Raw genomic sequence first — 43268 nt, 5'->3', positions numbered from 1 at the left:
CAACCCGCCGCGCCGAACCCTGCGCAGGAGCTGGCCGCGATCCGGGCCGAGGGGCTGACCGGGCGCCAGCTGCGCATGGCGCGGCGCCTCGCGCAAAAGCACGGGCTGAGCCCGAGTTCCGATTTCGACGCCGTGCGCCTGCTGCGCGCCCGCGGGATCGACCCGTTCTCGCAATCCAACATGCTCGACATGATCGTCGCCGAGACGCTCCAGGGCCAGCCCGAGCCGGGCGCGGCGAACCTGCCCGCCACGACCCGCCCGGTTCAGCCGCCCGCGCCGCCCGCTCCGCCGCGACCGCTCAGTGCCGACGAACGCGCCGCCGAGATCATGAAGGTCCAGCGCGACATCGTGCGCCGCCGCCGCAAGCGCCTGATCCTCCTTGCCAGTCGGCTGGCCTTCTTCGTGCTGCTGCCCACCTTGCTGGTCGGTTACTACTTCTACCGCGTGGCCACGCCGCTTTATGCCACCAACACCGAGTTCGTGATCCAGAAGGCCGAGGGCGGTGCCGGTTCGGCCGGCGGGCTTGGAAGCCTGCTGGGCGGCAGCAGTTTCGCCACGGTGCAGGAAAGCATCGTGGTGCAAAGCTACCTCGAAAGCCGCGAGGCGATGCTGCGCCTCGACGAAGAGCTGGGATTCCGTCAGCATTTTTCCGAAGCACGCATCGACCCGCTTGTCAGGATCGCGCCCGATGCCGCGGTCGAGACCGTCTACGACACCTACCGCGACCAGCTGACCATCGGCTACGATCCGACCGAGGGCGTCGTGAAGCTGGAAATGCTCGCCGCCGACCCGCAGGTGAGCCAGGCCTTTTCCGAGGCGATGATCCGCTACGCCGAGGAACGCGTCGACCAGATGAGCCAGCGCCTGCGCGAGGACCAGATGGCCGGTGCGCGCGAAAGCTACGAGGATGCCGAGCGCCGCGTCGCCGAGGCACAGGCCCGCGTCCTCGCGCTGCAGGAACGGCGCGGCGTGCTCTCGGCCGAGGCCGAGGTTTCGGCGGTGTTCAGCCAGATCGGCACTTTCGAACTGGAGCTGCAACAGGAGCGGCTGCGCCTTGCCGAGATCCAGGCCGCGCGCAGCCCCAACGCGACGCGCGTCGAGGTGGCCCAGAACAACATCGCGCGGCTCGAGGCGCTGATCGCCGAATTGCGCGGCGGCCTGACCGAGGCGGATGCCGGCAACGCGTCGCTCGCCCGCGTCCAATCCGAGCTTCTGATCGCGCAGGCGGATCTTGAAACCCGGCAGATGATGCTGGCCCAGGCCCTTCAGGCGATGGAAACCGCCCGGATCGAGGCGAACCGCCAGTCTCTCTACCTGTCCATCGGGGTGTTTCCCGTCGCTCCCGACAAGGCCGCCTATCCGCGCGCCTTCGAGAACACCCTGCTTGCATTCTTCGTGTTCTCGGGCATCTACCTGATGGTGTCGATGACAGCGTCGATCCTGCGCGAGCAGGTCAGCACCTGAGCCCCCGACGGGGGCCGAGACGACCGGAAGGACACCCATGCAGATCGTGGAAACGGGCCCCGTGGCCTTTGGCAACGACATCCCCCTGACGGTCATCGCGGGCCCCTGCCAGCTGGAGGGGCGCGACCACGCGCTGATGATCGCCCGCGCCATGGCCGAGGCCTGCGCGGCGGTGGGGGCGGGCTTCGTCTTCAAGGCGAGCTACGACAAGGCCAACCGGACCAGCCTGTCGGGCAAGCGGGGCCTCGGCATGGACGAGGGGCTGGCGATCCTCGCGGACATCAAGGCCGAGCTGGGCTGCCCGGTGCTGACCGATGTCCACGGCCCCGAGCACTGCGCGCCCGCGGCCGAGGTCTGCGACATCATCCAGATCCCGGCCTTTCTCTGCCGCCAGACCGATCTCTTGCTGGCGGCGGGCGAGACCGGCGCGGCGGTCAACATCAAGAAGGGCCAGTTCCTCGCGCCCTGGGACATGAAGAACGTCGTGGCCAAGGTCGAGAGCACGGGCAACCGCCGTCTGCTTCTGACCGAGCGGGGGGCAAGCTTCGGCTACAACGCGCTGGTGGCCGACATGCGCTCGCTGCCCGAGATGATGAAGACGGGCTACCCCGTCATCATGGACGCGACCCATTCGGTGCAGCAGCCCGGCGGCCAGGGCGGCAGCTCGGGCGGGCAGCGCGAATTCGCGCCTGTGATGGCGCGCGCCGCCGTCTCGCTGGGCATCGCGGGCGTTTTCATCGAGACCCATGAAGACCCCGACCGCGCGCCCTCGGACGGGCCGAACATGATCCCGCTTGCGCAGATGCCTGCGCTGATCGACAGCCTGATGGCATTTGACCGGCTGGCGAAATCCGACCCGATCCGGCTGTGACCGCCCGCCCCGGTCCACCCGCCGGGGCGGGGGACGGGGCGGCGCTTGGGCCGCTGCGCTGGTCCGACTAGCCGCGCGCCGCGACGCTTGCCTGGTAGGCGTCAAGCTCGCCGATCAGCGCAAGGCCGGTCGGCGTCTCCAGGCGGGCGCAGAACTCGGCCCAGATCGCCCCGAAGGGCAGATCCCGGACTTCCTCGGTCACGGTCAGGCGGGTCGTGAAATCCAGCCTGTCCTCGGCCGCTCTCAGGCGCTCCCACGGCATCAGCAGCGCGCGCAGCAGCGCCTTTTGCATGTTGCGCACACCGATGACCCAGGCCGCCGTCCGGCTGATCGTCGCATCGAAGAAATCGAGCCCGATGAAGGTGCGGTCCAGCAGGTCCGCCCCTACCAGTTCCTGCGCCATGGCGAGGATATCGTCGTTTTGCAGGATGACGTGGTCGCTGTCCCATCGCATCGGGCGCGACACGTGCAACAGCAGCCGCGGGAGCGACAGGGCTACGGCGCTCAGCTTGTCCGCGATGCTTTCGGTCGGGTGGAAATGCCCCATGTCGAGGCACAGAAGGGTGCCCTTGCGGATCGCGTAGCCCATGTAGAATTCATGCGACCCGACCGTGCAGGCCTCGACCCCGATCCCGAACAGCTTGGACTCCACCGCATCGAGCATGTGCTCCGGGTCATGCGGCTGCGCCAGCATCGCATCGAGCGACGCCTCCAGCCGCTTGCGCGCGGCCATCCGGTCGATGGGGTTATCCTTGTATCCGTCGGGTACCCAGATGTTGTTGACGCAGGGGCTGCCCAGTTCGGCACCGATGCGCGCGGCGATGTCCCGGCTGCGCTTGCCGTGCTCGATCCAGAAGTCGCGGATGCCGGCATCGGGATGGGAGAGCGTCAGGTTGTCGTCGGCCCGCGCATGGGCAAAGAAGGTCGGGTTGAAGTCGAGACCGATGCCCTGGCTCCGGGCCCAGTCCACCCAAGGCGCGAAATGACGGTATTCGATCTCGTCGCGGTCCGGCGTCTCGTTCGTGTCCATGTACATGGCGTGGAGGTTCAGCCGGTGCCGTCCGGGGATCATCGCATAGGCGAATTCCAGGTCGGCCCGCAACTCGTCGGGCGTGCGGGCGCGCCCCGGATGGTTGCCGGTCGCCTGGATGCCGCCGCCCGAGGACCCGCTCTTCGCCTCGAAGCCGACAACGTCGTCGCCTTGCCAGCAATGCATCGAGATCGCCACGGTCTTCAGCCGCTCGATGGCGGCCTCGGTGTCCACGCCCCAGTCGGCAAAGGCTGCTTTCGCGCTGTCGTAGCTCATGTCGCTCCTCCCCTTCGGCGCGCGGTCAGCGCGTGAATGCCTGCACGTTGCCGGCATCGACATTCAGGATATTGCCGGTGGACTTGGCCGAGGTATCGGCCGCGAAGAAATAGCAGGCCTCGGCGATGTCTTCGGGCAGGACCGATCGCTTGAGCATCGAGCGCTGCCGATACATCTCCTCGAGGCCTTCCTTGTCCGTCCCGTAGGTCGTGGCGCGCTGGTCCAGCCACTCGCCCTCCCAGATCTTCGACCCCCGCAACACGGCGTCCGGGTTCACGACATTGACGCGAATGCCGGCCTCGGCCCCCTCGAGCGCGAGGCAGCGGGCAAGGTGGATCTCGGCCGCCTTGGCCGTGCAATAGGCCGAGGCATTGGGCGATGCGGCAAGCCCGTTCTTCGAGGCGACGAAGACGATGGCCCCCCCCATGTCCTGCACCCGCATCAGCTTGAACGCCTCGCGGCTGACGAGGAAATAGCCCGTGCCGAGGATGTCCATGTTCCGGTTCCACATCGCCAGCGTCGTCTCTTCGACCGGCGCCGAGGATGCGATGCCCGCGTTCGAGACGAGGATGTCGACGCCGCCGAATTCGACGGCCGTTTCGGCGAAGGCCCGCGCCACGGCCTCTTCGTCGGTCACGTCCATGACGACGGAGCGCACCACGTCCGTGCCGTGGCGCTGGACAAGGCTGGCCTGCGCCCGCTCGAGGTTGTCGGCGTTGATGTCGGCAAGCATGACACAGGCCCCTTCGGCCAGGTATCGCTCGGCCGTCGCCGCACCGATGCCCCCCGCGCCGCCGGTCACGAGGGCGACCCGGCCGGCCAGCGACCTGGGCTTGGGCATACGCTGCAGCTTGGCTTCCTCCAGAAGCCAGTATTCGATGTCGAAGGCCTCCTGCTCGGGCAGGCCCTGGTATTCGCCGACCGCCGAGGCCCCGCGCATCACGTTGATGGCATTGACATAGAACTCGCCCGAGATGCGCGCCGTGGCCTTGTCCCTGGCAAAGGTGATCATGCCCACGCCGGGCACGAGGTAGACGACGGCGTTGGGGTCGCGCAGCGCGGGGCTGTCTTCATGCCGGCAGCGCTCGTAATAGGCCGAGTAGTCCTTGCGATAGGCCTCGATCTGCGCGGGCAATCCTTCCAGAACGGTGTCGAGATCGCCGGACGCAGGATCGAAATTCACCACGAGGGGCCGGATCTTGGTGCGCAGGAAGTGATCCGGGCAGGAGGTACCGAGGGCCGCCAGCGGCTCCATGTCCTGCGCGTTCACGAAGTCCAGCACGGCAGGGCTATCGTTGAAATGGCCGACCATGTGCTGATTGCCGCTGACGAAGCCGCGGATGGCGGGCATCAGACGTGCAGCCACCGCGCGGCGCTCCGCCGCGGGCAGGGCCTCATGCCGGGGGCCGCCGAATGCCGGAACACGCGCCGTGCGCGCGTGCAGCCATTCAGTCGCGCGGTTGATCACATCGATCGTGGTGTCGTAGCAGTCCTTGGCGGTATCGGCCCAGGTAAAGAGCCCGTGGCTCTCCAGCACGACGCCGTCGGCCTCGGGGTTCTCGAGGCAGAATTCCTCGAGCCACAGGCCCAACTCGTAGCCGGGACGTTTCCACGGCAGCCAACCGATCCGGTCGCCGAAGATCTCCTGCGTCAGGGCCCGGGAGGTCTTCGAAGCCGCGATCGCAATGATCGCATCCGCATGGACATGGTCGACATGCTTGCGGGGCACGTAGGCATGCAGCGGCGTGTCGATGGAGGCGGCCCGCGGGTTCAGCCGAAAGGTGCAATGGGGCAGATAGCCAACCATCTCGTCCTCGAACGCGACCCCGCGGTAGAGCGATTTCAGGGCGCGCAGCTTGTCCATGTAGAGCGTCGCAAACCCGTCCATCTTGATCGAACCGATATCGCCGCCAGAGCCCTTCACCCAAAGAACCTCGACCTGGTCGCCCGTGAGCGGGTCCGTCTCCATGACCTTGGCCGACGTGTTCCCCCCGCCGTAATTGGTCACGCGCTTGTCGGACCCGAGGATGTTCGAGCGGTAAAGCAGCAGCTCCGACTCGCTCATGCCGAGCACGGCCTGAGCGTCCCAACGGTTCTCAAGCAGTGGGTTATCAACTGATTTCAACATGATGCGCTCCTGTAACGGTGGGCAAAGCCGCATTTCCCCTCGGCGGCAGGGTGATGTTGGCGCGGCAGTTTGTCAATCTTTAACGATCACTTCCAATCATGCTGCATCGCAGAATGATGGTTCGTGATTGTTTTTGATTGACGCATTTGGTGATTCTGGGCAGGGTCTCCAGTCAGGGAGGCACCGATGCACGAAAAAGAACGTCACAGGATCATTCTGTCCGCAGTCCAGGATCGGGCCGTCGTGACCGTGGTCGACCTGTGCAACCTGACCGGCGCGTCGGAAGCCACGATACGACGCGACATCTCGGCCCTGCACATGCAGCAAAAGGTCAGGCGCGTCCGCGGCGGCGTCGAGTCGATTCACCCTCCGCATTTCGTCGGGCTGGCCGGCCGCACCTTCGCGGTGAACGAAACGCTGAGGATCAAGGAGAAACGCGCCATCGCACGGGCCGCGGTCGATCTGTGCGACGATGGGGATCCGATCATCATCAATGGCGGCACGACGACCTTCCAGATGGTTCACCCGCTTGCGACACGGCGCTGCCAGGTGTTCACGAACTCCTTTCCCATCGCCGAGCACCTTCTGAAGCATTCTAAGAACACGGTGATGGTCTCGGGGGGCGCGATCTACCGCGAGCAGAACATCATCCTGTCCCCGTTCGAAAACGACGTGACCCGGAATTTCTATGCCCGACGCATGTTCATGGGCGCTCAGGGTGTCGGTCCGCTCGGCCTGATGGAGGCCGATCCGTTGCTGATCCAGGCCGAGGCGAAGCTGATCGGACAGGCCGACGAGCTTGTCGTCCTCGTCGACAGCTCGAAGTTCGAACAGCGCTCGAGCCTCGTGCTGTGCGGCCTGGACCGCATCTCGACGCTCATCACGGATGAAGGGATCTCGGACAAGGCGGCCGCGATGCTGGCCGCTGCGGACGTGAAACTGATCGTCGCCCAGTCCGGCGGCGCTCAAGAGGAGGAGGCCGCCTCGTGAATCAGCCTCGATCAATCGTCTCTTTGGGAGGACATGACATGAAACGTCGGACATTCACTTCGCTGGTTGCGGGCATGAGCCTTGCAGCGAGCATGATGGGCACCAGCGCCATGGCGCAGGACAACATGCGCATCGCGCTTGTGGTCAAGGCGCTCGGGATCGGCTTCTTCGAGGCCGCGGCCGAAGGCGCGGAGGAAGCCGCGGCCGAGCTTGGCAACGTCGAGATCATCTACACCGGCCCCACCGACACCACCGCCGAAGGGCAGATCGAGGTGATCAATTCGCTGATCGCCCAGGGCGTCGATGCCATCGCCATCTCGGCCAATGACCCCGATGCCGTGGCGCCGGCCCTGCAGCGCGCCATGCAGCGCGGCATCACCGTCATCTCCTGGGATTCCGGCGTGGCCGAAGAGGGCCGCATGATGCACCTGAACCCCTCGTCCACCGAGTTGATCGGCAACACGATCCTGCGCCTCGCCGCGGATCACATGCCGGACGGAGGTGATGTCGCGTTCCTGTCGGCCTCGGCCACCGCCACCAACCAGAACGCCTGGATCGCAGCCGCCGAAGAGGCCCTGCCGAACTTCCCCGGCATCAACATCGTGGCCACCGTCTATGGCGACGACCTGTCCGACAAATCCTACCGCGAAGCGCAGGGCCTGATGGCATCCTACCCGGATCTGCAGGCCATCATCGCGCCGACGACCGTCGGCATCCTCGCCGCCTGCCAGGCGGTGTCCGACGCCGGCCGTATCGGCGAGATCAACGTGACGGGCCTCGGCCTGCCCTCCGAGATGGCCGGCTGCGTCGAGTCCGGCGCCACCCGGAGCTTTGCAATCTGGAACCCGATCGACCTCGGATACTCCGCGGCGATGATCGCGCATGCCCTTGCATCGGGCGAAGCGACGGCCGAGCCGGGCGCGGAAATCCCGATGGGCCGCATGGGCTCGGTGACGCTCGACGACGCAACGACCGCGGCGATGTCGGATCCGTTCACCTACGACGCCTCCAACGTGGCCGATTTCGCGGACATCTTCTGATCCCGCTTGTCCGGCGCGGTCTTCGCATCGCGCCGGACGCTTTCCCGACACGAGGGCGCACCATGCTGATGCAGGCCGATCACATGCCGAGCACATCGGGCACGCAGGGCACGCAGGGCGATATCCCGGTGCTTGCGCTCAACGGCGTGACCAAGACGTTTCCCGGTGTCACCGCCCTGTCGCAGGTTTCGTTGCAGCTGTTCGCCGGAAAGGTCACGGCGCTGATCGGCGAAAACGGCGCGGGGAAATCGACGGTCGTCAAGATCCTGACGGGCATCTATCAGCCCGATGGCGGCACGCTCGAGGTGGACGGGGCATCGGTGCGCTTTGCCACCGCGCAGGCGGCCGGCGATGCCGGTGTGACGGCGATCCACCAGGAGACGGTGCTGTTCGACGAGTTGTCGGTGGCCGAAAACATCTTTCTCGGCCATGCGCCCCGCGGACGGTTCGGCCTGATCGACACCAACGCGATGATCGAAAGGGCCCGCGAGATCCTCGCGGGGATCGGCGCGAACATCGACCCGCGCACGAGGCTCAGGGATCTCGGGATTGCCAGCAAGCATCTTGTGGCGATTGCGCGCGCATTGTCCATCGACGCACGCGTCGTCATCATGGATGAGCCCACGGCCGCCCTGAGCCAGAAGGAGATCGAGGAGCTTTACGAGCTTGTCGAGACGTTGAAGGCGCAGGGAAAGGCCATCCTCTTCATCAGCCACAAGTTCGACGAAATCTTCCGCATCGCCGACAACTACACGGTCTTCCGCGACGGCGCGCTTGTCGGCAGCGGGGCGATCGCCGACGTGACCGAGGCCGAGGTGGTGAAGATGATGGTGGGACGGGATGTCAGCCAGATCTTTCCCGACCGCGAGCGCAACATCGGCGCGCAGATCCTCGTGGTCGACGGCTACGAGCACCCGACCGAGTTTGCCGAGATCAGCTTTACCTTGCGCCGCGGCGAGATCCTGGGCTTCTACGGGCTGGTCGGGGCGGGCAGATCCGAACTCATGCAGGCCCTGTTCGGCATCACACGGCCCTCCGGCGGAACGGTCCTGATCGACGCGGAGCCCGTGACCATCCGGTCCCCTGCCGACGCGGTGGCCAAGGGGATCGTCTACGTGCCCGAAGACCGCGGCACGCAAGGCGCGATCACGGCCCTGCCGATTTTTCAGAACGTGACGCTTCCGTCACTGGGGCGCACCTCGCGCAATGGGTTCCTGCAGCTCGCCGAGGAATTCAGGCTGGCGCGCGAGTACACCCGGCGGCTGGACCTGCGCGCGGCGTCGCTCGACACGACCGTCGGCAACCTGTCCGGCGGCAACCAGCAGAAGGTGGTGATCGCCAAGTGGCTGGCCACGCAGCCCAAGGTCATCATCCTCGACGAACCCACCAAGGGCATCGACATCGGATCGAAGGCCGCCGTCCACGACTTCATGGCGGAACTCGCCGCGCAGGGGTTGGCGGTCATCATGGTCAGTTCGGAAATCCCCGAGGTGCTCGGCATGTCCGACCGCGTCATCGTGATGCGCGAAGGGCTCATCGCGGCCGAGCTGACCGGCGACGCGCTGACGCCCGAAACCCTTGTGCGTCACGCCGCAGGCATTTGAAGGAGGGGCCGATGTCCAGACATGTCCTGATGTCCCGCGAGGTTCTGTTGAGCGGCGCGATCCTCGTGCTGCTGGCGCTCATCGCCTCGCGCTTTCCCGCGTTCATCACACCCGCCAACCTCGCCAACGTGTTCAACGACACCGCGCCGCTGATCCTGCTGGCGATCGGCCAGATGATCGTGATCCTGACGCGCTGCATCGATCTGAGCGTGGCGGCCAACCTGGCGTTGACGGGTATGGTCGTGGCCATGATCAACGTGGCGCTGCCGGGGTTGCCGGTGCCGGTGATCATCGCCTGCGCCATCGGGATCGGTGCCCTGCTGGGCATGTTCAACGGCATCCTCGTGTGGAAACTCGAGATCCCGCCCATCGTCGTGACCCTCGGGACGATGACGATCTTCCGCGGGACCATCTTCCTTCTGTCGGACGGCCAGTGGGTCAACAGCCACGAGTTGAGCGACCCGTTCAAGGCCTTTCCGCGGGCCGAGTTCCTTGGGCTGCCGGTGATGAGCTGGATCACCATCGCGGCCGTCCTGTTCTTCAGCCTCGTGATGAGCCGCACGACACTGGGCCGGGCCTTTTACGCGGCGGGCGGCAACCCGCATGCCGCGACCTATGCCGGCATCGACGTGGGCAAGACCCAATTCTGGGCCTTCACGATTTCGGGCGCGCTTGCGGGGCTGACCGGTTATCTGTGGGTGTCGCGCTTCGCGGTCGCCTTCGTCGATCTTGCGGGGGGCTTCGAGCTGAATGTCGTGGCCGCCTGCGTGATCGGGGGCGTCGCCATCATGGGCGGCATCGGCACCGTGGCCGGAGCGATGCTGGGGGCGCTGTTCCTCGGCATCATCGGCAACGCCCTTCCCGTCGTCGACATCTCGCCGTTCTGGCAACTGGCGATTTCTGGCGCAGCGATCATCATAGCGGTCGCCCTCAACACCCAGGCCAACCGCACCAAAGGCCGGATCATTCTGAAACGCGCGGAGCATGCGTCATGACCGACACCACACGGGTCATCCCGGACCGCCTGCAATCGCCGCTGCAACGGCGCGTGAAAAGCTGGGAGTCGCTTCTGCTGGCGGTGGCCGTTGCGATCTTCATCGTCAACAGCTTCATGTCGCCGTATTTCCTGAACGCGTGGAACCTCAGCGACATGACGTTCAACTTCACCGAAAAGGCGATGATCGCCTTTGCCATGGCGCTGTTGATCATCGCGGGTGAGATCGACCTGTCCGTGGCCTCGATCATCGCGCTGGCCTCCACCGCAATGGGCGCGGCGGTTCAGGTCGGCGTCGGGACGCCGGGCCTGGTGCTGATCGGGCTGGGGGTCGGGCTGCTGTGCGGGGCGTTCAACGGCGTCCTCGTCACCCGGCTGGGCCTGCCGTCCATCGTCGTGACCATCGGCACGATGAGCCTGTTTCGCGGCATCAGCTACATCGTCCTCGGGGACCAGGCCTATCGCGGCTACCCGGCCGACTTCGCCTTTTTCGGGCAGGGTTACGTGTTCTGGGTCATCTCGTTCGAGCTTGTGCTCTTCGCGGTGCTCGCGCTGATCTACTTCGTGCTGCTGCACAAGACCAACTTTGGCCGCGCGGTCTATGCCATCGGCAACAATCCCGTCGGGGCGGAGTTCTCGGGCATTCGCGTTGCGCGGGTCAAGTTCATCCTGTTCCTGCTCACGGGCCTGATGTCCGGGGTCGCCGCGATCTGCCTGACCTCGCGGCTTGCGTCGACCCGCCCCTCCATCGCGGTGGGCTGGGAACTGGAGATCGTGACCATGGTGGTTCTCGGCGGCGTCAGCATCCTCGGCGGGGCGGGCTCGATCCCCGGCGTGGTCATCGCCGCCTTCGTGATGGGGCTCGTGACCTTCGGCCTCGGGCTTCTGAATGTCCCCGGCATCGTGATGTCGATCGTGATCGGCGCGCTGCTGATCGGGGTGATCGCGCTCCCGCGCCTTTGGGACAAGTGGCGCGCACATGCCGCGAAAGGATAACCCGCCGTGCAGAAACATGCGTTCAAGATGCGCCTCAATCCCGGCGCCGCCGAGGACTACAAGACCCGCCATGACGAGATCTGGCCCGAGCTGGTGGCCCTTCTGAAGGACGCGGGCGTGTCGGATTATTCGATCCATCTCGACGCGGAGACCAACACCCTCTTCGGGGTGCTGTGGCGCACCGACGATCACGGGATGGATGATCTGCCGAACCACGAGATCATGCAGCGATGGTGGGCGCACATGGCCGACATCATGGAGGTCCATGATGACAACGAACCGGTCTCGGTTCCCCTTTCGACGGTCTTTCACATGCCATGACCCAGGGGCACATCGCCGTCATCGACATCGGGAAAACGAACGCCAAGCTGGCGCTCGTCCGCATGTCGGACCTTGCCGAGATCGCGGTGGTCACCCGGCCGAACACAGTTGTCCCCGGCCCACCCTACCCGCATTTCGACGTGGAGGGTCACTGGAGCTTCCTGCTGGACGGGCTCGGGCGGTTTCACGCCCGGCACGGTGTCTCGGCGATCACGGTGACCACCCATGGCGCGGCCGCCGCCCTGATCGCCGAGGAGGGCACGCTGGCCGCCCCCATCCTCGATTACGAGCATGCCGGACCGGACCGGGTCCGCGATGCCTATGACGCGATCCGCCCACCGTTCCGCGAGACCGGATCGCCACGGCTGGCCATGGGGCTCAACCTCGGCGCGCAGCTCCATTGGCAGTTCCACAGGGATCCGGGCCTGCGCGACCGGGTGTGGCGCGTGGTGACCTATCCGCAGTTCTGGGCGCATCGCCTCACCGGCGTCGTTGCAACGGACGTGACGTCGCTGGGATGCCATACGGACCTGTGGAACCCGTTTTCCGGCACGTTTTCCACGCTGCCGGATGCGCTGGGCATCGCGGACAGGATCGCCCCGCCAAGGAAACCCGGCGACGTGCTGGGGACCATCCTGCCGGAGATTGCCGCGCGGACCGGCCTTGCCCCGGACACGCCCGTTTTTTGCGGCATCCACGATTCCAACGCATCTCTGCTGCCGCATCTCATGACGCTGCACGCGCCGTTCAGCGTGGTCTCGACAGGCACCTGGGTCATTGCCATGGCGGTCGGCGGCGCGCCGGTCACTCTCGACCCGGAGCGGGATACGTTGGTCAATGTGAATGCCTTGGGACAAGCCGTTGCATCGGCGCGCTTCATGGGAGGGCGGGAACACGACCTTGCGCTCGGCGCGGCGCGAACCGAGCCCGACGCGGCGCAGATCCGCGAGGTGCTGACCGGGCGCATCATGCTGTTCCCCGCACTTGTGCCCGAGACCGGCCCCTATGCCGGTGCCAAGGCAGCTTGGTCCGGTCCGGAACCTGCGCAGGGTTCGGGACAACGGTCGGCGGCCGTAGGCTTTTACCTTGCCCTCGTGACAGCCCGTTGCCTCGAGCTTATCGGCCACCAGGGGATCATCGTGGTAGAAGGGCCCTTTGCCCGCAACCGGCCGTATCTGTGGATGCTCGCAGAAGCCACCGCATCGCCCGTGCGCGCCATGACCAGCGCGACGGGAACCAGCCAGGGGGCGGCCTTGCTCGCCACAGCGGATGCCCCCGGGGATCAAGACATCCCGACCCTTCCCGCCCCCGACCCGGAAACGCGCGGCCTGCTGTCGTCCTATGCCCGCGCGTGGCAAAGGCACGTCGCGGCGAGGTAGGACGATGCGAACGGAGTGCGCCGTCCGGCGGGCGGTTGGATGCCACGCGCGGAAGGCGTTCGGGGCACGGGGGGTCAAGAGCGCAGCGGCCCCGGCATCATTCAGGGGGAAAGAGGAACCGTATCGCGCCACCATGTCAGTTTGACGGGGCGTCGCGCCTCGCACAGGCCCGGCATCGCTGAGGGATCGCGTGAGAAAGCCCGCCCCGGTGGCATCACGACCGAATCGTTCGGGCCGGTCCCGAGCGACAGACCGCGCTTGGCCCTGCACGGCCGGAGGCCGCTCACGCAGCCGGACCGCCGAGGACAACAAGACAGGCTCACCATCGCTCGATCCGACCGGAAGCCTGCGACTGTGGCCGGGCGCGATATCACGGCCTGTGCAGCCCGCCATAATGTGCTGTGCGCCAAGCCCCGGCTTGATCTCTCCTCCGAGGAGGTTTCCGGCACAAGGGTTGGGACCGCCAAGACATCGAGCGGGCCACACCGCGCATGCATGAACCACACGACGCCGCAGGTCGCGCGTGCCCCGCGTCCCGACCTGTCGGTCGCCAAGGCAGGGCGACATGCCGCCGGACCTCGCAGGCAACGTCACGGTGACAAGGCTCAATGTTTGATGGCGGAGACGAAGGGATTCGAACCCTCGAGACGGTTTCCCGCCTACTCCCTTAGCAGGGGAGCGCCTTCGACCACTCGGCCACGTCTCCGCCGACCCGTCTAATGGCCCTGACCAGCGGGGACAAGCCCGAAACGCGTGCTCAGGCGTTGAACAGGAAATGCAGGACGTCGCCGTCCTTGACCTCGTAGCCCTTGCCCTCGACGCGCATCTTGCCCGCGTCCTTGGCACCGGTCTCGCCACCCAGCGACACGTAATCCTCGTAGCCGATGGTCTCGGCCCTGATGAAGCCCCGCTCGAAATCGCCGTGGATGACGCCCGCCGCCTGCGGCGCGAGCGTGCCGCGGCGGATGGTCCAGGCGCGGGCCTCCTTCGGGCCGACGGTGAAATAGGTCTGCAATCCCAGCAACCCGTAGCCCGCACGGATCAGCCGGTCGAGACCCGCTTCCTCCAGCCCCATCTCCTCGAGGAACATCGCGGCTTCCTCGGCGTCGAGCTGGGCGATCTCCTCCTCGATCTGGGCGGAGATGACGACATGCGCCGCCCCCTGCGCGGCGGCCATCTCGGCCACGCGGGCGGAGTGGGCATTGCCCTCGGCGGCCGAGCCCTCGTCGACGTTGCAGACGTAGAGGATCGGCTTCGTGGTCAGAAGCTGAAGCATCTTCCACGCCTTCGCATCCTCGTCGGAGACCTCGACCAATCGCGCCGGCTTGCCCTCCTCCAGCATGGCCTGCGCCTCTTTCAGCAACCGCTCCTGCTGGACCGCTTCCTTGTCGCCGCCGCGCACCTTGCGCACGATATTTTGCAGCCGCTTCTCGATCGATTCGAGATCGGCGAGCATCAGCTCGGTCTCGATCACCTCGGCATCGGCGATGGGATCGACGCGACCGTCGACATGGGTCACGTCGCCATCCTCGAAACAGCGCAGGACATGGGCGATGGCGTCGGTCTCGCGGATATTGGCGAGGAACTGGTTGCCGAGGCCCTCGCCCTTGGACGCGCCCTTCACCAGGCCCGCGATGTCGACGAAGGTCATCCGCGCCGGGATCACCTGTTTCGACCTGGCGATGCCCGCGAGCTTGTCCAACCGCGCGTCGGGCACGGCCACGTCGCCCACGTTGGGCTCGATGGTGCAGAAGGGGAAATTGGCGGCCTGCGCCGCCGCCGTCCGCGTCAGCGCGTTGAACAAGGTGGACTTGCCCACGTTCGGCAGCCCCACGATCCCGACCTTGAAACCCATTGCCCACTCCGTCCGAAGGGAATTCGCCCCCCTTTACGGCGGGCGTGGACGGGGGGCAACCTGCCGTGATATGCATGGGGCCGTGCAACGGGAGGAAACTCATGCGAGTCATCCCCTATCTTTTCTTTCCCGGAACCTGCCGCGAGGCGATCACCTGGTATGCCGAGGTGCTGGGGGCCGACCCGCCCCACTTCATGACGCTCGCCGACATGCCCGAGGCCGACCAGGCCGCGATGTCCGGCATGCCGGAAGACGCTGTGATGAACGTGGCGCTGGTGACGGGCGACCTCAACATCATGGCATCGGACTCGGGCCCCGACGACACCGCGCCGATGGCGGGGGTTTCGATCCACCTCGGGCTGGATAGCGTCGCCGAGGCGCTCCGCGTCTTCGATGCCTTCGCGGCCGACGGCGAGGTCGGAATGCCGATGGCGGCAACCTTCTGGACCCCCGCCTTCGGCACGGTGCGCGACCGGTTCGGAGTGCGCTGGATGGTTTCGGTCGAAGAGGGGGTCGCGTAGCCCCGCGCCCCATTGATTTCCCCGCCCCTTTCCCGCAAACCCGTGCGGACCGAGGGACAGGGACCAGACATGACTCGTATCGACGACACCTTCGCACGGCTGAAGGCCGAGGGGAAAAAGGCCTTCGTGGCCTATGTCATGGCGGGCGACCCGGATTACGAGACTTCGCTTGCCGTGGTGAAGGCGCTGCCGGGCGCGGGCGTCGACATCATTGAGCTGGGGATGCCCTTCACCGACCCGATGGCCGACGGCCCGACGATCCAGCTGGCCGGCCAGCGCGCGCTCGAGGGCGGGCAGACGCTGGACCTGACGCTCCAGATCGCGCGCGAGCTGCGCAAGGACGACCAGACCACGCCCATCGTGATGATGGGCTATTACAACCCGATCTATTCGCGCGGCGTCGACACCTTCCTTGCCCAGGCGCTCGAGGCCGGGATCGACGGTCTGATCGTCGTGGACCTGCCTCCCGAAGAGGATGACGAGCTGTGCATCCCGGCGCAGAAGGCGGGGCTGAACTTCATCCGGCTGGCGACCCCCACCACCGATGACAAGCGCCTGCCCAAGGTGCTGCAGAACACCAGCGGTTTCGTCTACTACGTCTCGATCACCGGCATCACGGGTGCCGCCGAGGCCGACGCGGCGCAGGTCGCCCCCGAGGTCGCGCGGATCAAGTCGCAGACCGACCTGCCGGTGATCGTGGGCTTCGGCATCAAGACCCCCGGTGCCGCCGAAAGCATCGCCGCCATCGCGGATGGTTGCGTCGTCGGCTCGGCCATCGTCTCCGAGATCGCGGCGGGCAAATCGGTCGATGACGTTGCCGCCTTCGTCAAAGGGCTGGCCGACGGGGCACATCGCGCCTGAGCGGGGTGGTCGGGTCTAGCCGTCCTCGGTCAGGAAGCGGCGGTTGACCCAGCCCAGCTGCTGCCCCTCGTAGATCACCACGCACCAGGCGGAATAGCCGTTCAACCGCTGCTGCGCCGCCTCGCTCAACGCGAAATACTGCTCGCGCGTGACCGTCGGCACGCAGGTGCCCAATTGCAGCCCCCGCGCGTTGTGCGGCAGAGCCGAGATCACGAAATACCCGGTGCCGGGGCCTACGCGCACGTTCAGCACGTCCGAGGCGGACACCCCAGTGACGCGCCATGCGTCGGGGCCATCGGCGGTGGCATGGGCCGGAGCTGTAAATGCCGCAGAGGCAAGGGCCGCGGCGGCGAAGGCGGAAAGGGCAAACAGGCGCATCGCATCATCTCCCGTGCTCGAGCTGGACTGCCCGCAAGGGTGCCATCGCCTGTCCCGGTCCGACAATGGCGGGTTTACCGCATGAACTTGCGCCGGGCCTCCTCGGCGATGGAGAGCTTCATCTGCACCTCGGCGATCCCGGCCATGGCCGCGCGCCTGGCCTCATCCCCCTCGGCCACAGCATAGGCCGCCTTGGCCGCGGCGAGGGCCTTGCGCAGCTGCACCTCCTCGGGCAGCGCGCCGTGTTCGGCCATGATGCGGTAGCCCACCGCCTCGCCTGGATCGACGAAGGCCGCCTCGAGGTGGCGAGGCAAGGGCTTTCCCTCGCCCGCGAGGCCCGAGAGTTTCCCCTCGGCCCGGGCCTTGAGCATGCGGCGTTCCGCGAGGCGTTCGAACCAATGCGACATCGCCCGATCATAGCACACCCCCCGGCCCCGTGGCAGAGGGGGCGTTCGGACATCTCGAGATGTCCGGCGCGAAAAACTGCAGTTTTTCGTCCCGCAAAACTGCAGTTTTGCGCCAGCCCCCTAGCCGATCGCCGCCAACCGCTCCAGTGCTGCCCGGATCTTGCCCTCTTCCTCTTCTCGCGCGGCAAGGTTCTCGCGGGTTTCCTCCACGACCTCCTCGGGCGCGCTTTCGACGAACTTGGGGTTCTTCAGCCGTCCGCGCAGCCCGCCCAGCTCCTTGCCGAGCTTCTCCAGCACCTTCTCGAGCCGCGCCTTCTCCTCGGCCACGTCGATCAGCTCCGCGATGGGCAGGCCGAAGACCGCGCCTTCGACGGCAACGGTGACAGCCCCCTTGGGCATCTCGTCCACGCGCGTGACCTCGGAGAGCCGCGCCAGCCGCTCGATCATCGCGGCGTTGCGGTCAAAGGCCGCCTGCCCCTTCTCGTCCAGCTCCACCTGCATCAGATGCACCTTGAGCCCCGCGGGCACATGCATCTGCTGACGGACCGAGCGGACCTCTTCGATCAGGGCGATAACCCAGCCCATCTCGCGGTCAGCCTCGGCGTCGATCAACTCGTCGCCGTAGGTCGGCCAGTCGGCATGGACCAGCATGGTGTCGCGCGGCGCGATCTCGCCCCACAGCTCTTCGGTGATGAAGGGCATGGTGGGGTGCAACAGGATCAGGCATTGGTCGATGACCCAGGCCATCGTCGCGCGGGTTTCCGCGATCACGGCCTCGTCGCCCGAGGCGAAGAGCGGCTTGGCGAACTCCAGGTACCAGTCGCAGACCTTGCCCCAGACGAAGGCGTAAAGCCCGTTCGCCGCATCGTTGAAGCGGTAGGCCGACAGCGCCTCGTCATGCGCCATGCGGGCGCGGGCGGTCTCGCCCACAATCCACTTGTTGACGGTCTGGCTGACCGAGGCGGGATCGAACCCCGCGACCGGCTTGCAATCGTTCATCTCGGCGAAGCGCGCGGCATTCCACAGCTTCGTGCCGAAGTTGCGATAGCCCGCGATGCGGTCCTTCGACAGCTTCAGGTCACGGCCCATCGCGGCCATGCTGGTCAAGGTGAAGCGCAGCGCATCCGCGCCGAATTCCTCGATCAGCTCCAGCGGGTCGAGCACGTTGCCGATGGACTTCGACATCTTCCGCCCCTTCTCGTCGCGGACGAGGGCGTGGACATAGACATCGCGGAAGGGCACGTCGCCCACGACGGCGAGCTGCATCATCATCATCCGGGCGACCCAGAAGAAGATGATGTCGAAGCCCGAGACAAGGGTCGAGGTCGGGAAATACCGCTTCAGCTCCGGCGTGTCCTCGGGCCAGCCAAGTGTCCCGATGGGCCAAAGGCCCGAGGAGAACCAGGTATCGAGGACGTCGGGGTCGCGCCAGACCGGGTAGATCAGCCTGGTCGGATCGCCGCTCATCTCGTAGGCGGCAAGGCTCTCGGCCAGCGCATGCGCGGCCGCTTCGCGGTCGGCGACCTCGGTGACATTGGCGTGGTTCAGCGGCGTGGGCAGCCCCGCCAGCACATCGGCGAACTGGCCGGCAACGCCCGCGAAATCGGCGGCGCAATGGTGGCGCTCGTCGCCCTTCAGCAGGGTCTGAGCGTTCAGCAGGCGACCCATCTCGACCATGTCGAGCGCGCCGTCGCCTTCGTCATCCTTGAACCCATGCGCGCCCAGGTCGAACCCGTACCACACCGGGATCTGGTGCCCCCACCACAGCTGGCGCGAGATCGTCCAGGGCTCGATGTTCTCGAGCCAGTGGAAATACACCTTGCGGTGCTGTTCCGGCATGATCCGGGTGCGCCCGTCGCGCACGGCATCGAGCGCGGGGCCGACGATCTTGGCGGTGTCGACGAACCACTGGTCGGTCAGCATCGGCTCGATCACGACCTTGGAGCGGTCGCCATAGGGCTGGGTGATCGTCTTGGCCTCGACCAAGGGAACCAGCGCATCCGCGCCCTCTTCGCCCGGTTTCACGGCGGGTTTGCCCAACCGCGGATCTTCCGCGCGGGTCATCACGGCCAGCCCCTCGGCGGTGATCTCCTCGACGACACGGCTCCGCGCCTCGAACCGGTCGAGCCCGCGCAGATGGTCGGGAACAAGGTTCAGCGCATCGGCCTCGGTCTCGGTCAGGGTCCGGTCGCCATTGGCGACAGCCTGCGCCACCGCGGCGGCCTCGGCATAGGGCGCGCCGTCGTCGCGCAGATGCGCGCGGGTGTCCATCAGCCGGTAGCAGGGGATGCCGCCACGCTTGGCGACACCGTAGTCGTTGAAGTCATGCGCCCCGGTGATCTTGACCGCGCCCGAGCCGAAATCGGGATCGGGGTAGTCGTCGGTGATGATCGGGATAAGGCGGCGATGCTCCTTCGGCCCCACCGGGATTTCGCAGAGCAGGCCGACGATGGGCGCATACCGCTCATCCGAGGGATGCACCGCGACCGCGCCGTCGCCCAGCATGGTCTCGGGGCGGGTGGTGGCGATCGAGATGTAATCCCGCGTCTCGCGCAGGGTCACATTCCCGTCTTCATCCTTCTCGACATACTCATAGGTCTGGCCACCGGCGAGCGGATACTTGAAATGCCACATGTGGCCCGCGGTATCGATGTTCTCGACCTCGAGATCGCTGATCGCCGTCTCGAAATGCGGGTCCCAGTTCACCAGCCGCTTGCCGCGGTAGATGTAGCCCTTCTCGTACATGTCCACGAAGACCTTGATCACGGCGTCGTGGAAGTTGCCCTCTTCGCCCGCGGGCGCGCCCTCGGCGCCCGACATGGTAAAGGCCTCGCGCGACCAGTCGCAGGACGCGCCGAGGCGCTTGAGCTGCTGGCGGATCGTGCCGCCCGATTTCTGCTTCCACGCCCAGACGTGGGACAGGAATTCCTCCCGTGTCATGTCGCGGCGCGACTTGCCTTCCTTGGCCAGTTCCCGCTCGACGACCATCTGCGTGGCGATCCCCGCGTGATCGGTGCCCGGTTGCCACAGCGTGTCGAAGCCGCGCATCCGGTGCCAGCGGACCAGCACGTCCTGCAGCGTGTTGTTGAAGGCATGGCCGACGTGCAGCACCCCGGTCACGTTCGGCGGCGGGATCATGATGGCATAGGGCTCGGCCCCCGGCGCGGCGCTCGCGCCCGCCTTGAAGCAACCTTTCGCTTCCCAGTCGGCATAGATGCGCGCCTCGGCGGCGGCGGCGTCAAAGCTCTTGTCCATGGGTCTGCGCCTCTCGTCTCAGGGTCCGGGTGTCAGTTACCGAATGCGCCGCCCAAGGGAAAGGGGGGCGGGCGAAAGCCTTTCAAGGCTTTCGCGGAGGTCCTTGCAAGGACCTCCGGGCCGCGACGCGGCCTCGTGAGAGCCTTGCAAGGCTCTCAACCGGATTTTGCAAAATCCGGCAGCGCCAGCACCGCACGTGCCGTGGCCTCGATGGAGGCCACGTCCAACGCGCCCGCCTCGAGGCGGGCGATGACCGGGCTGCCATCCTCTCGGCGCAACCGGCCATAGGCCGGGTCGTAATGCGCCTCGATCAGGCCGCGGGCCAGCGCCTCGGTCTCGCCGGCCTCCAGCAGGCCGAGCCAGCCGTCCACCGTGGCGTGCCCCGCGAGCGCGCGCAGCCCGTTCAGGCGGCGCGTCAGCCCGCCCCGGTCCGCGACAAGCCCGGCATACTGCCGCGCAAGATACCGCGCGCGCGCCTCGGGCGCGGCCTCCAGCACGATGCGGGGCGCGTCCCGCATCGCCACCCAAAGCGCAGGCGGAAGCCGCAGCGCGCCGATGCGCGCCGATTCCGCCTCGACCAGCAGGGGGCGGGCGGGGTCCAGCCCTTCCAGCGCCGCGACCAGCGCACTCTCGAAGCCCTTCTGCGCGGGCTGCGCCCCGTCGATGTCGCCAAGGATCGAGCCGCGATGCCGCGCCAGCCCCTCGAGGTCCAGCACCTGCCCCCCCAGCGCCCCCACGCGCTTCAGGACATCCGTTTTCGCCGTCCCGGTGAACCCGTCCAGCCGGATCACGCGACACGGCAGTTCCGCATCGTAAAGCCGGGCCACGACATGCCGCCGCCACGTCCGGTAGCCGCCGTCCAGCACCTCGGCCCGCCAGCCGATCTGTTGCAGGATCGAGGTGAAAGACCCCGACCGTTGCCCGCCGCGCCAGCAATAGACCAGCGGCCGCCAGCCGCCGCCCTCGCCCATCAGCCGTTCCTCGATGTGCCGCGCGGCGTTGCGCGCGACCAGCGCCGCGCCGATCTTGCGCGCCCGAAAGGGGCTGTCCTGCACGTAGATCGTGCCGACCTCGGCGCGCTCGGCATCCGACAGGACGGGCATGGAGACCGCGCCAGGCAGGTGATCCTCGGCGAACTCCGACGGGCTGCGCACGTCGAGGATCGCGTCGAAGCCTGCGGCGCGGAGAGCGGAAAGAACGGTGAAACGGTGGGCCATTGCGCCCGCTTAGGCGAGAACATGCGGCGCGTCAAAGCCCGGCCCGCCCGGCGAAACCCCGCCGCCCGCAAAACTGCCCCGTCGCCGCGACGGAAACCGGTGCTAGCTGCGTGAAACACCGCCATTTGATCACGAGGACACTGCGCAGATGCCGACCAAACACACATCCCGCCGCGGCTTCGTCGCAGGAACGCTGGGCGCGCTGGGGCTGTCATCGCTGGGCAAGGCGGCCATCGCCGCCGAACCGACACCCCCCGCCATGGAGGGGCCGTTTTACCCCGCACCCGCGATGCGACGGCCCGACATCGACAACGATCTCGTGCGCATCATCGGCATGGTCGAGGAGGCGGGCGGCGAGGTCTTCACGCTGCGCGGTCGCGTGCTGGACCGCGACGGCGCGCCCTTGGGCGGCCGCCGGATCGAGATCTGGCAATGCGACATGAACGGAAAATACATGCACCCCGGCGACCGTCAGGCCATCGCCTTCGACAGCGGCTTCCAGGGCTTCGGCCATGACATCACCGGCCCCGACGGCAGCTACAGCTTCCGCACGATCAAGCCCGTGACCTACCCCGGCCGCACGCCGCATATCCACGTCAAGCTGTTCGAGGGTGACCGCGAGGTCCTGACCTCGCAATTCTACATCGCGGGCCACCCCGCCAACGACCGCGACCGGCTCTACAACCGGATGTCGGAGGCCGAGGCGCGGGCCGTGTCCATGGTTTTCGCGCAGACCGACAGCGGCGAAGAAGCGGTGGTCGATGTCGTGATCTAGACAGCACCCCGGCGCGCCCACATGCGGCGCGCCGGGGCCTTGCCTCACAATTCGCCGTTCATCGCGCGAAAGCGCTGGATCAGGCTCGAGGTGTCCCAACGCCCGCCGCCCAGCTGCTGCACCTCCGCGTAGAACTGGTCGACGATGGCGGTGACCGGCAGCGAGACGCCCAGCTCCTTCGCCTGCCCGATGGCGATGCCGAGGTCCTTGCGCATCCAGTCGACGGCGAAGCCGTGGTTGAACTCGTTGTCCACCATAGTGCCCGCGCGGTTCTGCAACTGCCACGAGCCGCCCGCCCCCTGGCTGACCAGCCCGGCCACCGCCTTGGGGTCGAGCCCGGCCTTCATGGCGAAATACAGCCCCTCGGACATCGCCTGCACCAGCCCTGCGATGCAGATCTGGTTGACCATCTTGGTCAGCTGGCCCGCGCCCACCTCGCCGAAGCGGATCGTGGCCTTGGAATAGGCGGCGACGACCGGCTCGGCGGCGGCGAAATGCGCCTCCGCCCCGCCGCACATGATCGCAAGCTGGCCGTTCTCGGCCCCGGCCTGCCCGCCCGACACGGGCGCGTCGACATAGCCCACGCCCTTCTCGGCGGCCTCGGCGGCCAGTTCCCGCGTCACGGTCGCCGACACCGTGGTGTGGTCCACGAAGATCGCGCCCTCGCCCATCCCCGCCAGCGCCCCGTCCTCGCCGAGGACGACCGAGCGCAGATCGTCGTCATTGCCGACGCAGGCCATGACGAAATCGCAGCCCTCCGCCGCCTCGCGCGGGGTGGCGGCCCATGCCCCGCCGTTCTTCTCGGCCCAGGCCTCGGCCTTGGCCGTGGTGCGGTTGTAGACCGTCACCTCGTGGCCCGCGTTTTTCAGATGCGCCGCCATCGGCGCGCCCATCACGCCCAGCCCCAGAAATGCGAGTTTTGCCATCATCCACCCCTTTGTTGTCGTGTCCCGTGGTCGCGCGAGACCCTAGCAGCCGCAAGGCGACTGTCCAGCGGCAGAGGGTGCATGGACGCATCGTTGCATTTGCATTAAAATCCGCACCAAGCATAAGGAGGAACCGAATGGCCAAGGCCTTCGCATCGGCAGGCGACCTGACCGAAAAGGAAATCAGCTTCACCCGGATCGGCGAAGGTCTCTATGCCTTCACCGCCCAAGGCGACCCGAATTCCGGCGTCATCATCGGCGACGACAGCGTGATGATCGTCGAGGCACAGGCCACCCCGCGCCTTGCGCGCAAAGTGATCGACTGCGTGCGGTCCGTCACCGACAAGCCGATCTCGCATCTCGTGCTGACCCATTACCACGCCGTCCGCGTTCTGGGCGCGTCGGCCTATGGCGCGGGGCAGGTCATCATGTCCGACACCGCGCGAGCCATGGTGGTCGAGCGCGGGCAGGAGGATTGGGACAGCGAATTCGCCCGCTTCCCGCGGCTCTTCCAGGGGCACGAGGAAATCCCCGGCCTGACATGGCCCACAACGACCTTCTCCGAAAGCATGACGGTGTATCTGGGCAACCGCCGCGTCGACATCTTCGTGCCGGGGCGCGCGCATACGGCGGGGGATGCCGTGATCTGGGTGCCGGATGAAGAGGTGATGTTCACCGGTGACATCGTCGAATACCACTCGGCCTGCTATTGCGGCGACGGGCATTTCGCCGATTGGGGCGACACGCTCGACGTGATCGCGGGCTTCCAGCCCCGCGCCATCGCGCCGGGGCGCGGCGACGCGCTGATCGGCGGGGACGTGGAGCTGGCCATCGAAAGCACCCGCGATTTCGTGCAATCGACCTACGAGCCCGTCGCCCGCGTCGCGGCCCGCGGCGGTTCCCTCAAGGAGGCCATGGCCGCCGCCCGCGCGGTCTGCGACCCCAAGTTCGGCGATTTCGCCATCTACGAGCATTGCCTGCCCTTCAACATCGCCCGCGCCTATGACGAGGCCCGCGGCCTCGACCATCCGCGCATCTGGACCGCCGAGCGCGACGCCGAGATGTGGGCGGCGCTGCAGGAGTGACAAACCGTGAGGATCGAAAGCCGAGTAGCCAGTGGTGACCACAAAGGGGACGTTCAAATCCCCCACAAAGGGAAAGACGGCTTCTACGTCGTCAGCGTCTCCAAGTTCGAGGAAGACTACATTCGGGTTCCGGACTTGGAGAGCGTCGCAAACGCCTTGGCAGCCGGGTTGCGGGTCCGGATGAAAGCCGAAGCCCAGCCTGTAGCGGGGCTCGTTTCGCCCGAGTCGATCACGATCAATGGGTTGAGCGTCATCGCGTGGGCCAAGGCCAACAGGAATAAGAAGGAAGGAAGCTCGTCTTGACCTACCAGGACCGCTACCCCCTCGCCTTCCGCCTCTACCCCTACGCCCGCTCGGCCGATCAGGGCGCGGACCAACCCGCCCATCACCCCGTCACCATCGTCGGCGGCGGGCCGGTGGGCATGGCGACGGGCCTCGACCTTGCGTTGCGCGGCGTGCCGGTGCTGGTGCTGGACGACCACGAGGGCGTCGGCCAAGGCAGCCGCGCGATCTGTTTCGCCAAGCGCACGCTCGAGATCGCGCACAGGCTGGGATGCGGGCCGCAGATGCTGGACAAGGGCGTGGTCTGGAACCGCGGCCGCGTGTTCCACGACCGGGACGAGGTGTTCAGCTTCGATCTTCTACCAGAAGACGGCCACCGCTACCCGGCCTTCATCAACCTGCAACAGAACCTGTTCGAACGCTTCCTTGTCGAGGCCGTCAACGACGCCAGGGCCAAGGGTGCCCCCATCGAGATCCGCGGCCGCAACCGCCTGACGGCGATGGAGGCGGGCGCGGAGGCCGTGACCCTCCACCTCGACACGCCCGACGGGCCCTACACGATCACGACCGACTGGCTGATCGCCTGCGACGGAGCGAAATCGCCGATCCGCGAGATGATGGGGCTGGGCTTCGAGGGGCGCGTCTTCGAGGACAACTTCCTGATCGCCGACGTGAAGATGACCGCCGATTTCCCGACCGAACGCTGGTTCTGGTTCGAACCGTGGTTCAAGTCGGGAGCATCGGCGCTCCTGCACAAGCAGCCCGACGACATCTGGCGCATCGACTTCCAGCTCGGCTGGGACATCGACCGCAAGGCCGAGCTGGAGCCCGCCCGCATCCGCCGCCGCGTCGACCAGATGCTCGGGCCGGACGTGGAGTACGAGCTGGACTGGACCTCGATCTACACCTTCCAGTGCCGCCGGATGGAACGCTTCCGCCATGGCCGCGTGATCTTTGCCGGCGATGCCGCGCATCAGGTCAGCCCCTTCGGCGCGCGGGGGGCGAATTCGGGCATTCAGGACGCCGACAACCTCGGCTGGAAACTGGCGGGCGTGATCCGGGGCGACTACCCCGACACCCTCCTCGACAGTTACGACGCCGAGCGCATCCATGCCGCCGACGAGAACATCCGCAACTCGACCCGCTCGACGGATTTCATAACGCCCAAGACACCGCAATCCCGCGTCTTCCGCGACGCTGTGCTGCATCTGGCGGCCCACGCGCCCTTTGCGCGCCCTATGGTGAACTCCGGCCGCCTCTCGGTGCCCGCGGTCTATGACGGCTCGCCGCTGGTGACGCCCGACGCCCTGCCGGGCGGGCCCGCGCGCAGCCGCCCCGGCGCGGCCTGCCCGGATGCGCGCCTGTCGGACGGAAGCCACCTGCTCGATCATCTCGGGCAGGGCTTCGCCGTCCTGAACCTCGGCGCGACCCTGCCGCCCCTTCCCCGCGACCTGCCGGTGTTCAGCTTCGACCCCAAGGCCGAGCCGCTCCTCGCCGAGCGTTACCTCGGGCAGGCCGAGCGCGCGCTCTACCTGGTCCGGCCCGACCAGCACGTCGCCGCCCGCTGGGCCGCCTGCGACGCCGGGAAACTGGCCCGCGCGCGCGCCCGCGCCGAAGGGAGGGATACCTGATGGCCCATCTGACGCTCGAGCCGAACCTGCCCGCCCCCGACGACGCCTACGAGGCACTGATCGCCGCCCATGACGGGCTGACGCGCGAGGAGAGCGAGGCGCTGAACGCGCGGCTCATCCTGATCCTGATGAACCAAATCGGCGACCTGCAGGTGATCCGCGAAGCCCTGGCGGCGGCGAAACGGTAGGCCGGGCTTCAGCCCGGCACCGGTCACGTCGACACGACCGCCCGCAGCCGCCGGACCTCGGCCAGCGCGCTCATCGCCGCCAGCGCCGAGCTGCGCGGGTTGCCCGGCAGGGCCGACCCCGTGATCTCGAAGCGGAAGCGGCCAAAGGCCCCTTCGGCCTCGATCTCGTGCTGGTTGCCCGCCGCCCCCGGATCGGCCACCAGCCGCGCCCGCGTCTGATCGAAGCCCATCCCGGCGAGCGCCACCGCGGCGGCGACATTCGCGTTCTTCGGATACCGCAGCGCGGCCGCGCGCGCGCTGCCCTCGAAATGCACCGCCGACGCGGTGAGCCGCGACAGGTCCAGCACCTCTTCCGCCGGTGACCCCGCCCAGCCCGCAGGCGGCTTCGTCCCGGTGTAGCGCACAGCCTGCAGCCCGCCCGCCGCCCCGGCCCGCAGTGCATCCAGCGCGCCGATGGCCCCGCTTGCGAGATGCAGCCGCGCGCCACCCGCCTCGGCCGCCTCGGCCAGCGCGGCGGCAAGCCCCGCGTCTGCCAGCGCCCCCAGCGACAGGGTCACAACGTCGATCCCCGCAGCCAGCGCATCCGGCCCATGGGCCGCGAGGCCCGAATGCCCCGCGCAATCCACCAGATGCGTGATGCCCGCGGGCAGGCCCGCGACCGAGCGGGCGACCGGCACATCGGACATGTCGCGGGTGCGCAGGATCACTGCCGCGGGCGCCAGCCCGTCGCGCCTCAGCCCCTCGATCACCCAGGCCCCGATGGCCCCTGCTCCGATCACCGCCACCTGCATCGCCTCGCCCCTCCGCTCTTGCCATTTCCCGTGAGGGCCACAGTATCAGCCGCGGGTGAAAAGACGACAGGGGCACGCGAGATGAACAAGCCAGCCAGCCAGATGATCGGGGCCGCGATCCCGCGGCGCGAGGACCCCGCCCTCCTGAAGGGGCAGGGCCGCTACACCGCCGACATCGCGCTGAACCAGCCGCTCCACATCGCCTTCCTGCGCAGCCCCGTGGCCGCCGGCCGCATCGCCGGGATCGACATCTCCGAGGCCCTCGCCGCCCCCGGCGTCCATGCCGTCCTCACCGGTGCCGACCTGCCGCCCACCACCTCGCCCGACGTGCTGCCGGTGCTCGAGATCGAGGGCACGCTTCCCTACCCGATGCTCGCGCGCGAGCGCGTGACCTGCGTGGGTGAACCCGTCGCCGCCGTCTTCGCCGACAGCCCGGCGCGCGCCGCCGATGCGGTCGACCTGATCGCCCTCGACATCGAGGACGAGGACCTGCCCGAACCCCGCCGCATCGCGCAGCGCCGCTGGCAATCGGGCAATGCCCGACAGGCCTTTGACCACGCCGCCCATGTCGTCGAGGTCGAGACGATCCACCCCCGCGTGGCCCCCTCGCCGATGGAGCCGCGCGGCGTCGCCATCCGCTACGACGCCGAGACGGATGGCGTGACCATCTTCCAGTCCACCCAGACGCCGCATCGCACCAAGACCGACCTGATGCGCGTGCTGCAGCTGGACCCCGACCGCATCCGCATCGTCGCCCCCGATGTCGGCGGCGGCTTCGGGATGAAGGGCTTCGCCTATCCCGAAGAGCTCTTCGCCACTTGGGCCGCGCTGCAGCTCAAGCGCGACGTGCGCTGGATCGCCACCCGGTCCGAGGAATTCCTGTCCGCCGCCCATGGACGCGGCCTGAGTTCGCGCGGGCGGCTGGCGCTGGATGCCGAGGGGCGGTTCCTTGCGCTCGAGGCGCGGATCGACGCGCCGGTCGGCAACTGGATCGCGGCCACCGCGCTGATGCCCGCCTTCAACGCAGGCCGCATCCTCCCCTCGGGCTACGTCATCCCCGCACTCGACATCGAAACGCAGGTCCACAGCCACCCGACCCCGCCCGTCGGCATCTACCGCGGCGCGGGGCGGCCCGAGGCGAACGTGATCCTCGAGCGCCTGATCGACGAGGCCGCCGCCGTGACGGGCCGCGACCCGCTGGAGCTGCGAAAGCAGAACCTCGTCCCGGTCTCGGCGATGCCGCATGACACCGCGACCGGCAACCACCTCGACTCGGGCGACTACGCCGCAGCCCTCGACGCCTTCGCCGCCGCCGCCGACCTCGACGCTCTGCGCGCGCGCCGCGATGCGATCCGGGACGCAGGCGGCATCGCCGGCCTCGGCCTCGCCTTCTACGTCGATCCCTCCGCGGCGGGCTGGGAATACGCGCGCGTCACGCTGAACGCGGACGGCACGGCGCATATCGCCACGGGCGCGACCCAGCAGGGCCATGGCCGCCTGACGGCCTTTTCCCAGATCGCCGCCGATGCGCTGGGGCTTCCTATGGAGGCCGTCACGCTGGACGCGGGCGACACCGGCACCGTGGCCGAGGGCGTCGGCGCAGTCGGCAGCCGCGCCACCGCCATCGGCGGCAGCGCCCTTCTGGAGGCTTGCGCCAAGGCCAAGGCGATGGTCGAGGGGGGTGCCCCCCTGCCGGTGACCGCCGAAAGCAAGTACGAGGTGGCGGGGCAGGCCTGGGCCTTCGGCGCCTATGCGGCGCTCGTCGAGATCGACCCCGAGACGGGCACCCCGCGCCTGCTCAGGGCGCATGCCCATGACGACACCGGCGTGATGGTGAACCCCGTTCAGGTCGAGGGCCAGATCCGCGGCGGCTTTGCGCAGGCGGTGGGCGAGACCATGCTCGAGGCCATCGCGCTGGACGCCGACGGGCAGCTTCTGACCGGCAGTTTCATGGATTACGCCATGCCGCGTGCCGATGATCTGCCGCCGCTCGCGCTGTCGCATTCCGAAACGCCCAGCCCGATGAACCCGCTGGGGGCCAAGGGCGTGGGCGAGGCGGCCACCACGGGCGCACCCGCGGCGCTGATCAACGCCATCACCGATGCGTTCCGGCCCACCGGCAAGGCCCCGCCGCAGATGCCGTTCAGCCCGTCACGTATCTGGGACGCGCTGAACGCCTGATCTGAAGCACCCGCTTCAGAAGTCGAAGATCTCGTCGAGAAACGACCCCCGCCGCTTGCGCTTGGGCGCGACATGGTGCGTCTGGGGGTAGGGTTCCGCATCCGGCGCACCTGCGCGGCCCTGCGGGGCCGAGCGTTCGATGATCTTGTCCAGCTCGCCGCGGTCCAGCCAGACGCCCCGGCATTGCGGGCAATAGTCGATCTCGACCCCCTGTCGGTCGGCCATCACGAGCGTGGTTCCGTCGATCGGGCATTGCATGGTGTGGCTCCTTTCATGGTTCCCCCATGACCTAAGCACCCCGAGGCACGACACAAGCGGCGATAGGAAAGACCTATTCCTGCGCCCCGGTCAGGGCCTCGATCTCCTCGGCGATGCGCACCGACCATTCGCCGATGATCGGGATGAACTCGATCTGGCTGAGCACCCAGATTATCAACGACAGAAGCACCGTCGCCCCGATCACCGTGCCCAGCCCCACCGCCATGCCGCTGGCGAAGCGGAACAGCAGCACCCGCGGCACCGACTGGTAGAGCAGGAACATCCGGTGTTCGCGCAGATGCGTCATCTCCTGCCTGAGCGCGCGCAGCTCTTCCTCCAGCGTGCCGGGGGGCCGGGGATCGGGCCGGTCGGGATCAGTCCCCATATTGCGCCACGACGTCGTAGAGCACCGGCTCGAAGGACCGGCACAGCGCCGCGATGCGGCGGTTGCGCACGCGCATCTCGTCCGAGCGCAGCATCGCCTGGAAATCCTCGCGCCGCTTCCATTGCGAGTAATTGGCGATGCGCGTCTGCGCGTCGTTCACATGCAGACCCGCCCCGATGAAACCGGGCTGGCGCGAGATGAACTCGGCATAGGCCGCCTGCAACTCGTCGAGCAGGTCGGCGCATTGGCCGGGCGTGGTCTCGAAGGTGGTGATGACGGTCTGGGCCGTGCTGTCGGCTGTGATGGCTGGCATGTCGGCATCCTCCTGGCGGCCAGCCTAGCAAGCCTGCCCGCCCGCGGCCACCGGTCAGGCCAGGTAGCCGCGCATCGCCTGGTAGATCACCGCCGTCGCCGCATTGGCGAGGTTCAGCGAGCGGATATGCGGGCTGCGCATCGGCAGGCGAAAGATGCGGTCCTCGTGACCGGCAAGGATCTCGGGCTGCAGGCCCGTGGTCTCGCGCCCGAAGACGAGATAGGCATCGGCAGGATAGGCCGGGTCGTAGACCGTGCCGCCCGTGCCGTCATCCTCGAAGAAGAACAGCTGGTCGCGCCGCGGCGCACGCTCGGACAGGAACGCGCCCCAGTCGTCGTATTCCGACAGCCGCACATGCTGCCAGTAATCCAGCCCCGCCCGCCGCACGGATTTGTCCGAGATGTCGAACCCGTAAGGCCGGATCAGGATCAGTTCGAGGTCGAGCGCCACGCAGGTCCGCCCGACGCTGCCGGTGTTTCCGGGGATTTCGGGCGTGACCAGCACGACCTTCATCTCCGCGCGCGGCGGCTCAGACATTCGGCTTGCCCTCGAGCCCCAGCAGGCTGCGCATGCCGGTCCAGAAAGCAGGCAGGCGCGGCGCGCGGTTCAGCTCGGCCAGCACCTCGTCGCGCAGGCTGGGCTTCAACTCGGCGGCGGCAAAGCCCCGCGCCCAGTCCAGGATCGCCGGCCCGTCCTCGGGGCGCAGCCGCACCGCGCTGCCGACCAGCCCCACGATGGTGCCCGCGGGGGAATACCATTCATCCTGTATCCCCCGGATGCGCTCGGGCATCACCACGCCGACGCGCCGCACCAACCGGCTTTCCGAGAAGCGCAGCAGCAACCGGCCCATCTGCTCGCGCGAGTAGCCGATGAGCGGCGGGAAGGTGTCGAAAAAGATCGGCCCATCGGCATCGAAGGCGAAGTTGCGGATCGAGGGGTGATAACCGATGCGCTCGGGGCGCTGCGCGACCCGTGCCCAGAACTCGGCGATGCCGGAGGCCGCGGCCTCGAGGATGGCCAGCGCTTCGGGCAGCGTGGCGGCCTCGATCTGCGGGCGCATCATCAGGCGGTCGTCCAGCGCCTCCTGCACGATGACGGGCTGGATGTAGCCCGCCTCGTTCAGCAGCAGGAAGCGCGTGTCCGGCAGGCGCACACCGGCCCAGCGCAGCACCTCGACATAGGCGTCGTGGCGGCGGCCCAGCTGCTCGAGCAGCTCGGGGTCGCGCCCGCCGCGATAGGTCTTGATCACCCGGTCCGAAAGCGGCCCTTCGGCGGGCCGGAAGGGCGCGCAGAAATAGCCCAGCCGGCTGACCGGCTCACCGCGCGCGCGCAACGCCTCGCGCACCTGTCCCGCAAGTTCGCTCATCGGTGTTTGCCCACGCTCCAGCCCGTCGCCCCGGCAAGACGCTGCTCGCCCTTCGAGAGCGGCAGATCCTCCAGCGCCGAGCCCATCGAATCGTTCCAGCGGTTCAGGTAGCCGAACAGCGCCACCACCCCCATGATCTCGACGATCTGGCCCTCGTCCCAATGCGCGCGCAGCCGCGTGCCCAGCTCTGGCGTGACGGCGTTGGGCACTTGCGTCGCGGCATGGGCAAAGGCCAGCGCGGCCTTCTCGGGCTCGGTGAAATGGGGGCTGGCCTCGAAGTCGAAGACATCGTTGAGCCGCGCCTCGCTTGCGCCGAAGCGCTCCGAGGCAAGGATCATGTGCGCCTGGCAATAGAGACAGCCCGAGGACTGGCTCGAGACATAGCCGATCAGCCGCTTGAACTCGGGCGTCACGCCCGCGCCGTAATCGGTCATCACCGCGACGTTGAGGTCAGTGAAGGCACGCGCGATCGGGGCGCGATGCGCCATTGTGCGGACCGAGTTGGGGATCACCCCCAACGGTCCCTTGAAGAACTGCACATGCTCGCGCAGGTCCGGCTCGATCTCGGCTTCACCGAGCGGCGGAACAAGGGCCATGACATTTCCCCCCGTGGTCGTGGCGAAGGAACAGGCTGCCCCGCGGCCCTGCCATGTGCAAGGCGGCCCGGGGCGTCGTTGACCCTGTCCATCGAAGAATGCGGCGAGGCGTTGCCAACCCGCCACGCCTGCACCGGCATGGCGGACAGCGCGCCCCCTGTCGCGGTTCTTCTGGCACAGTTCCCGAACGGCCGCTAGGCTCAAGGCCATGACCGAGCGACAGCAAGATCCGATCCGCCCCACGGATGACGAGGCCCGCGCGCTGGCCCGCGACCTCATCACCGAGGCGCGCTTCGCCGCGCTGGGGGTGACCGACCCCGAGACGGGCGCGCCCATGGTCACGCGCATCGCGCTGGTCCCCGGCCCGGACGGCGCGCCTTTGACGCTCATCTCGACGCTGTCGGCGCATACCGCGGCGCTGGCCGCGCATCCGGCCTGCTCGCTGCTGATCGGGGAACCGGCCGCGCGGGGCGACCCGCTGACCCATCCCCGCCTCACGCTGCATGCCCGGGCCGAGCCCGCCGACAAGGCGGCGCTGCGCGACCACTACCTGTCGCTCTACCCCAAGGCGACGCTCTACTATGATTTCGGCGATTTCGGCCTGACCCGCTTCGCACCCGTGGCGGGCTTTCTCAACGGCGGCTTCGGCAAGGCCTACCGCCTGTCGCCCGCGGACCTGATGCCGTGACCGGCGGCGTCGATCCGCGCCTCGTCGGCATCTGGATCGTTCCGGGCGAGCCCCGCACCTACGAGGTCGACGCGGGCGGCGGCTACCATGTCGCCGACCCCGAAAGCCCGGTCAGCTTCGAGGCGGGCGGCGCGGTGATGCTCTGGGAGGGCGAGGCGCATGACCGCCTGTCCGGCTCCGGCGCGACGCCCGAAGGGCGCTGGCGCGGACGCGACACCGGGGCGGACTGGAACTTCGCCGCCGATGGCGGCTACACCGTCACGCTCGACGGTTCGACCGACCGGGGCATCTGGGCCTTGCGGCAGCAGGGCAACGCGCTCTGGACGCGGGAGGAGGTGGCCCGCCTGACCACGACGGGAGCCGAGGTGACCTATGCCCTGCGCGAGGGCGGGACGGTGACATATGGCTACACCGTGGGCGGCGGGCTCTGGACCCTGCACGACCCGAAGACATGGGTGGAACTGGCCCGTCTCGTGGACGCCACGACGCTGCCCGCCGCACCCTGAGCCGCTACCAATGCAGCGTGCCCGCCGCGCCCTTGATCCGCCCGGTCAGGTTCGGCGTGACCCAGCCGCCGTAGAAATCGCCGGGTTGCGGCACGACCTTGATGTCCCCCACCCATGCCGCATCGACCGAGGTCGCGTAGAAGGCGATGTGATCCCTGATCGCCTCGAACCGCGCGGTCGGCGCGGGGTAGCTCCAGGCCGCGTTGCGCGACCGTCGGCCGTTCAGGACGAGATCGACATAGGCCGCCCGCCCCTTCCATTCGCAGAATGTCTCGCGCGGGGACGGGACCAGCGCCGCCGACAGCACCGCCGCGGGCGGCAAGTAGTAGGTGGGGGCGTGGTGCGTCTCGAGCACGCGCCAGGCGCTGCCCGGCTCGGTCTCGGCGATGGGCACGCCCGCGAAGACGACCCTGAGGACGGCCTCCACCCGCTCCAGCCGTGGCGGGCGGGGGTAATCCTGGACGTTCTCGACGGGCAACAGGGTCATCGGCGGGCCTTTCCTGCCGCGCAGGTAGCGCGCCCCTTGCCCAAGGAAAAGCCCGCCCCCGGAACCGGGGGCGGGTCGGAGCGTCGCAGGCGCGACGGCGGTCAGACGTCGAACCGCGCCGTGATCTGCGCCGTGCCGCGCACCGGCTGCTGCCATTTCATCTGCAGCGTCCGCCCCCCCGCGCCCTGCCCCGGCTCGGCATAGGGCGTAAGGTAGACGGTGAAGTTGGAGCTGCTCTTCAATGGCCCCTCGGCGAGGAAGGACACGCCCCCCCGCACCGCGGACCCGAAGGGGGCGACATCGGACAGGTCCACGTTCCAGGTGCTGCTGGCCGTCCCCTCGACATGGCGCACGGTCACCGGGTTCTCGGTGCGCTTGACGATGCCGTGATAGGTGTTCCCGGTGAACAGAAGGTCCGACGTGCGCCCGAGGTTCAGCGTGGCAAAGGTGGTGTCCACCCCCTCCACCGCCAGCAATTGCGGGCCGCTGGTCTTCTTGAACAGGTTGTCGGTCACCGTCAGCCCGTTGATGAAATGGCCCGAACCATAGGGCTTGATCAGGATGAAATTCATCCACGGCGCGCTGCCGGTGGCGAAGAAGATGTTGCCGTCGAGGCTGAGGCCATGGAACGACAACCCGCCGTTGAAATCCGGTTCCGGGTCACGCTCGTTGCCCCATTCGATGTAGCAATTGTCGACGTAATTGCCTTCGAACGTGGTCTTGGCATTGCTGTCGCAGATCACCAGCCCCGCCGTCCGCGGCCCGTCCGTCACCCCGTCACCCTGGAAGAAGTGGTTGCCCGACAGGATGTTGCCGGTCCCCGCGATGACGCCGAAATGGCGGAACTTCACGGCGCGGTTGTCGCGGACCTTGATGTCGGAACAGTTGGAGTTGAAGGCGATGGTCGTGCGCAGGGGCGCATCGGTGCCCTGCTCGTTGGACAGGAACTGGCAGCGATCGATCTGCATCCCCTGGCACCCCTCGCCGGCCGAGGTGATGGCGCGATCCTTGGGGCCGGTGAAGAAACAGTCCTGGATCTGGAACACCAGCCCGTCCAGCGGCAGGTTGAGGCCCGAACAGGTGCCCGCGCAGAGAAACTCGATATCCGAGATCACGAAGCGTTGCAGGTTCTGCCAGCCGATGAAATCGAGCAGATACTGGAACCGGGTAAAGGTGTAGGCTTGGGTCACCGGTGCCCCGTGCAGCGCGCCCGAGAGCGTCACGCGCCCGCCCGCCACGTCCTTGGAGGTGACGTAGATCTCGCGCCCGACGCCTTGCCCCGCGGTGACGAGCGCACCCAGCGGAATGCTCGCCACGTTCGACAGGCCGGTGATCCGCCGCGGGTCCGAGGCCGACCACGTGCCGGTCCGGGTATGCACCTCGTCGTTCCATGCGGTCGAGGAACCCGCCGCCAGTTGCCCGTTCCTGAGCACACGGCGGTTGGCATAGGTGTTGCGGTTGCCGACGACCGCCTGCACGTCGATCGGCGCATCGAGGATCACGCGCCGCCCGCACAGGTCGAACCCCTCGTGATCGGATTGGTTGAACAGTTGCTGGATGCCCTTCTTCAGGCCCGTCACCTCGTCGCCGAAGGCTTCGGAATAGCCCTTGAGGTCGAACGTCGCGTTCAACGCAAGGCGGGCGTCCTCGGGCATCACCAGCCGCCCCTCGAAACGGACGGGGTTGAGCATCGTCAGGCTGGAGCCGATGAAGTAATTGCCCGCGGGCACCATGACCTCGCGCCCGGCGGCGGCCTGGTCGGCGGCGACGAATGCCGCGCGGTCGTCGGTGACGCCATCGCCCACCGCGCCGAAATCCTTGACGTCGACCCAATCCATCAGCTTGCGCAGGAAGGCGCTGGTGACATCCTCGACCGCGATGCTCTCGATGCGGACCTGGCCGCCGTTGGGGCCCGTCAGGTCGAGGCCCATGTGCCCGTAAGCCGCCCCGGTGCCCCAGGGCATCGTCACGCCCCCCCGCGCGCCGGTGCCGATGATCGCCGAGACGGTCACCACCTCGCCATAGGCGGTCAGCGTGATCGCGGGCCCGGTCTGCACCACGCCGCCGAGGTTCTGTCCAGCAGCATTGGCCGCGAAGGCCGCGATGCGCACCGTCGGCAGGTTGCCCGACAGCACCTTCACCCGCGCCGAGACCCGCAGGTAAAGGCCCGGCACGATCGGCGTCTGGCCCATGTAGCGCAGGCGCGTCGTGCCCTCGGTCTTCAGGATCTCGAGGCAGCTGCCGAAATCCGCATCCGCCGCGACAAGCCCGGCATTGGCCGCACTGGCCCATGTGTCGCTGCCCGGCGTGCCGTCCTGCCGCGACCAGACGCCCAGACCGTCCGAAAACGGCGGCGGCATCAGCACCAGACCGTCGGTGATCACCTGGTTCATGTCATACCCCTTTCCGCGCCGGAGGCACCCGCGCGCGCTCATGTTGCCGGGCCGGAACAAGGGCAACCGAGGCGCCCTGTCACGGACCCCTCGGTTGTTGAAAGCAATGTCTGAAGAAGCACCCCGGCCGGTTTGCAACCGAAGGTCGCACCGGTTCTAGCCTACAGGGGTTAACACCGGGTTAACGCGGGGTCGGCCAGCGGGCGGATCGCCGGGATCAGACGCCCAGATCGGGCGCGCGCAGCACCTGAACCCCGTTGATCCGCCACCCGGCATCGGTCTCGACCATGGCGTAACCGAGGTAATGGGCGTTGCCCTGCGCGTCGATCACCTGCACCCGCTGCACCAGCAGCCCGCCCAGGCTTTGCAGGTCGATGAAATCGACCTCGCCGGGGGCCCAGACCATCGGGTAGCCCTGTTCGACCATGCGGGCGAAATTCTCCTCGGTGCGGAACAGGCCCTGGATGTTGGGGCTGGCATAGGTCCAGGCCTCGGCCACGTCGCCCGCGCGGAAGGCGTCGAACTGGCCCTGGATCGTGGCCTCGATGTCGGGGTTGGGGGCGACGACCTCCTGCGCCCCGGCGGTGAGGGCGGCGAAGGTCAGGGCAAGGGCGGCAAGCAGGATGCGCAGCATGGTGGGCCTCCGGGTCGGTGATCTGCCCGAAGGCACGTAGCGCGCCGGCCCAAGGTTTCACGCCCGTGCCGGACCCGTCACAGGTCGGGCACGCCTGCACACGGCGCCGAAAGGCGCGCGGGCGTGCCCCACCCCGCTTCAGGCGGCCAGTTCGCCCGCCAGCCCCTGCGCGATCAGGGCGCGGGTCTCCTCGATGCCGTAAAGCGCGATGAACCCGCCGAAACGCGGGCCCTGGCTTGCCCCCAGAAGCACCTCGTAAAGCCCCGAGAACCACGCGCGCAACGGCTCGAAACCGTGGGTCTTTCCGATGGCGAAGACGATGGATTGCAGGAATTCGTCATCCTGCCAGTCGACCGCCGGAAGATCGGCCTCGCCCCCCTCCTGCGCGTTCTTGCGCGCGATGACATCGAGCGCCTTGTCCGCATCGCCAAGGCAGTCGTGAAGCTCGCGCATCGCCGCCGCCTCCTGCTCGGTCGGCAGCCGGAACACCCGCGTGGGCTTCACGAAATCGTGATAATACCGGATGGCAAAGCCCGCCGCCTGGTCGAGATCGGGGTTCCCCTCGGGCGAAGCCTCGGGCGCGTAGCGGCGGATGAAGCCCCAGAGCTTCTCCTTCTCCTCGGCGCCGGACACGCTGGCGAGGTTGAGCAGCATCGCAAAGGGCACCACCATCGTGCTTTCGGGCACGTCGCCGTTGTGGATGTGGTAGACCGGGTTGGCCAGTTGCTGCTCGACGGTCTGGCCCGGATAGGCGCGCAGCTGCTGGTGGTATTCGTCCACCGCCTTGGGAATGACATCGAAGTAGAGCCGCTTGGCGGTCTTGGGCTTGCCGAACATGAAATACGACAGGCTCTCGGTCGAGGCGTAGCTCAACCATTCGTCGATCGAGATGCCGTTGCCCGACGACTTGGAGATCTTCTGCCCGTTCTCGTCGAGGAACAGCTCGTAGGTGAAGTGATGCGGCGCGGGCTGACCCAGGATCTCGCAGATCGCGTCATAGATCGGCGTGTTGGTGCTGTGATCCTTGCCATACATCTCGAAATCGACGCCCAGCGCGGCCCAGCGCGCGCCGAAATCGGGCTTCCACTGCAGCTTCACGTTCCCGCCCGTCACCGGCAGCGTCCATTCGCGCCCGTCCTCGTCGTCGAAGGTGATCGTGTGGTCGGCAGCGTTCACCTCCTTCATGGGAACGTAGAGAACGCGCCCCGTCTCGGGGTGGATCGGCAGGAAGATCGAATAGGTCTGCTGCCGCTCCTCGCGGAGCGATTTCAGCATCACCTTCATGATCGCGTCATAGCGTTCGCAGGCGCGCTTCAGCACCTCGTCGAACTGGCCCGTGCGGTAGAACTCGGTGGCCGAGTAGAACTCGTATTCGAACCCGAAGGTGTCGAGGAACCGGCGCAGCATCGCGTTGTTGTGGTGGCCGAAGCTCTCATATTCCCCGAACGGGTCGGGCACGCTGGTCAGCGGCTTTTGCAGATGCGTGCGCAGCTCGTCCTGGTTGGGGACGTTGCCGGGCACCTTGCGCATCCCGTCCAGGTCGTCCGAGAAACAGATCAGCCGCGTCGGGATGTCCGAGATCACCTCGAAGGCGCGCCGGATCATCGTCGTGCGCAGAACTTCGCCGAAGGTCCCGATATGCGGCAGGCCCGAGGGGCCATAGCCTGTCTCGAACAGGACATACCCCTTCTCCGGCGGCGCGTTTTCATAGCGTTTCAACACCGCCCGCGCCTCTTCGAAGGGCCAGGCCTTGGAGGTCATCGCGGCATCGCGGAGGGTGGTCATCGCTGTCGGTCCCGTATCGAAGGCGGGCCCGATTGCCCGCGCGCCCTCGCCCTATTGTGCGGGCGCGGCAAGGTCAATAAATACCCCGCAACCGCCGAAGGAGCACGCCCATGTCCGAGATCAGCCCGCAGGATGCCCTCGTCGCCGTGATGGTGGCCGTCTCCGTGTCTGACGAGGCGATCCGCACCGCGGAGCTTGTGAAGATCGAGCAGATCGTGAACCACCTGCCCGTCTTCGGCGATTACGATGCCGACCGGATGCGGCAGGTCGCCACCACGGTCTTCGACCTCTTCGAGGAAGAGGACGGCCTGGACGCGCTCTTTGGCCTGGTGACCGAGGCGCTGCCCGAAAAGCTGTTCGAGACGGCCTACGCGATCTGCTGCGACGTGGCCGCCGCCGACGGCACGCTGGCGCAAAGCGAGCTGCGCTTCCTCGAGGAGTTGCGCCACACGCTCGACATCGACCGCCTGCATGCCGCCGCCATCGAACGCGGCGCACGGGCGCGGCACATGACGCTCTGACCGCTCAGGCAGGCTGGGCTTCGGCCTCGTCCTCGGCGCGCTCCGCCTCGGCCTGTTCGGCGGCCCAGACGCCCGCCGCCTCCACCGCAACGACCGTCGCCGTGGGCAGGACGCCGAGGTAGCTGTCGGTCTCTTCGGTCATCGTCACGGCGGGGCGCTGCGTCATGCGGTAAAGCGCGTAAAGCGCCATCGCCGCGAAGGTGGCGGCCAGCACCAGCCAGAAGGCATAGGCCCCGAAGGCGTTCATCGCCCAGCCCGTCGCAAGCGGCCCGAGGATCGCACCCAGCCCGAAGGTGAAGACCAGCCCGCCCGAGGCCGCCGCCATGTCCTCGGTCGGCAGGAAGTCGTTGGTGTAGGCCAGCAGCAGCGCATAGAGCGGCGTGGTCATGCCCCCCGCCAGCAGCGCCGCCCCCATCAGCGGCCAGAGGCCGAGACCCTCGAGCCAGCCCGCGCCGCTTCCCGCCAGCCAGCCCAACCCGCAGGCCGCCGCCCCCATCACCGCCGTGCCGAAGATGACCTGCCGCCGGTCCAGCCGGTCCGACAGCCAGCCGATCGGGTATTGGAAGATCAAGGCCCCTGCGAACAGCATCGCCACGAAGAGCGCGATCTCGGACGGCGACAGCGCGATCTCGCTGCCGAAGACGGCCCCCATCCCCGATTGCGTGGCATAGACCCCGCCCAGCATGAAGATGCCCACCGTCCCCAGCGGCGAGCCGCGGAAGAGCGCGATCAGCGACATCGGGCGCGCCACCTCGACCGCTGGGGCCGGTGTCACCGACAAAAGTATCGGCGCGAAGGAGATCGAGACGAGAATGGACGCCCCGATGAAGAGCGCCGAGTTCGCGGCATCGCCGAGCGTCAGCAGGCCCTGCGCCCCGATGATGCCCAGCGTCTGCGCGATCATGTAGGCCGACAGGACCTTGCCGCGCGTCTCGTTGGTCGAGGCGTTGTTGAGCCAGCTTTCGGCGACAACATAGATGCCCGACATGCAGAAGCCGATCAGCACGCGAAGGATCGTCCAGGCCCATGGCTCGGACAGGAGGGTAAAGGCGATCAGGCCCGCCGACATGAAACTGCCCAGCGCCGCGAAGACGCGGACATGGCCGACGCGCTGGATCAGGCCGGGCGTGAGCCGGGCGCCCGACAGGAAGCCGAGGAAATAGCCCGAGGTCACGACCGCCAGTTCCGCGGCCGAGAAGCCCTCGATCCCGCCGCGCAGGCCGATCAGGGTGAAATGCATGCCGTTGCCCAGCATGATCAGGATGATCCCGAGCATCAGGGCCCAGACACCGGACAGCACGTTCAGCATGGCGACTGCTCCTTGTCTCGCGGTCTCGCGGTCTCCCACCTGTCCCACACGCTGCGCCGCAGCGCATTTGCTGCAACGCCGCATCGGATGCGATTTGCGACGCGCGGAGTATCGAGTTTCGCGCCTTGCCGGCTATGCTCGTCGGCCATGCCGTCAGCGTCATGACCAACGGTTGCCGATGTCGGAGTGTTGCATGTTCAAGCGCGTCAGCGACATCGCCCTTCTGCTTTCCTTGTTCATGCCGATTATCGCATCCGCGCAGGGCGTGACGGAAAGCAATTATCAACATGTCGATCCGGCCCACGCGATCCGGGCTGAAGGCCCCTACATGGCGCGCAGCAACGGCGACGGCAGTTTCCGCCTGCGCGACCTCGTCATCGCGGGCAACGTCGGGCTCGACGCCCGGGGGCTGCTTGTCCCGACCCTGCCCGCTCCGCCCGAGGGGCACAGCACGCTCGCCGTTCTGTTCGACGAAGACATCTGCGTCGTGGCAGTGGTCGTGATGCTTGACGTGGGGGGCGTTCGCAACAGTGTCGAAGTCGCTTTCGACTTCATCGACAGGGACGGCGACCTGATCGAGCGCGAGATCAGGTTTCCCGCGGGCGGCAACACCCGGCAGGCCTTCAGCGCGGACGGGTTCGCCAGCCGCTTCGCGGCCCTGCGCCTGACCGCGCCCGAACGCGGCGCGCTCGGCATTTCGCGGCTGCGTGCCCTGCCCTGCAGCCTCGGGATGTCCTGATCCCTGACCCGCCCTGCCGCATTGCCCCTGCGCCGCAAACCTGCGACGTTCCGCCAGTCATGACTGCCCCTGTTACCCTGCCGCTGTGGCTTTTCGCGCTGATCCTGCTCTTCGCGGGGGTGACCTTCGCGTCGCATTTCCTGTTTCCCTCGGTGCGCTGGTTCCTGCGCCGTCGCCTCGAACGGGCGGTGGACGAGCTGAACAAGCGGCTCAAGCGCCCGATCCAGCCCTTCAAGCTGGCGCGGCGCACCGATACGATCCGCCGCCTGATCTACGATCCCGAGGTTGCGCAGGCCATCGCCGACCACGCCCGCGACAACCGCATCCGCGAGGATGTCGCCTTTCAGAAGGCCGAACGCTACGCCCGCGAGATCGTTCCGGGGTTCTCGGCCTTCACCTATTTCGGCTTCGCCATCCGCGCCGCCCGCATCCTGAGCCAGTCGCTCTACCGCGTGCGGCTGGCCCGCGCCAACGATCCCGCGCTCGAGGCGATCCCCGAAGACGCCACCGTCATCTTCGTGATGAACCACCGCTCGAACATGGATTACGTGCTGGTCACCTGGCTGGTCGCCGAACGCTCGGCGCTGGCCTATGCGGTGGGTGAATGGGCGCGGGTCTGGCCGCTCAGGCAACTCGTGCGCGCGATGGGCGGCTATTTCATCCGCCGCCGCCACAACAACGCGCTCTACCGCAAGGTGCTGGCCCGCTACGTGCAGATGGCGACCGAGGCGGGCGTGACGCAGGCCGTGTTTCCCGAAGGCGGCCTCAGCCGCACAGGGCAACTGGGCCGGCCCAAGCTCGGCCTGTTCTCCTATATCCTCGACGGATTCCGGCCGGGGCGGTCGCGGGACGTGGTCTTCGTGCCCGTGGCGATCAACTATGACCGCGTTATGGAGGACCGCAACCTTCTGGACGCCCACCAGAAGGGCACGCGCCGCTTCCGCTTTTCGCTCAGGCCGATCTACCGCTACCTGCGCCGGCAGCTCTGGCTGCGGCTGACGGGCCGGTTCCACCGCTACGGTTATGCCGCCGTCAGCTTCGGCGACCCGCTCGACCTGGGCGGGTTCCTGGCCGAAGGGCACGAAGACCCCACCCGCGCGCTGGCCGCCGAACTGATGGGCCGCATCGCCGATGTCATGCCGGTCACACCCGTGCCGCTGGTGGCCCATGCGCTTGCCGAGGGGGGGCGCTCGGTCGTGGCGATCGAGGCGCTTCTGCGCCGCCGGATCGCCGAAGCGGGAGCGCGCGGCGTCACGATCCACATTCCGCGCGACGACATCGCCTATACCGTCGAGGCGGGCCTGCGCGCCCTGATCGAGCGCCGCCTTGTGGCGCGGGAAGGCGACCGGCTGACCCTGCCCGACAGCGGCCTCGACCTCGTGGAGTTCTACGCCGCATCGGTTGCGCATCTTCTGCGCGAGCGCGGCGCGGACCACGACCGGACCGGGCACTTGCCGACAGCCTCTGCGACATAATATTTCAATAAACGGCGTTTTCCCGTTTGATTTGTTGCGCGGCGGCCGATATCTCTCGCAGCAGCAGCACAATTGATTCCGCATTGCGGCATCAGCAAGGGAACGGAGACATGACGATGGCCCTCGACGCGAACCCCGCGATCGCCAGTTACGACGCGCCGAAGAAAGACCTTTACGAGATGGGCGAGATCCCGCCCCTCGGCCATGTCCCCGCGCAGATGTACGGCTGGATCCTCCGGCAGGAACGCCACGGAGAGCCCACCGAGGCGCTGAAGGTCGAGGTCGTGGATACGCCCACGCTCGACAGCCATGACGTTCTGGTGCTCGTGATGGCGGCGGGCGTGAACTACAACGGCGTCTGGGCCTG

At 67.6% G+C, this 43268-nt stretch carries 43 protein-coding genes and 1 tRNA gene (1 of these 44 cut by a window edge); 23 read left to right on the top strand and 21 right to left on the bottom strand.

Features of this window, described 5'->3' with window-relative positions; all coding sequences use genetic code 11:
• Both QQK83_RS04265 and kdsA read left to right on the top strand, forming a co-directional pair.
• Positions 1-1464: KpsE/RkpR family capsule polysaccharide export protein (locus tag QQK83_RS04265; RefSeq protein ID WP_284261992.1), on the top strand; the 1464-nt coding region annotated here is incomplete at its 5' end.
• A gap of 37 nt (positions 1465-1501) precedes the next feature.
• The gene (gene kdsA / locus QQK83_RS04260; RefSeq protein ID WP_284261990.1) at positions 1502-2335 is read left to right on the top strand and encodes a 3-deoxy-8-phosphooctulonate synthase; all 834 of its coding nucleotides are present in this window, start codon (positions 1502-1504) and stop codon (positions 2333-2335) included.
• 67 nt (positions 2336-2402) lie between these two features.
• Here kdsA and QQK83_RS04255 read toward each other — a convergent pair whose 3' ends face one another.
• Both QQK83_RS04255 and QQK83_RS04250 read right to left on the bottom strand, forming a co-directional pair.
• On the bottom strand, positions 2403-3641 hold the full coding sequence (locus tag QQK83_RS04255) for an L-rhamnose isomerase (protein ID WP_284261988.1): 1239 nt from the start codon (positions 3639-3641) through the stop codon (positions 2403-2405).
• 25 nt (positions 3642-3666) lie between these two features.
• Positions 3667-5769, bottom strand: coding sequence for a bifunctional rhamnulose-1-phosphate aldolase/short-chain dehydrogenase (locus QQK83_RS04250; protein ID WP_284261986.1), 2103 nt, complete (start codon positions 5767-5769; stop codon positions 3667-3669).
• Positions 5770-5955: 186 nt separating this feature from the next.
• Between QQK83_RS04250 and QQK83_RS04245 the strand changes: the two genes are divergently transcribed.
• The 7 genes from QQK83_RS04245 (at position 5956) to QQK83_RS04215 (ending at position 13093) form a co-directional block, all read left to right on the top strand.
• Positions 5956-6759, top strand: coding sequence for a DeoR/GlpR family DNA-binding transcription regulator (locus QQK83_RS04245; protein ID WP_284261984.1), 804 nt, complete (start codon positions 5956-5958; stop codon positions 6757-6759).
• 74 nt (positions 6760-6833) lie between these two features.
• Entirely contained in the window at positions 6834-7799 is a 966-nt protein-coding gene (gene rhaS / locus QQK83_RS04240) for a rhamnose ABC transporter substrate-binding protein (RefSeq protein WP_284261983.1), read from the top strand.
• Positions 7800-7867: 68 nt separating this feature from the next.
• Complete coding sequence (locus tag QQK83_RS04235) at positions 7868-9403, top strand: sugar ABC transporter ATP-binding protein (RefSeq protein ID WP_284262000.1); 1536 nt, start codon at positions 7868-7870, stop codon at positions 9401-9403.
• A gap of 11 nt (positions 9404-9414) precedes the next feature.
• Complete coding sequence (locus tag QQK83_RS04230) at positions 9415-10398, top strand: ABC transporter permease (protein ID WP_284261982.1); 984 nt, start codon at positions 9415-9417, stop codon at positions 10396-10398.
• Positions 10395-11393, top strand: a complete 999-nt coding sequence (locus QQK83_RS04225) for an ABC transporter permease (RefSeq protein WP_284261979.1) — start codon at positions 10395-10397, stop codon at positions 11391-11393. Before QQK83_RS04230 ends, QQK83_RS04225 begins: the two co-directional genes overlap by 4 nt.
• Positions 11394-11399: 6 nt before the next feature.
• On the top strand, positions 11400-11714 hold the full coding sequence (gene rhaM / locus QQK83_RS04220) for an L-rhamnose mutarotase (RefSeq protein WP_284261977.1): 315 nt from the start codon (positions 11400-11402) through the stop codon (positions 11712-11714).
• Complete coding sequence (locus QQK83_RS04215) at positions 11711-13093, top strand: FGGY-family carbohydrate kinase (RefSeq protein WP_284261974.1); 1383 nt, start codon at positions 11711-11713, stop codon at positions 13091-13093. The genes rhaM and QQK83_RS04215 overlap by 4 nt, the downstream gene beginning before the upstream one ends.
• 616 nt (positions 13094-13709) lie before the next feature.
• Here the strand turns inward: QQK83_RS04215 and QQK83_RS04210 are convergent.
• Both QQK83_RS04210 and ychF read right to left on the bottom strand, forming a co-directional pair.
• Positions 13710-13799: transfer RNA gene (locus QQK83_RS04210), tRNA-Ser, on the bottom strand.
• A gap of 51 nt (positions 13800-13850) precedes the next feature.
• A complete protein-coding gene (gene ychF, locus QQK83_RS04205; RefSeq protein WP_284261972.1) occupies positions 13851-14948 on the bottom strand; it encodes a redox-regulated ATPase YchF in 1098 nt (365 codons plus the stop codon).
• A 101-nt stretch (positions 14949-15049) separates the two neighbouring features.
• Here ychF and QQK83_RS04200 point away from each other — a divergent pair, with 101 nt between their 5' ends.
• Positions 15050-15469, top strand: a complete 420-nt coding sequence (locus tag QQK83_RS04200; protein ID WP_284261970.1) for a VOC family protein — start codon at positions 15050-15052, stop codon at positions 15467-15469.
• 69 nt (positions 15470-15538) lie between these two features.
• Entirely contained in the window at positions 15539-16330 is a 792-nt protein-coding gene (trpA, locus tag QQK83_RS04195) for a tryptophan synthase subunit alpha (RefSeq protein ID WP_284261968.1), read from the top strand.
• A gap of 15 nt (positions 16331-16345) precedes the next feature.
• On the opposite strand, the gene QQK83_RS04190 is transcribed toward trpA, so the two are convergent.
• The 4 genes from QQK83_RS04190 to mnmH form a co-directional block, all read right to left on the bottom strand.
• Entirely contained in the window at positions 16346-16708 is a 363-nt protein-coding gene (locus tag QQK83_RS04190; RefSeq protein ID WP_284261966.1) for an SH3 domain-containing protein, read from the bottom strand.
• Between the two features lie 74 nt (positions 16709-16782).
• Positions 16783-17115 carry a DnaJ family domain-containing protein gene (locus QQK83_RS04185; RefSeq protein WP_284261964.1) on the bottom strand — a complete coding sequence of 111 codons (333 nt, stop codon included), beginning with the start codon at positions 17113-17115 and terminating at the stop codon, positions 16783-16785.
• Between the two features lie 120 nt (positions 17116-17235).
• Positions 17236-20370, bottom strand: a complete 3135-nt coding sequence (locus QQK83_RS04180) for a valine--tRNA ligase (RefSeq protein WP_284261962.1) — start codon at positions 20368-20370, stop codon at positions 17236-17238.
• A gap of 155 nt (positions 20371-20525) precedes the next feature.
• Complete coding sequence (mnmH, locus tag QQK83_RS04175) at positions 20526-21587, bottom strand: tRNA 2-selenouridine(34) synthase MnmH (RefSeq protein ID WP_284261960.1); 1062 nt, start codon at positions 21585-21587, stop codon at positions 20526-20528.
• 148 nt (positions 21588-21735) lie between these two features.
• Here mnmH and QQK83_RS04170 point away from each other — a divergent pair, with 148 nt between their 5' ends.
• Positions 21736-22362 carry a protocatechuate 3,4-dioxygenase gene (locus QQK83_RS04170; protein WP_284261958.1) on the top strand — a complete coding sequence of 209 codons (627 nt, stop codon included), beginning with the start codon at positions 21736-21738 and terminating at the stop codon, positions 22360-22362.
• 44 nt (positions 22363-22406) lie between these two features.
• Here the strand turns inward: QQK83_RS04170 and QQK83_RS04165 are convergent, their stop codons facing one another.
• Positions 22407-23288, bottom strand: a complete 882-nt coding sequence (locus tag QQK83_RS04165) for an NAD(P)-dependent oxidoreductase (RefSeq protein WP_284261956.1) — start codon at positions 23286-23288, stop codon at positions 22407-22409.
• Between the two features lie 137 nt (positions 23289-23425).
• Here QQK83_RS04165 and QQK83_RS04160 point away from each other — a divergent pair, with 137 nt between their 5' ends.
• Genes QQK83_RS04160 through QQK83_RS04145 form a run of 4 tightly spaced genes read left to right on the top strand, consistent with a single transcriptional unit; the run spans position 23426 to position 26474 of the window.
• Positions 23426-24373 (top strand): MBL fold metallo-hydrolase, encoded by a 948-nt coding sequence (locus tag QQK83_RS04160; protein ID WP_284261954.1) that lies wholly within the window; start codon positions 23426-23428, stop codon positions 24371-24373.
• Positions 24374-24379: 6 nt separating this feature from the next.
• Positions 24380-24676 carry a hypothetical protein gene (locus tag QQK83_RS04155; protein WP_284261952.1) on the top strand — a complete coding sequence of 99 codons (297 nt, stop codon included), beginning with the start codon at positions 24380-24382 and terminating at the stop codon, positions 24674-24676.
• Positions 24673-26286 carry an FAD-dependent oxidoreductase gene (locus QQK83_RS04150; RefSeq protein WP_284261950.1) on the top strand — a complete coding sequence of 538 codons (1614 nt, stop codon included), beginning with the start codon at positions 24673-24675 and terminating at the stop codon, positions 26284-26286. The genes QQK83_RS04155 and QQK83_RS04150 overlap by 4 nt, the downstream gene beginning before the upstream one ends.
• On the top strand, positions 26286-26474 hold the full coding sequence (locus QQK83_RS04145) for a DUF2783 domain-containing protein (RefSeq protein ID WP_284261948.1): 189 nt from the start codon (positions 26286-26288) through the stop codon (positions 26472-26474). Before QQK83_RS04150 ends, QQK83_RS04145 begins: the two co-directional genes overlap by 1 nt.
• A 23-nt stretch (positions 26475-26497) precedes the next feature.
• On the opposite strand, the gene QQK83_RS04140 is transcribed toward QQK83_RS04145, so the two are convergent.
• Positions 26498-27265 (bottom strand): aspartate dehydrogenase, encoded by a 768-nt coding sequence (locus QQK83_RS04140; RefSeq protein WP_284261946.1) that lies wholly within the window; start codon positions 27263-27265, stop codon positions 26498-26500.
• A gap of 81 nt (positions 27266-27346) precedes the next feature.
• Between QQK83_RS04140 and QQK83_RS04135 the strand changes: the two genes are divergently transcribed.
• Positions 27347-29446: a xanthine dehydrogenase family protein molybdopterin-binding subunit gene (locus QQK83_RS04135; protein ID WP_284261944.1), complete on the top strand. Its 2100-nt coding sequence runs from the start codon at positions 27347-27349 to the stop codon at positions 29444-29446.
• 15 nt (positions 29447-29461) lie between these two features.
• Here the strand turns inward: QQK83_RS04135 and QQK83_RS04130 are convergent, their stop codons facing one another.
• From QQK83_RS04130 to QQK83_RS04105, 6 genes are all read right to left on the bottom strand, one after another.
• On the bottom strand, positions 29462-29704 hold the full coding sequence (locus tag QQK83_RS04130; RefSeq protein WP_284261942.1) for a TFIIB-type zinc ribbon-containing protein: 243 nt from the start codon (positions 29702-29704) through the stop codon (positions 29462-29464).
• Positions 29705-29777: 73 nt separating this feature from the next.
• Entirely contained in the window at positions 29778-30089 is a 312-nt protein-coding gene (locus tag QQK83_RS04125; RefSeq protein WP_284261941.1) for a DUF5665 domain-containing protein, read from the bottom strand.
• Positions 30079-30402, bottom strand: coding sequence for an antibiotic biosynthesis monooxygenase family protein (locus tag QQK83_RS04120; protein ID WP_284261939.1), 324 nt, complete (start codon positions 30400-30402; stop codon positions 30079-30081). The genes QQK83_RS04125 and QQK83_RS04120 overlap by 11 nt, the downstream gene beginning before the upstream one ends.
• A 54-nt stretch (positions 30403-30456) precedes the next feature.
• On the bottom strand, positions 30457-30939 hold the full coding sequence (locus QQK83_RS04115) for a tRNA (cytidine(34)-2'-O)-methyltransferase (protein WP_284261937.1): 483 nt from the start codon (positions 30937-30939) through the stop codon (positions 30457-30459).
• A complete protein-coding gene (locus tag QQK83_RS04110) occupies positions 30932-31768 on the bottom strand; it encodes a DUF6206 family protein (RefSeq protein ID WP_284261935.1) in 837 nt (278 codons plus the stop codon). The genes QQK83_RS04115 and QQK83_RS04110 overlap by 8 nt, the downstream gene beginning before the upstream one ends.
• Complete coding sequence (locus QQK83_RS04105) at positions 31765-32364, bottom strand: carboxymuconolactone decarboxylase family protein (protein WP_284261933.1); 600 nt, start codon at positions 32362-32364, stop codon at positions 31765-31767. Before QQK83_RS04105 ends, QQK83_RS04110 begins: the two co-directional genes overlap by 4 nt.
• 208 nt (positions 32365-32572) lie before the next feature.
• On the opposite strand from QQK83_RS04105, the gene QQK83_RS04100 reads away from it, so the two are divergent.
• Positions 32573-33052, top strand: a complete 480-nt coding sequence (locus QQK83_RS04100) for a HugZ family pyridoxamine 5'-phosphate oxidase (RefSeq protein WP_284261931.1) — start codon at positions 32573-32575, stop codon at positions 33050-33052.
• Positions 33049-33558: a hypothetical protein gene (locus tag QQK83_RS04095; protein WP_284261929.1), complete on the top strand. Its 510-nt coding sequence runs from the start codon at positions 33049-33051 to the stop codon at positions 33556-33558. Before QQK83_RS04100 ends, QQK83_RS04095 begins: the two co-directional genes overlap by 4 nt.
• Before the next feature lie 4 nt (positions 33559-33562).
• On the opposite strand, the gene QQK83_RS04090 is transcribed toward QQK83_RS04095, so the two are convergent.
• From QQK83_RS04090 to QQK83_RS04075, 4 genes are all read right to left on the bottom strand, one after another.
• Positions 33563-34045 (bottom strand): DUF427 domain-containing protein, encoded by a 483-nt coding sequence (locus QQK83_RS04090; protein WP_284261928.1) that lies wholly within the window; start codon positions 34043-34045, stop codon positions 33563-33565.
• Between the two features lie 101 nt (positions 34046-34146).
• Positions 34147-36438, bottom strand: coding sequence for a glycosyl hydrolase family 28-related protein (locus QQK83_RS04085; protein WP_284261926.1), 2292 nt, complete (start codon positions 36436-36438; stop codon positions 34147-34149).
• A 217-nt stretch (positions 36439-36655) separates the two neighbouring features.
• Entirely contained in the window at positions 36656-37072 is a 417-nt protein-coding gene (locus QQK83_RS04080) for a DUF4864 domain-containing protein (RefSeq protein ID WP_284261924.1), read from the bottom strand.
• A gap of 138 nt (positions 37073-37210) precedes the next feature.
• Positions 37211-38857, bottom strand: coding sequence for a lysine--tRNA ligase (locus QQK83_RS04075; protein WP_284261922.1), 1647 nt, complete (start codon positions 38855-38857; stop codon positions 37211-37213).
• Between the two features lie 110 nt (positions 38858-38967).
• Between QQK83_RS04075 and QQK83_RS04070 the strand changes: the two genes are divergently transcribed.
• Complete coding sequence (locus tag QQK83_RS04070; protein WP_284261920.1) at positions 38968-39378, top strand: tellurite resistance TerB family protein; 411 nt, start codon at positions 38968-38970, stop codon at positions 39376-39378.
• A 4-nt stretch (positions 39379-39382) separates the two neighbouring features.
• Here QQK83_RS04070 and QQK83_RS04065 read toward each other — a convergent pair whose 3' ends face one another.
• Positions 39383-40687 carry an MFS transporter gene (locus QQK83_RS04065; RefSeq protein WP_284261918.1) on the bottom strand — a complete coding sequence of 435 codons (1305 nt, stop codon included), beginning with the start codon at positions 40685-40687 and terminating at the stop codon, positions 39383-39385.
• Positions 40688-40880: 193 nt separating this feature from the next.
• Here QQK83_RS04065 and QQK83_RS04060 point away from each other — a divergent pair, with 193 nt between their 5' ends.
• The 3 genes from QQK83_RS04060 to ccrA all read left to right on the top strand — a co-directional run.
• The gene (locus QQK83_RS04060) at positions 40881-41426 is read left to right on the top strand and encodes a hypothetical protein (protein WP_284261916.1); all 546 of its coding nucleotides are present in this window, start codon (positions 40881-40883) and stop codon (positions 41424-41426) included.
• A 59-nt stretch (positions 41427-41485) separates the two neighbouring features.
• Positions 41486-42901: a 1-acyl-sn-glycerol-3-phosphate acyltransferase gene (locus QQK83_RS04055; protein ID WP_284261914.1), complete on the top strand. Its 1416-nt coding sequence runs from the start codon at positions 41486-41488 to the stop codon at positions 42899-42901.
• Positions 42902-43017: 116 nt separating this feature from the next.
• Positions 43018-43268, top strand: the 5' end (the start) of a protein-coding gene (ccrA, locus tag QQK83_RS04050; RefSeq protein ID WP_284261998.1) for a crotonyl-CoA carboxylase/reductase. 1045 nt of this gene lie beyond the right edge of the window; only the first 251 of its 1296 coding nucleotides appear in the window; its start codon is at positions 43018-43020; its stop codon lies beyond the right edge, outside the window.

Source organism: Roseicyclus amphidinii (assembly GCF_030163755.1).
GTDB lineage: Bacteria > Pseudomonadota > Alphaproteobacteria > Rhodobacterales > Rhodobacteraceae > Roseicyclus > Roseicyclus amphidinii.
The sequence above is the reverse complement of the archived record's forward strand: the minus strand, read 5'-3'. Positions and strand labels throughout refer to the sequence as shown.

Excerpts from the sequence above, each read along its gene's own strand:
- mnmH (WP_284261960.1), bottom strand. The coding sequence starts at position 21,587 with ATGGCCCACCGTTTCACCGTTCTTTCCGCTCTCCGCGCCGCAGGCTTC.
- QQK83_RS04055 (WP_284261914.1), top strand. The coding sequence starts at position 41,486 with ATGACTGCCCCTGTTACCCTGCCGCTGTGGCTTTTCGCGCTGATCCTG.
- QQK83_RS04080 (WP_284261924.1), bottom strand. The coding sequence starts at position 37,072 with ATGCTGCGCATCCTGCTTGCCGCCCTTGCCCTGACCTTCGCCGCCCTC.
- QQK83_RS04125 (WP_284261941.1), bottom strand. The coding sequence starts at position 30,089 with ATGGGGACTGATCCCGACCGGCCCGATCCCCGGCCCCCCGGCACGCTG.
- QQK83_RS04110 (WP_284261935.1), bottom strand. The coding sequence starts at position 31,768 with ATGAGCGAACTTGCGGGACAGGTGCGCGAGGCGTTGCGCGCGCGCGGT.
- QQK83_RS04250 (WP_284261986.1), bottom strand. The coding sequence starts at position 5,769 with ATGTTGAAATCAGTTGATAACCCACTGCTTGAGAACCGTTGGGACGCT.
- QQK83_RS04165 (WP_284261956.1), bottom strand. The coding sequence starts at position 23,288 with ATGGCAAAACTCGCATTTCTGGGGCTGGGCGTGATGGGCGCGCCGATG.
- QQK83_RS04200 (WP_284261970.1), top strand. The coding sequence starts at position 15,050 with ATGCGAGTCATCCCCTATCTTTTCTTTCCCGGAACCTGCCGCGAGGCG.
- QQK83_RS04065 (WP_284261918.1), bottom strand. The coding sequence starts at position 40,687 with ATGCTGAACGTGCTGTCCGGTGTCTGGGCCCTGATGCTCGGGATCATC.
- QQK83_RS04230 (WP_284261982.1), top strand. The coding sequence starts at position 9,415 with ATGTCCAGACATGTCCTGATGTCCCGCGAGGTTCTGTTGAGCGGCGCG.
- QQK83_RS04190 (WP_284261966.1), bottom strand. The coding sequence starts at position 16,708 with ATGCGCCTGTTTGCCCTTTCCGCCTTCGCCGCCGCGGCCCTTGCCTCT.
- QQK83_RS04160 (WP_284261954.1), top strand. The coding sequence starts at position 23,426 with ATGGCCAAGGCCTTCGCATCGGCAGGCGACCTGACCGAAAAGGAAATC.
- QQK83_RS04180 (WP_284261962.1), bottom strand. The coding sequence starts at position 20,370 with ATGGACAAGAGCTTTGACGCCGCCGCCGCCGAGGCGCGCATCTATGCC.
- QQK83_RS04135 (WP_284261944.1), top strand. The coding sequence starts at position 27,347 with ATGAACAAGCCAGCCAGCCAGATGATCGGGGCCGCGATCCCGCGGCGC.
- QQK83_RS04120 (WP_284261939.1), bottom strand. The coding sequence starts at position 30,402 with ATGCCAGCCATCACAGCCGACAGCACGGCCCAGACCGTCATCACCACC.
- QQK83_RS04225 (WP_284261979.1), top strand. The coding sequence starts at position 10,395 with ATGACCGACACCACACGGGTCATCCCGGACCGCCTGCAATCGCCGCTG.
- QQK83_RS04130 (WP_284261942.1), bottom strand. The coding sequence starts at position 29,704 with ATGCAATGCCCGATCGACGGAACCACGCTCGTGATGGCCGACCGACAG.
- kdsA (WP_284261990.1), top strand. The coding sequence starts at position 1,502 with ATGCAGATCGTGGAAACGGGCCCCGTGGCCTTTGGCAACGACATCCCC.
- QQK83_RS04170 (WP_284261958.1), top strand. The coding sequence starts at position 21,736 with ATGCCGACCAAACACACATCCCGCCGCGGCTTCGTCGCAGGAACGCTG.
- QQK83_RS04085 (WP_284261926.1), bottom strand. The coding sequence starts at position 36,438 with ATGAACCAGGTGATCACCGACGGTCTGGTGCTGATGCCGCCGCCGTTT.
- rhaS (WP_284261983.1), top strand. The coding sequence starts at position 6,834 with ATGAGCCTTGCAGCGAGCATGATGGGCACCAGCGCCATGGCGCAGGAC.
- QQK83_RS04255 (WP_284261988.1), bottom strand. The coding sequence starts at position 3,641 with ATGAGCTACGACAGCGCGAAAGCAGCCTTTGCCGACTGGGGCGTGGAC.
- QQK83_RS04235 (WP_284262000.1), top strand. The coding sequence starts at position 7,868 with ATGCAGGCCGATCACATGCCGAGCACATCGGGCACGCAGGGCACGCAG.
- QQK83_RS04140 (WP_284261946.1), bottom strand. The coding sequence starts at position 27,265 with ATGCAGGTGGCGGTGATCGGAGCAGGGGCCATCGGGGCCTGGGTGATC.
- QQK83_RS04115 (WP_284261937.1), bottom strand. The coding sequence starts at position 30,939 with ATGTCTGAGCCGCCGCGCGCGGAGATGAAGGTCGTGCTGGTCACGCCC.
- ychF (WP_284261972.1), bottom strand. The coding sequence starts at position 14,948 with ATGGGTTTCAAGGTCGGGATCGTGGGGCTGCCGAACGTGGGCAAGTCC.
- trpA (WP_284261968.1), top strand. The coding sequence starts at position 15,539 with ATGACTCGTATCGACGACACCTTCGCACGGCTGAAGGCCGAGGGGAAA.
- QQK83_RS04145 (WP_284261948.1), top strand. The coding sequence starts at position 26,286 with ATGGCCCATCTGACGCTCGAGCCGAACCTGCCCGCCCCCGACGACGCC.
- QQK83_RS04090 (WP_284261928.1), bottom strand. The coding sequence starts at position 34,045 with ATGACCCTGTTGCCCGTCGAGAACGTCCAGGATTACCCCCGCCCGCCA.
- QQK83_RS04070 (WP_284261920.1), top strand. The coding sequence starts at position 38,968 with ATGTCCGAGATCAGCCCGCAGGATGCCCTCGTCGCCGTGATGGTGGCC.
- QQK83_RS04215 (WP_284261974.1), top strand. The coding sequence starts at position 11,711 with ATGACCCAGGGGCACATCGCCGTCATCGACATCGGGAAAACGAACGCC.
- QQK83_RS04245 (WP_284261984.1), top strand. The coding sequence starts at position 5,956 with ATGCACGAAAAAGAACGTCACAGGATCATTCTGTCCGCAGTCCAGGAT.
- QQK83_RS04075 (WP_284261922.1), bottom strand. The coding sequence starts at position 38,857 with ATGACCACCCTCCGCGATGCCGCGATGACCTCCAAGGCCTGGCCCTTC.
- QQK83_RS04105 (WP_284261933.1), bottom strand. The coding sequence starts at position 32,364 with ATGGCCCTTGTTCCGCCGCTCGGTGAAGCCGAGATCGAGCCGGACCTG.
- QQK83_RS04100 (WP_284261931.1), top strand. The coding sequence starts at position 32,573 with ATGACCGAGCGACAGCAAGATCCGATCCGCCCCACGGATGACGAGGCC.
- QQK83_RS04185 (WP_284261964.1), bottom strand. The coding sequence starts at position 17,115 with ATGTCGCATTGGTTCGAACGCCTCGCGGAACGCCGCATGCTCAAGGCC.
- QQK83_RS04060 (WP_284261916.1), top strand. The coding sequence starts at position 40,881 with ATGTTCAAGCGCGTCAGCGACATCGCCCTTCTGCTTTCCTTGTTCATG.